Origin of the sequence: Paraliomyxa miuraensis (assembly GCF_026337845.1) — a bacterium.
In the GTDB taxonomy this organism is placed as follows: domain Bacteria; phylum Myxococcota_A; class Polyangia; order Nannocystales; family Nannocystaceae; genus Paraliomyxa; species Paraliomyxa miuraensis.
On the sequence record NZ_JAOVZF010000147.1, the window covers coordinates 115343 to 173013 of the forward strand.

Below are 57671 nucleotides of genomic sequence, written 5' to 3' on the forward strand. Positions count from 1 at the left end.
CTCCGTTGGCGCCGAGGCGATGGCAACGTACTCCTCGATGTCCTCCGGGCCCAGCTCCATCGGCGCCGAGCCAGCGCCAACGTACTCCGCGAAGACATCCGGACTCAGCATCGTCGTCGCCTCGACCTCCAGTACCTGCGAACGCGTCGCCGCTGCCTCCACTCCGGCGGGTGGCCTGCCCTGCCAGTGCAGATCGAGCATGTCGTTCCTCGACAGGAACGTGGTCGATCCAGCCGACGCGCTCGGCATCACCACCGGAGCCGGCTCCGGCACCACATCAGCCGGCATCACCACCGGAGCCGGCTCCGGCACCACATCAGCCGGCACCACCACCGGAGCCGGCTCCGGTTCCACGGCAGCCGGCACCACCACCGGAGCCGGCTCCGGTACCACTGCTGCCGGCATCACCACCGGAGCCGGCTCCGGCACCGTCGAAGTCGGCGCCACCATCGAAGCCGCCGCTGCCATCGAAGCCGCAGCCTCCCTCCGCGGCGCTGCCACCCGAGCATCCACGATCTCCTGCCCCGGCAGCCTTCGCGCTCGTCCGACCGACGCCACGCCACCATCGAGCCGCCGCACGGCCTCTTCTCGCGACTGCGCGCCTCCGTCGCCCAACAGGGCCGACGCACGAGCTTGCCTCGCCCGCGCCCGCCCCTTGCGCCCTCGCGCCGCCACCGGCTCCACTGCTCGCGGTGCGCCCACCACCTGCCCGCCTTCGTCGAGCCCGAGCAACGCCTGCTCGACCTCCGCCATCGAGGCTGGCCGAGCACCCGCCCCTTTCGCGAGCAGCGATCGCACCCACGCCTCCACCGCCTCGGGCACGTCGGCTCCGCACGAGACCATCGCCGGCGCCGGCGTGCTCAGGTGTTGCGTCATCAGCTGAAACGGATTGCCTCCGCTGAACGGTGGCCGTCCCACCAGCACGAACCACGCCACGAGCCCCACCAAGTACACGTCGGCACGCTCGTCCCCGAGCATCCCGCCCGCGACCTCGGGCGCCATGTAGACCGCATCGTGACTCACCGCGGTGGTTCGCGAGCTCACCTGCTCCCCCTCGGCCTCCGACGGACTCGTGTTGGCTCCGAAATCGATCACCCGGAGCGTGGGCGCCCCGAGCTCGACCCAGCAGCACCGAGGGCTCAGCGCCCCGTGTACCACCTTGCGAGCGTGCGCCGCCCCGATCCCCTGCACCAGCTCGAGCAGCAGCGGCCGCGCCTCCGCCCACGCAATCCGCCCCTGCTCGCTCCCGGTCACGAGCCGATCGAGCGGCTCCCCGGGCGGACGATCGGTCACCAAGTAGAGCTTCCCGTCGAGCAGCTCGCCATGATCGGTCGGAGTGATCACCACCGGATGCCGCACCCGCCCGCATGCCGCCACGCGCCGCTCGAAGCGCTCCAGCGTGGGCGAGTCGTGCGGCTCCGTCGGCCGCACCACCGTCACCAGCACCGCACGACGACCATCCCCCTGCCGATCGCTCCCGCCAAACACCGCGCGCTGCGGCGACGAACCCACGAGCTCGTCGATCGCGTAGCGCTCCCGGAGCACCTGCCCGCACAGGTCCTCGAACCCCCGAGGTACCTCGACGACGCTCGACTCTGGCCCTGCCTCCAACACCCGTCTCGACCTCCCAGCCGTGCTAGTTGTTGTCGACGGTCGACCCCTTGACGGTCACCGCCCCCGAGCCCTTGATGTCGATCTTCGCCCCGGAGATCGCGATGTCGCCGTTCTTCTTGAGCACGATCTTCGCATCGCCGCACTTGATCGTCAGCTCGTCCGCCGCCACCAGCTGCCCCTTCTTGTCGGTCTTGATCGCGAGGTCGTCGCCTGCCGCCAGGCTCATCTTCTTGCCCGACTTGCCGTTGACGTCCTCGGTCGCGTCATACGACAGCGACTTGTCGGTGTGGATGCTGGCCTCCTTGCCCGCGGTGACCGCATACGACAGACTCGCCGCGATCGACACGGCTCCGTCACAGCTGGTGGAGAAATCCCCGCCCACCTGGATCGTCTTGGCCTTCTCCACCGACTCGTCGAACGTGGCGCTGACGGCCAGCGTCTTGGCCTTCTCCACCGTCAAGTCGTAGTTGCCCGAGACCGTCTCGCTGTGGTTCTTGGTGATGCCCACGCTGCGGTTGCCCTCGACCGTCAGCTGCATGTCCTTGACGATCGTCTCGGTGTGGTTGCCCTCCACCTTGATGGTCTTGTCGTTCTTCACCGTCTCGCTCTGATCGTGCTCGACCAGCTTGGTGCGGTCGTTGCCGATCGTCAGCGTCTCGTCGTGCCCGGTGGTCTGGTTCTTGTCGTTCTCGGTCGCGATCGTGAAGTCCTTTTGGCAGTGGATGTAGACCTCCTCGCTGCCGCTCTGGTCCTCGAAGCGGAGCTCGTTGCTGCCGTCGCCCGAGACCGAGTCGGTCTTGATCCCGCTGCGGGTCTTCTCGTCGGGCAACGGGTACGGGTAGCCGTTGTCGCCGTTGTAGACGGTGCCCACCACCAGCGGCCGATCGGGATCTCCCCCGAGGAACTCCACCACCACCTCTTGACCGATGCGCGGGATGAACTGGAATCCCCACCCGGGTCCCGACCACTGCTGCCGCACGCGAACCCAGCACGACGAGGTGTCGTCGTAGGTCGTCTCCTCTTCCCAGTGGAACTGCACCTTGATGCGCCCGTGCTCGTCGACGTTGATCTCCTCGCCCGACGGCCCGCTGACGATCGCGGTCTCGGGCCCGTACACCCGCGGCTTGGGCACCGTCTGCGCCGGCCGCAGCGGCACCTCGACCGGGATGCAGCGAAACGAATTGCCGTAGCGCCCGGCCTTCGACGCCCCGTCGGTGGTGGCCAGCAGCACCTCGGGGCACTCGCCCACGTGCACCACCCGCGTGATCAAGAACCGCGCCTCGAGGTCGTCACGCACGTGGCGCTCGAGCTCGAACACCTTGCCCGAAGCGAAGCCGATCACGTTGCCCGTGCCTCGCCCCACCTTGCCGTGGGCCTGGGCCGCCTCGAGGTGATCGGCGTTGCGGTCGGCCACGTCGTCGACGATGAAGCGGCGATCGGTGTGCCGGTAGATCCTGCGGTTGCGCCCCTTGGGCCCGGCACCCACCTTCTCGTCCTCGAGCAGCGACAGCGGCGTGGTGAAGTCGTAGTCGCGGCGCCAAAGCGAGGTGGACGTGAGCACCTGCAGGAAGTCGAAGCTCTGGATCGACTCGCTGTCGGCCGTGTCCGGCCGCTGCACGATGATCGGCACCACCGCCGTCCCGTCCACGTTCTGCGCGTCGGTGAAGTCGTCGTTGGCGTACGTGAGCGTGAGGACCTCGTGACCGAGATCCTCGTCGTGCACGAAGCAGTAGGAGATCCCCTCCTCTTCCATCAAGCGCACGCAGAAGTCCCGGTCGGTCTCCCGGTACTGCACGCAGTAGTCGCGCGGTGCGGTGCCCCGCGCGGCCGAGCCCTTGTCGAAGGTACGGTCGTAAGCGCCGAGCTCGGTGCCGAGCACCTCCTCGAGGATCTCCAGCACGCTCATCTCCTGGAAGATGCGCGAGTGCGTCTGCTGGCCCAGCACATGGAACGCGGGCACGACTCGCACGTTGATGAGCAGCTCGCTGTCCGAGTGCGGACCGCCGTAGTCGACCGCCATGATGATCCCGAACACGGTGCGCGTGTGCTCGCCGCGGGAGATCTCGAGCGAACAGCTCGCTCCCAGCAACACGTCGGTGTCGGCCGAGAGGTCCTTGGTCACGAGATCGAGGTCGAGCTCGTAGCAATCGTTGACGTCCTCCATGAAGCGCATGCGGTAGAGGAGCCAGGTGGTGTCGCCTGCGTCTTCGCACTGGAAGTCGTAGTCGACCTCGATCAGCGTACCTTGGTGGATGCCAGCGCCATCGTCTGCCATTGAGACATCCTCGGACTGCCGTAGTCCATCGGCGATCCGGCATCATCATAGCGCTCGATTCCCGCGGGTGGTGCGCGACGATCACTTTTCGTGTTCATTTCACCGATCGAACAATTGCCCAAATGGGCAACTTGACGTGACTCCATCGACTGGGCAAGGTGATCATCGACTCGGACGAAGTCGCAGTGTCACTCGACGACACCTTGCGTCGCCTGCCCCCGGCGGCCGTAGAATTCACGAGGGAGATCTTCGATCACCACTGGTCGGAGGCATCGTGGCTGTACGCCCGCCGCGAGGTGCTCCACGTGCAGGGCCACCTCTTGTCCTTCGACCAATGGGCCGAGCTCGAGGAACGCACGCAAGCCCACGTGATGGCGCTCGAGCGTGGGGGCCGGCTGGTGCTCGGCGAGTGCCATGAACGAGCAACCGAAGGAGACGCAGGCGAACTCCATACCGCGATGCGGGTGCTGTGCCGGCGGGACGAGGCCGGTGCCCTCAACGAGCTCGTCGAGGCGCTCCCCTGGCAAGAGCCCAAGCGCGCCGCCGCGGTGGCCGATGCACTCACCTGGGATGCGCCACCGCGGTGGCAAGAGCTGGTGGCCGCGATCCTCGAGGACGAGCAGGCCCCCGAGGACGCGCTCGGACCGCTGGCCACGGTGGTGGGTTTGCGAAGGTGGGCACTGGGAGAGCTGCTTCTGGGTGTGCTCGAGGATCGCGTGGGCGATCTGGCGGCCACGGCCGAAGCGGTGGGGCGGCTGCTGGTCCCCGAGGCGCTGCCGACCCTCTCCGCGCTGGTGACCAGTGACCAGGAGTCACGGGTACGCGGCGCTGCGATTACCGCGATCGCATGCGCCGACCCCCGCAATGCGGTGGCCTACCTGGGCCAGGTGGTCGGCACCGAGCCCTGGGCCGCCGTGCCTCTGGCGCTCACCGCGGGAGCCGAGGCGTTGCCCTACCTCGCCGCGGCGGCACGACATCTGCGACGACCCGAAGTGCTGCACGGCCTGGGACTGCTCGGGTGCACGGAGGCAATCCCGATGCTGCTCGAGGCTCTGGCCGAGGACGCGCTGGGGGAGGCCGCCGCCGAGGCGCTCTACCTTATTACAGGGGCACCGCTCCATGAAGAGACTCGACTCGTCGACGATGCGGACGAGGGCGACGGGGACGACGAGAACGACGAGTCGGCGGGATTGCTGGCGATGCGACTGCCCACTTCGCCAGAGCGCTGGAAAGCGTGGATCGACACGCAAGGGCCAGCCTGCCTGCGCCAGGCCGGAGCACGGGCACGTCTGGGTGTCCCGTACGATCCATTCCAGGTGCTCGAGGAATTGGGGCGAACCACGCTGCGACCGGAGCTTCGCGAGGCCATGGCAGTGGAGCTCTCGATCCGCTACCGGGTGCCACAGCGATACTCGACACGGCTCCTGGTGACCGAGCAGCGCCGTGCGATCGGACAGCTGCGTGAGCTTCTACGAGGGCTACGAATCGAGCCAGGCTCGTGGGTGTTCGAGGGGCGGCCGCTACGAAGCATGGGCACACGAACGCGGCCGCGGTGACCCTCGAATGGCGCCAACGTACCTTCCACTATGATGTGGGCATCACTCGAAGAAGGGCGTAGACTCGCGAGCGTACGTGCTACAGCTTCGCAATACATCGCCATTCGTGGCGGAGATGTTCGGCTTTCCCGACTGCGACGGCGTGGACACGCTGTTCGTGGTGGTCAAGGGCACGTTTCGCTGCACGGCCTCGGGCGTGTCGATTGCGGAGGAGCAGCAGCCGGTGATACTGGCCGACGAATACTGGGGGGAGCCAGGAGAATCGAGCCTGCGTCGTGCTTCGGAGGCGCATCCTTGCAAGCTCGGCACCGACGTGGTGGTGGTTGGTGAGGCCTGCGCACTCGGAGAGCGGCCCGTCACGGCGGTCGATGTGAGCGTGGGCATCGCCAACCAGCACAAGCAGGCGCGCGTCGTCGGCGAGCGCTACTGGACCGAGGGGATTGGCGGCGTACGACCAACCCGCCCCAAGTCGTTCGTGCGATTGCCGGTCACATGGGAGCGCGCGTTCGGGGGCAAGCACGTGCTCGACCCGAACGGCGGCACCTTCCTGGCCGAGCCCCGCAATCCGGTGGGCTGCGGGTTCCTGGGCAAGCGAGCCGCGCACGAGCTGCTGGGGCAACCCGCGCCCAACGTCGAGGATCCCCGGTCTCCCATCGAGGGTCCGAGCTCGCGAGGCAAGCCGGTGGGATTCGGTCCCATCGCCCCCTCGTGGGCTCCGCGGGTGCAGTACGCTGGCACCTACGACGAAGCGTGGGAGAGCACCCGAGCGCCGTACCTTCCGCGGGACTTCGATCGTCGCTTCCTCTCCACCGCGACCGAAGAGCTGTGGTTTCCGCGGGGTCTGGCGGGTGGCGAGCCGGTGGCCGTGAGTGGTTTCCATCCGCGCGGGCGACAGCGCTTCGACCTGCCTCGCTGTGCGCTCGGGCTCGACGTGACGGTGGCCGGCAAGCGACAGCGGCCTCAGCCTCGGCTGGAGACGGTGGTGCTCGAGCCCACCGAGGAGCGGTTCTCGCTGAGCTGGCGGGCATCGCTGCCGGTCGACAAGAAGATGCTGAAGGTCGAGCAGGTGGACATCGCCCTCGAGCGCATCGAGGGTGTGGTCCCGGAGCGGAGGTCCGCATGAGCGAGGCGCTCGCGATCCTGCGCATGGGCTTGTTCTGCCCCGTGGGGCTCGACGCCGAGCAAGCCTCGGCCTCGCTGTGGGCCGGCGTGCCGCGCAAGGTGGAGACGTCGATCATGGACAAGCGGCTCGAGCCGATCGTGATGGGACACTTTCCGATCGACGTGCTGCCACCGCTGGTCGAGCCGCTCGAGGACCCGAAGCTCGGGCTCACCGCCTTGCAGCGGCGACTGCTGCGGCTGGCTGGGCCTGCCTTGCAAGAGGTGCTCGACGTCGACGTGGTCGAGGACGCGGTCCCGGGCGAGCGCGAGCCTCGGTTCTCCTCCAAGGTGCTGCCGCACGGGCTCGCTCCGCTGCCGCCGCTGTTGGTCGCCGGGCCGCAGCCCTCGCCGGGGCGTGCGGAGATCCTCACCGGGCGCATGCTGGGCCAGCTCGCACTGCAAGCCGGGGTGCCGGTGGATCTCGGCACGAGCCGGGTGTTTCCGACGGGTCACGCGGGGTTCTTCGAGGCGCTACGACATGCGCAGACACAGGTGATCGGCGCGCGACGGGCCGAGCTGGCGGTCGTCGGCGGGGTGGACAGCTACCTCGACCTCTATCGGCTGGCCCGCCTCGATCAAGAGGATCGGCTGCTCACCTTCGGGGTGCAGGATGCATTCACGCCTGGCGAGGCGGCCGCGTTCGTGCTGGTGGCGTCGTACAACGCATGCCAGCGCTACGGGCTGAAGGCGCTGGCGTGGATCGATGCCGTGGGGGTGGGGCGTGAGCCCGGGCATCGCTACAGCGAGCAGCCCTACCTGGGAGAGGGACTCGCCGAGGCGTTCGGCCACGCGTTCAGGGAGCTCGCCGGGCCAGCACAGCCCGTGCGCCTGGTGATGGCCGGTCTCACCGGGGAGAGCCTGCACGCCAAGGAGTGGGGCGTGGCGCAGTTGCGCAATCGCAAGCGCTTCGCGGATCCACTGCGGATCGAGCACTCGGCCGAGTACACCGGAGACGCCGGCGCCGGTCTGGCGCCGATGATGCTCGTGGCCGCGGTGCTGGGCATGCGACAAGGAACCGTCGAGGGGCCCGCGCTGGTGTGGGCCTCCTCGGAGCAAGAGCAGCGCGGAGCGCTGATCGCAAGGGCGGCGTAGGCCGAGAAGGAGCGAGGGATCGTGGCACAGAAGACGTTCGCAAACTGTCGTGGCATCGCGCACAAGGGCAGCGGGGGCATGAGCATCGTGTTCCCGGACGTGTGCCAGACGCCCTCTCCGGCCGGGCCGATCCCGATCCCCTACCCGAACATCGCACAGGCCTCGGATACCTCGAGCGGCCCGACCACCGTCAAGTGCGACGGCGAGATGCCGATGGTCAAGGGGGCGAAGTACAGCAAGTCATCCGGGGACGAGGCGGGGACGGCCGGAGGGGTGGCGAGTGGTGTGAATCGAGATGCGGCGGAGTTCATGCTGTACTCGTTCGATGTGAAGATCGACGGGAAGAACGCGTGCCGGCTTGGGGATCCGCTGTTTCATAATAGCAAGAACATGCTGGGGTAGATGACGAGCATTTCAACGGGAAGCAAGGCAATGACTCAAGTGGGCGAAACAATCGCAATCGTAGTGCCTCCCTCCGAGCAAGATGAGTGCTTGTTCTCCCATGAGAAAATGGAACTAAAGGATAGGGCAAACGTATTCCCTCCGGCGGGCGGGGCAAATGATGCAAACCTCCTCGGCAAGAACATGGAAAGCGATCACATCTCGGACACACAGACAATCATCGTGAACGACAATGAGGAATCTCTCCGAAACTCTCCTCACCATCTGATTCCAGGGGACGAGAGTTGGCCCAAGACAGAACTCAAGAAATGGGTCGACAAGAGCCTCGATCATATCAAGGAAAACATCGGCTATGACGTCAATCACCCGACGAACGGGGTTAGCCTTCCAGGCTCAACTGGCTACAAAGAAGGTGGGAGTCCATGGGCGGGCTACGGATCCAAGCAAGATTACGCACGCGCAGCCATGGAAGCGACCTCAGCCCAATTCCATGACCGTCACGTAGCCTACTCGAGATTCGTCGTCAAGTGCTTGGATAAGATCTCAGAACGACTCGATAGACGAACAAATGCAAAGCTCTCTCCTGGCTGTGACCATGAGCACTGCATGGGACAGGACGAGAGCAAGCCCTATAATCCTCCGTACGAATTGGTACCGCGTCTCAACAGCGTTGCAAGCAGGCTTCGCCGCCTGCTCGAAGGCTCCCCAAAGAACTGGCGGATGCCCGTCTTCACTTCCCGATGGGCCCTGGTCTACAAAGAGGGGTTGACCGAGAAAGAAGCCCGAACGAAACTGAGCGCCGTAGCCAAGGGGCTCAATAAAAAGTAGCAATCCAGACCAGGAGCCTCGAATGCCATTCTTCATGCTTGAGTGTTGGGAGAGCGCATCGGTCGAGTACGTCACCTTGCGGGAGGTTCCACGCTTCGTCAATTTCTCGTGGCTTTCGGGATCACTCATGCCCAGTGACGTCCTTCCGTCACCATTAAGACTTGAAGTTATGGGGGAACCAGAACACGTGATCCCGCCGATGATCGACGAAGGGATTCCTGTATTCCGTTCCGACATGATCGAGACCATTCGAGGCATGGGAGTCGATAACTTCCAGTCATTCGAAGTCGAACTACTTGACACTCGAAACAGCACTCTGCTCAGCGGCTATCACGCAGTCAATATCATCGGTCTCGTGGCAGCAACGGACTTTCCAAATTCGGACTACCAAGCCCATGGGCGACCTCTAGTCGATGTCGATTTCGACAAGCTTGCCATCGACGAAGCCAAGGCCCACGGACTCCTAATGTTCCGTCTCGCAGAATGCGTTTCAGGGATCGTAGTAGATGAGAGGCTCAGAGGGCCCCTCGCAAGGATCGGCGGCCTGAGCCTCGTTGATCCGGCAGACTGGATTGGCTGATCTGACAGCATAGGCAAACGCAGCCCTGGACGAGTCGTTGTCCGGGATCCGGGGCTACGCCATCGACATTCTTGCATCGAGATCAAAAAGCCGGCTTCTCCCTACACAACCTCAGGAGGAGAGAATGCTTTCACCTCGCTCCTCCGCGACCCACCTGAACCGAATATGGCACCTTGGCCCGGTCCACCACGACACTTCTGGGTCATGCGATGAAGCCGCAGTTGATTGGCCTCATTATGCCATTTCGAGCACTTCTTCATGCGTCACGCAACGCTACCCTGCACATTCAGCTTCCCCACGCCACAACCACGCCCTATGATCCCTTCGTGCGCCTGTCGTCTAGACGATCCCCTCATCCTTCATCACGCAATGCTGCTCGCGTTGCCCGTCCCCCATTGCGCTCGCTCTGCGCGATGGTCCTCGTGCTCTCGCTGTGGCCGAGCCCTTCTCACGCCCACTGGATCCTCGCCGCTTCACCCAGCGCCCAGCGTGCGGAGAAGCTCCTCAAGGAGGGCGACACGGCGCGCGAGCAAGGCAACTATCGCGAGGCCGCCGACAGGTACAGCGCCGCCTACTACAGCTTGCCGCTCGCGGACCGAGTCTCCTACGTCGGCGCGCTCGCAGTACGCAACGCGATGACGGCGTTCGAGCTCCTGCACGACGAGAACCCCGACCCCCTGGTGCTCGAGCGTCAGACCGTCTTCGTCGACGAGTTCCTCGCGAGCGTCGCAGCCCAGGAAGGCGGCGCGGACCAAGTGGGAGCGTCCGTCATCGAGGAGCTCCAGCAAGCGCGCTCGCGGGCCGAGGACAAGCAGCCTCCCACGCCAAAACCAAAGAAGACCACTCCAAAGGAGTGCCCTGCCACCCCCACGCCCGTGCCCGACGAGGTGTCGTCGAGCGGGAGCTCCACGGATGGCAACCACGCCAACGGCACCCCCGAGCCCACGCAACCTCCCCCACCCAACGCCAAGCACCGCCCCAGCTGGCTTGGCGTCGGACTCGCGGTCGGCGGAGGCATCACCGCGGCGGCCGGAGCCGGAGTGCTGACCGGTTGGTGGACCGTGCGACGCGAAGCATCGGCCTTCGCCGACCTCACGCCAGGCATGGAGGAGGGCACGGAGGCCCGCGCGGCCTACCTGGCCCAGCAAGAAGACAAGGCCCAGCGCTTTCGCATCACGGGCGCCGTGCTGGTCAGCGTGGGCGCAGCTGCAGCCACGGCTGGAGCCGTGCTCCTCGCCTTGAACCGCAAGGGCCACGCCCCGAGCAAGGGCGTGGAAGCGAGGACCACCGTGGTCCCGCACTTCGATCGACACGGCGCAGGCGTGGCGCTCAGCCGCAGATTCTGAGCAAGGAAGGTGGTGGAGGCGTGAACGCAGCGAACCCAGGTCTCGAGCCCGATCTCAGCGGTCAAGTCCTCGATCGCTATCGCCTGATCCGCCTGCTTGGAGTCGGGGGCATGGGCGCGGTCTACGAGGCCGAGCACACGGCGCTCGAGAAGCGCGTTGCGGTGAAGCTGCTCCGGCAGCAGTTCACGATGCAGCAGATCGCCCGCAAGCGGTTCTTGCGGGAGGCCAAGGCGGCCACCCGAGTCAAGCACCCCAACGTCGTCGACATCTCCGACTTCGGAGAGACCGTCGAGGGGCGGGTCTACTTCGTCATGGAGCTGCTCACGGGACGCGATCTTCGCGAGGTGCTCGAGGCCGAGCCGCAGCTGTCATGGCCGCGGGTGCAGCACATCCTGGTCCAGACCACGTCGGCGCTCGAGGCCGCCCACTCCACCGGCATCGTGCACCGCGACATGAAGCCGTCCAACTGCTTCCTGGTCGAAGCACCGGGGCTCGAGGATCAAGACTTCATCAAGGTGCTCGACTTCGGGATCGCCAAGTTCGCAGGCAACGTGGGCGAGGAGACGCAGGGGCTCACCTCCACGGACGAGATCTTCGGCACGGTCGGCTACATGGCGCCAGAGATGGCGATCGGGACCACCAACGATCCACGCTCCGACGTCTACGCCATCGGCGTGATGATGTACCGCATGCTGGTGGGCGAGCTGCCGTTCGCGGGCAACACGGCGTTCCAGATCCTCGCCAAGCACGTCAACGAGAGCCCTCCTCGTCCGCGCGACAAGGTGCCTTCGCTCCCCGAAGGCGTCGAGGCAATCATCCTCAAGGCGCTGGCCAAGAAGGCGGATGATCGGTTCGCGTCGATGAAGGACTTCCGCGATGCCCTTCGGGACGGAGGGCTCGACGGACCGGCCGATGGTGGACCGAGGCGGCCTCCACCTCTACGCATGTCCCCCAAGGCACCGCCACGAGCGGAAGCCGACGATCTGCTCACGAGGCCCCGCGGAGCTCCGGCGGTCGAAGCCACCCAGCACCTGAGCGCCTCCATCGCCAGACCCAGGCCGCCGGCCATCAAGCCCCCCGGTCACCACAAGGTCTCGCCCGCGCCGAGATCGCCGTCCGCTGCCGCATCGCGACCAGCGAGCCGCCAAGAGGTGCAGGCCGCGCTCAGATCGTCGTCCGCGGCCCCTTCCCCGTCGCGACCACCGAACCGCACGCCACCACCCGCGCCCAGCCGCGCGGCACCCGGTCGAAGCACGTTCGAAACCTCGCAACCGATGACGCAGCCCACCGCACATGCGGCGGTCGAAGGAGCCACCGTCGTCGCTCGCCCCCTCGACTATGGATCTGCCTCGTTCGCCAAGGCCCAAGCACCCGCCGCCCCACCGCGGAGTGGACCCGGTCCAGCGCCGGGGGTGCCCCTCGTGGAAGACGCGACCGTCGTGTCCACGCCCATCGATGTCTCGACTCCTTGGGCGGCCCCACGATCCACGACCGTCGAGCCCAACCCCTTGCAGCCCTCACCCGCGGCGCCGTCGTTTGCCGCGGTGAGCCACGAGCCGCAGTCGTCGTCACAGCAGCTGTCGCCGATGCCTTCGATCGGTGGCGAGCCGGTGTCCGAGTCGTTCTCGTTGGTCGACGAGGATGAATCCACCCATCGACGCACTGGAGCCCTGGTTGCGACCTCGATGGTGGCGGTCACGCTCGTGGCGGCGTTGATCTGGCTGGGCGCATCGTCCGACGATCCGCCGGATGATGACACGGCCGTCGCGCTCGAGACCAAGAGCTCGAAGGCGGAAGTGCCCCCCGACGCGACCAAGCTACCCGAGAACGAGCCCCCCGAGCCCGAGCTGCGCATCGACGACGAGCCGTCCGATCCTGCTCCATCCGAGCCCGAGCAAGTCGCTTCGCCCGAACCCGAGCCGACCGCCGAGCCCGAGCCCGAGCCCGAGATCGATCCTGTTCCGCCCGAGCCCAAGGTGCTCGAGCAGAAGGTTGCCCCGCGGAAGAAGCCGCCGAAGAAGCCCCAGCCCAAGGAAAAGCCCACGCGAGCCGATGCGAAGCCGCTGACCGATGCGCAAGTCGCCAACAACCTGCGCAGCAAGGTCATCGCCAAGTGCAAGGCCGACGGTACGACGGCCATCCAGGTGGAGGGCGCCATCTCGACCGCAGGCAAGGTGCTCAGCCCCGTGGTGCGGCCGAACAGCGATCGCAACGAGTGCGTGCGCAAGGTCGTCAAGGGCGCAAAGTTCCCCGCGACCGGCTCGATGCGAGGCATGCCAATCATCAACGTGAAGCTCTGATCTCACGGGCAGGCAGGCCCCGAAGGTGAGCGTCTCGCTTGCCGTGACCGGCTGGGGAGCTGGGCTCCTCACCTGACCCGCCCGGCCGAGCGAGGCGAGTACCTCGCCCGACCGAGCGACGCGGGCCCTTCACCCGAACGGCCCGCGGGATCAGATCAACGGACAGCTGCCTCCGACTCCTACACACTCGGGAATCGTCTGGGCAGCTTCGGCGCACCACTGGTTCCACGTGCCGGTGCAGCACAGCGCACCGGCAGCACCCAGTGCACAAACGGCGGCCGCACACTCGGCATCCTGACACCCTGGACCTCCGTGCGGGCTGCAGCAGTCACCCATGAAGCAGGCAGACTCATCCCACTCCTCACAGGAGCCATCGCATGCGAGCGCGCCGCCACCGAAGCCCTGTGAGATGCAGGTCTCACCCTGGAGATCGGCTCCGTCGCAGACCTCGCTGCCCTCGGCGAAGCCGTCGCCGCACACCGGGCTGGGGCAGGAACTCACGTCGTCGCCATCATCGTGACAATCTGGCTCCACGATCGCTTCGTCACCGCAGATCGCATCCCATGTCTCGTTGCAGCAGTAGGGATCGAGAGCGCACACGGCTTCGGTGCACTCCTCGTCGTCGCACCCGGCCGTGCCGTTGGCCATGCAGCAGTCGCCGCTCCAGCACGTGTCGGTGTCGACGCCCGAGCAGTCGTCCTGACACTCGAGATTGCCGCCCACGAAGCCGAGCGAGAGGCAGTCTTCACCCCCGACCTGCGCCCCGTCGCAGGTCTCACCCTCCTGAATGACGCCATTGCCGCACTCGACGGCCGGGCAGGTTCCAACGCCCTGGCACAGCGGCTCGTTCGTGGCAGCCACGACACAGCTGTTGTCCCAGAGCGTGCAGCAGGATGGATGGTCGAAGCAAACGGCCGACTCGCACTCGAAATTGCCACATCCAGGGCCGCCGTGAGAGGCACAGCAATCTCCCGTGTGGCAACCGGTGGTCACGAAGCCGTTGCACATCGCGTTGCAGCTGAGCGTACCTCCTCCGAATCCCTGAGTGCCGCAGGTTTCTCCGTTGAGATCGGAAGCTTCGCACAGCTCTCCGCTCTGCACCTGACCGTTTCCGCAAGACACCCCAGGACAGGACGGGCCCACCCCATGACATGCCAATGGTTGATTCATCGCCTCGGCAACACACGCAGCATCCCACGTAACGTCGCAGCAGTATGGCAAGATGCCACAAACGGCGGCCGTACACGCTCCGCCGGTACAACCGGGGGCTACGTGGGCCACGCAGCAGTCACCACCGAAGTCAGGGCACGAGGACGTGTCGAACTCACAGTTTGCATCGCACTGAAGGGGTCCGAATCCCATTCCGAGCGTCGCACAGCTCTGCCCGTCCAGGTCGCCTCCGTCGCACTCCTCACCTTGCTGAACGACTCCGTTGCCGCACACGGTAGGAGGACAGTCATCCATGCCTACGCCTTGGCACAGTAGCGCGGTACTTGCGAACGCCTGGCATGCCTCATCCCATGCGACGTCACAGCAGTGCGGCAGGGCAGCACAGACGGTTGCGGTGCAGGTCGGATCTTGACACCCCGGAGTCCCGTTGGCAGAGCAACAATCGCCTCCGAATATGCCGCACGCCGTCTCATCGAAGTCCGAGCAATTGTCCAGGCAGCCGATCTGACCGCCATCGAAGCCCTGCGTAATGCAATCCTCCCCGCGAAGATCGCCGTTGTCACAGGCTTCTCCCGCCTGGGCGACACCGTCGCCGCACACCGCCCCCGGGCAGGGTACGCCCGTCCCGAAGCACTCGGGCGTCGCCATGGCGGCGACCACACACAGGTTGTCCCAGAAACCGTTGCAGCAGAACGGGTTGGTAGCGCACACCGCAGCCGTACACTCATCATCGTCGCAGCCCGGGCTCACGTGCGCCTGGCAGCACGCACCGCTGAAGCCCGCGCAGCCGGAGGTATCGAATCCCGAGCAGTCGCCGAGGCATGCCAATGTTCCGCCATCGAAGCCCTGCGCGGTGCAGCCCTGCCCTTGCAGGTCGGCACCGTCGCAGACCTCGGTGGGATCGGCGAATCCGTCCCCGCACACGGACGCGGGGCAGGAGCCCACGCCGCGACAGGGCGCCAGCATGGGAGCCTCGAAGGCACAGGGGCCGGTCCATCCTTCGGTGCAGCACTCCGCCCGAAGGTCACAGACCGCCTCGGTGCACTGCGGATCCTCGCAGCCAGGAGTGCCGTTGCTCTGGCAGCAATCACCGAGCTCGGGGCAGGAGACGCTCGTGCTCTGGCACGCGACCTCACCCAGGGCGACCTCCACGCACGATGCACCCCACGCGAAGTCACAGCAGCTCGCATCGGCCGCACAGACCGCCGCCGAGCACTGTGGATCCTCGCACCCCGGCGTCGGATTGGGCGCGCAGCATTGCCCCGCGTACTCGCTACAATTCGAGACGTCGTAGCCGCTACAGTCGGCGAGGCATTCCAACGTGCCGCCCTGGAAGCCCTGGCTCAGGCAGTCCTCACGGCCAAGATCCATTCCATCGCAGGCTTCACCGACCTCCACGAGGTCATTGCCACACGTGGAGCCGGTGTCGGTGGTATCACCGGTGTTTCCAGTATCGCCGGTGTCCCCGGTTTCCCCGGTGTCCCCGGTCTCACCCGTATCGACGCCAGACCCACCCGAGCTCGAGCCCAAGGTGGTGGCTCCAGTAGAATCGGTTTCCGTTGCGGGCACGATGGGTACGTCGGCGCATCCGCCCCAACCGAACAGCCCCATGCACAGCAACGCCCAACGAGGGTTGCGAACATACGACGACATCGTGCCGATGGTGCGTGGAGCCGCAACGCCGGTCAAGGTTCCAACGGGTCATGCTCTCAGGAATTCATCCACTCGAGTACACCACAGTGGCGATGGCATCCGTCACCATCGTGCCACTCGAATCATCGTCGTCCACCAATCAAGACCAAACGGGCCACTTACTCACCGATCTTCACCTACCCAACCCAATCCACCCAACCCAATCCACCCAACCCAATCCACCCAACCCAATCCACCCAACCCAATCCACTCGGTCGGCGACGGGACCCACGATGGTCCGATCCCGTCGCCAACCAACCGCTCCCGTCCCGCTACTCCGCCGCCCACCCGCAGGTCCGCCCGGCGTTCTGCTCGTCCAGGTACCCCTTCAGCGGCCCGAAGTACTCGATCAACGCCGCCCCGTCCATCTCCTTGGTCCCGGTCAGCGCCTCCATCGCCTCCGGCCACGGCCGGCTCGCCCCCATCGCCAGCATCGCCTTCAGCTTCTTCCCGGCCTCCGTGTTCCCGTAGATCGAGCACTCGTGCAGCGGCCCAGTGTGCCCGGCGGCCTCGCACATGGCCTTGTGGAACTGGAACTGGATGATGTGCGCCAAGAAATACCGCATGTACGGCGTATTCGCGGGCACGTGGTACTTCGCGCCGGGATCGAAGAACTCCTCCCCGCGCGGCGACGGAGCCCCCACCCCTTGCAGCTTCGCCCGCAGCGTCCACCAGTCGGCGTTGTAGCTCTCGGGCTTGGTCTTGCCCGCGAACACCCCCCAGCGCCACTGGTCCACCAACAGCCCGAACGGCAGGAACGCCACCTTCTGCAGCGCGTCCTGCATCTGCTTGTTGATCACGCTCTTGTCGCTGCTGCTCACCTCGTCGAGCAGCCCGATCTCCTTCAAGTACGCCGGCGTGATCGACAGCGCGATCGCATCCCCGATCGCCTCGTGGAACCCATCGTGCGCCCCGCTCTGGAACAGCACGGGCATCGTGTAATAGTTGTTGTAGTAGTAGTTGTGCCCGAGCTCGTGGTGGATCGTCACGAAGTCCTCGTGATCGATCTTGATGCACATCTTGATGCGCAGGTCGTTGTCGAAGTTCACGTCCCAGGCGCTGGCGTGACACACCACCTTGCGATCCTCGGGCTGCCGGAACAGCGAGCGCTCCCAGAAGGTCTGCGGCAGCGAGTTCATGCCCAGCGAGGTGAAGAACGCCTCGCCGGCCTTGACCATCTTGATCTCGTCGTACTTGGCCTTCTGCAGCGCCTTGGTGACGTCGAGGCTGGGCTCGCCAGGGTAGGGCTCGAGCCAGGAGTAGAGCGCCGCCCAGTCCTGCGCCCACATGTTGCCGGTCAGGTGCGCGGGAATGAGTCCATCCTCGGGGACGGCGTCGCCGTACTTCTCGTGCAGCTTGGCACGCACGTGGCAGTGCAAGGCCTCGTAGAGCGGCTGGACCTGACCCCACAGACGACCAACCTCCTGCTCGAACGCCTCGGGGCTCATGTCGTAGCGCGAGCGCCACAGCGTGCCCACGTCGGAGAAGCCGATCGCCTTGGCGCCCTCGTTGCCGAGCTCCACGAAGCGCACGTACTTCTCGCGCATGGGCACCGAGACGGTGCGCCAGCGCTCCCACGCCTCGAGCTGCTTGCGCGCATCACCGGGCTTGGCCGCCTCGTCGGACATGATCGCGGAGAGCTCGCCCAGATCGAGACAGCCCTCGGAGGAAGCCTTGGGATCGGCAGCGGGCTTGGCCGTCTCCGTACCGGGCTCGGGAGCGGGCTCAGTACCGGGCTTGGCCGTGCCGGCGGACTCGGGGCACCACTCGCCCGCGCCGTAGGCCGCATCGAGGCCGGTGGCGATCGTGGCCAGCTCCTTGCGCTTGGCGTCGTCGTCGGGCGCGGGCAGGGTCGAGGTGAGCTTGAGCAGGTCGAGCTGTCGCCGCACGTCGGGCTCGGCCTTCACCCCATCGAAGCGGGTGGCCTCGCCGATGGTCTTGGTCTCGTAGGCCATCACCTCGGCCTGCGCGGCCGCGGCCGCGGCCTCGTGCTCGGGAGTGATGTTGGTGGCCTTGGCCCACTCGGCCTCGGCGGACTTGGTCCACAGTGCGCGCAGCTTGGCGTCGACGTCGGTGATGAACGCCGTGGCCTCCTCGGGCGTGCCGGCCTTGCCCTGCAGCGACGGACCTGCCTTGCCATCCTTGGTGTCGAGCGTGATCTTCTTGGTCTCGGTGACCTTGGCCTCCTTGGCGCCGGCCTTGGCGTCGCCGGGCTTGCTCTCCGCTCCACCACCACAGGCGAGCGCGAGCAGGGTCGAAGCGAGAGCAGACGCAGAGAACGTGGAGATCGAGCGGAACGAGCGGTGGGGCGACATGCGCGGACGCTATCGCCCGCAAACCGCGCTTGGCAACGCGCCCCACGGCCGATCGCGAGATCGAGCCACGAACCGCGTAGAGCGGGTTTGCGCCGGTCCCGCGACGGTCGGGGGCCAAGTCTCGTGGGTGTCAACCGGCCGCGTTACGGGACCGTGGCACAGGGGCGTCGAGCGGGGCTCGGGTCGTCGTCCCCGGGCTCAGGCGAAGCCGCTCGGGGCCTTGGTGCGCAGGATGGCGAAGGCGACCTGCACCGCGGCGCGCACCTGGATGCTGCCGGGCGCCGAGGGCTGCATCGCGTCGCCCTCGCTCTCGAGATCGACGTCGGCTCCGTGGCTCTCGCGGCCGCGCAGGTTGTCGGGGTTGGCGTCCTCGACGTGCAGCACGTCACCCACGCGCACCCCGGCCTCCTCGGCGTAGAGCTCGGCCTTGCGGCGGGCGGCCGCGAACGCACCGCGGCGAGCCTGGGCCCGCAGCTCGGCCAGGCGCGTGGTCTGGAACTCGGTGCTCACGATCTGGTTGGCACCGGCCTGCACGACGCCCGCGAGGATCTCCTCGAAGCGGCCGAGGTCGGTGAGACGTACGGACAGGCTCACCCGCGCCTGGTAGCCCCGGAACACGCGCTCCTTGCCGTAGCCATCGTGCTCGGCCGACAGGGTGACGTGCGAGGTCTGGACGTCGGCCGGGGCCACGCCGGCCTGCTGCAGGTAGGCGCGCACCTCGGCCACGGCGGCACGCGTCCCCGCGAACGCGGCCGCCGGCTCGGGCTCGAGACGAGAGACGGCGAAGGTCGTGAGGGCCACGTTGGGCTCGACCCGCAGCACGTAGGAGCCAAACACGCTGATGCCGTTGGGACGCTGGATCGACTGGGTGACGAACATCGGGGGCTCCACGGTATCAGCTCAGGCCCCGGTCGACACGACGGGCTGAGCATCGCTCTCGGAGCACAGCACGACCAGCAGATTGCTGGCCAGGGTGGCAGTCTGCGACCCGTCGAGGTGCACCACGTCCTTGTCGCGCAGGTCGTCGAGCGCCATCTTCACCATGCTGACCGCGCCCTCCACGATGCGCTGGCGGGCGTCGATGATGGCCTCGGCCTGCTGGCGGCGCAGCATCACGCCGGCGATCTCCGGGGCGTAGGCCAGGTGCGAGAGCCGCACCTCGAGGATCTCCACCCCGGCATGCGACAGGCGCTCGGTGAGCTGGGCCATGAGCTCGGCGTTGACCTCGGCCGAGTCGCCGCGCAGGGAGACCTCGCCGTCGGACGCCGCATCGTAGGGGTGCTTGGCCGCAGTGGTGCGAATGGCCGACTCGGTCTGCACGGCGACGTAGCTCTCGTAGTGGTCCACGTCGAACAGCGCCTGGGCCGTGTCCTTGACCCGCCACACCACGACGGCACCGATCTCGATGGGGTTGCCGCGCTGGTCGTTGACCTTGAGCTTGGTGCTGTCGAAGTTGCGAGCCCGCAGCGACACGTGGCGGCGGGTGGTGAAGGGGTTGATCCAGTGGAAGCCCGCCGTGCGAATGGTGCCCTTGTACTTGCCGAACAGGAGCACCGCCTTGCTCTCGTTGGGCTCCACGAGCACCAGGCCCCTCATGAAGAGGATGCCGATGCCGAAGAAGAACAGCAGCGGCAGCGAGAACAGGAGCATGAGCACCCCCGGCAGCCGAAAGCCCCCGTAGGCCTCCTCGTGGGTGGGCACCAGCTCCCACTTGGGGGCGACCTGCAGATCCTTGACCTCGTCGTTGCGGTACGGCACGGGGCAATGGAGTACGCCCGACGCCAGGCGGCGACAAGGGACGAGGTGGAACGTCGTGCGAGGCGAGGGGACGGCAAACCTGGCCAGGCTCACGCGGTGCGCCGCCGCGATGCCCACCACGACTCCACGGTGAACAGCAGCACCCCCGCCCAGATGCAGCCGAATCCGCGCAGATGCACCGAGGTGAGCGGCTCGCCGAACACCAAGACCGCCAGGGCGAATTGGCCGGTGGGGGCCATGTACTGCATGAAGCCGAGCGTTCGCAGCGGCAGACGGCGCGCCGCATTGGCAAACCACACCAGGGGTGCGGCGGTGATGACCCCGGCGGTCAGCAGCAAGAGATCGGTGCCCGTGCCCATGCGACCCATGGCCCCGGTGCCGTCCAGGGCGAGGATCACGAGGTAGAGGACTGCGGCCGGGACGAGCAGCACCGACTCGATGGTGGCGCCCAGGAGGCCGTCGACCGGGGCGATCTTGCGCATGAGCCCATAGGCGCCAAAGGTGAGCCCGAGCACGAGGCCGATCCAGGGCAGGCCTTCGGCGAGGCTCGCCATGAACGCCACGCCCACGCCGGCCAGCGCCACCGCCACCCACTGGGCTCGACGCATGCGCTCGCCCAGGAACACCATGCCGAGCACGATGCTGACCAGAGGGTTCAAGAAGTAGCCGAGGCTGGCGTGCAGCACTCGGTCGGTGGCCACCGCATAGATGAAGGTGAGCCAGTTGATGCCGACGAGCAGGCCGGCGGGAACGATGGTGCGCAGGGTGGCGCGATCGCGAAGACCCGCCACGAGCTCGCGCCCGCGGCGACGCACGAGCACCAGCACGAGATAGGCGACGCACGCCCAGGTGACGCGGTGGGCGACCAGCTCGAGCGCGGGGATCTCCGCGACCTGCTTCCAGAACAGCGGGAACAGGCCCCACGCGCCGTAGGCGAGCAGGGCGTAGCCGAGGCCGGCCGCGGTGGCATCGGGGGTCGAGCGATCGGGCGTGCGCACGGACATGCGGCCTGGGACCCGAGGTCGAGAATGGGACCGCTCAGCCGGCAAGGGCCGCGGGAAACTCTCGCACGGCCTTGGTCACCGACAACGAGTCGATGAAGCGCAGCAGGAGCTCGTGATCGAGACCCGGCAGGACCTCGCTGCGCGCGATGGGCTCGTACGTGTTGCCGCGCAGCGCGTAGAGGTGGAGGCGCTCGTCCATCCAAGACCATGCCTCGCGGACCCGGAGCTTGCGGTAGAGGATGCGCCACACGTGGGACGGCAGGCGGGACGACGCCGGCGCCGACGTGGGGCCGGGAGCGGGAGCGGGAGCGGGAGCGATGGCGGCCTGCGGCATGCCGAGGCCCACGATACCTCGTTTTTCGATGCGGGTCGCATGGACCCCCATGGCTCGCTGCTAGGCACCTCCGCGGCGGTCGTGCGACCGTTGCCCCGAACATGAGCAAGACTTCTGCGCAGATCTACGTGCTCTACACCGGCGGCACGATCGGCATGGATGGTCGACCGTTGGCGCCGATGCCGGCGTCCCGCCTGCAGAGACTGCTCGAGACGATGCCTGGGTTCGATTCGTCCACCCTGACCCTGCATCCGCTCGACGATCGCGAGCTTCGCATCAACTACGTGCTCGATGCCTTCGACGAGCCGATCGACAGCTCGGCCATGACGCCGAACGACTGGGTGATGATCGCCCGGCGGATCCTCGATCGCTACGCGGACTACGACGGCTTCGTGGTGCTGCACGGCACCGACACCATGGCGTGGACCACGTCGGCGCTGGCGTTCCTGCTCGAGGGGCTGGCCAAGCCGGTCATCGTGACCGGATCGCAGGTTCCCCTGGCGCAGACCCGCACGGATGCCTTGCGCAATCTGGTGACCGCGATGCAGCTCGCGGCCACCTCGGGCGTGCCGGAGGTGGGACTGTTCTTCGACGTGGCGCTCTATCGCGGCTGCCGGGCGGCCAAGGTGAGCACCAGCGCCTTCGAGGGCTTCGCCTCGCCCAACTATCCCCCGCTGGCCACGGCGGGCATCACCATCGACGTGTCGGAGAGCCTGGTGCGGCTGCCACCGCCGATCGAGAGCTCGATGCAGCGACCCGAGCACCGAGCACGCGTGGCGGCGCGCCTCGAGGCGATCGAGCAGGCGCTGCCGCGGTTCTCGGTGCTGTCGCTGGTGCTCTACCCCGGGATCCAGACCTCGAATGCGATCGAGGTGCTGCTCGACGCCACCGAGCCCCCCGTGCGCGGGCTGGTGCTGCAGGCGTTCGGCGAGGGCAACGCCCCGTCCACCCCCTCGTTCCTCGAGGCGCTGCGCCGCGCCCACGACCGCGGGGTGGTCATCGTGGACGGCACGCAGGTGGTGCAGGGGTCGGTCAACGTCGACGCCTACCAGAGCGCGTCGGGACTCGAGCAAGCCGGAGCGATCAGCGGCTACGACATGACCCCCGAGGCCGCGCAGGCCAAGCTCGTCTACCTGCTGGGGCTGGGCCTGTCGCAGCAGGAGGTCGAGGTGCTCATGCAGCGCAACCTGCGGGGTGAGCTGCGGGCCGAGTCGGGGCCCACGCGGGGGCTGGTGTTCGCGGAGCACTGACCGTGCCGGGACGCCGAGGGACTACCGCCGGCTGCGGCTGCACTGGGCCTGGGCCCGTCGTACCTCGGTGGTCACCAGGCGTCGCACCTCGCGGAGCATGGCCGCATCGGGCTCGTGGCCGCCGTGGCGATAGCCGTGCAGCTCGACGGTGTAGCCGAGCGCCTCGAGCCGCTGCACCACGTTGCGCGTGTGCTGGTAGGAGACGCGGGCGTCCTGCTGGCCGTGCAGCGCGATGATCGGGGCGTGCGGCTCGAGCGTGTGGGGCATCAGGCTCTCGGGTACCGTGCCCGCGACCGCGATCGCGCGCGAGAGCAGCTCGGGGTGCTCGAGCGCCAGCGAGAACGCGAGCACCCCTCCCTGCGACCAGCCGACCACGATCGCCTTGCCGCAGGTGGGACGTCGGTCCTGGATGCGCTGGAGCAGCGCGCCGAGGTCGTCGGTGGCCTCCCCGACCGCGCCGGCCACCGCGTCCTGGGCCGGGCCGTCCGCCCGGGGTCCGAACCACGCCGGCCGACCGTCACCCAGGCGCACCGAGCCCCACGGCATCACCACGCGCGCGGGAACGTCGAGACTGCGCAGCACGGTGCGCAGTCGTCCCGCTCCACCACCGCGGCCGTGCAGCACCACGACCATCGGGAGCGTCGCCTCGAAGTCGACACCACCGGTCACGAGCTCGTCATGGGCCAGCGAAGACTCGAGCGTCGCGGCGATGGCGGCCCGGCCGTGCCCCGGGTCGAGCCCGAGGACCGCGAGTGCCGCCACGAGGCCTGCGATCCGGAGTCGTCGCATCGGGGACGTGAGAGCCGAGCCCCTGCCAAAGGGTGCAGCGACACGAGTCGATGCTCGAGTCATCCGCCCAGCGCGGGGCGAGGACCCTCGAGCTGCCAGCCCAGCCCCGAGCGTGCGGCTCGGTGCACCGCCTCGAGCGCCGCCGCGATCGCTCGGGGATGGGAGCGCAGCACCTCGTGGTAGCGCGCGGGGGTCAGGCGCGCGTCGGGCAGCAGCCGCTCGAGCAACTCCACCGCGTCGGCCATTCGCCCCAGTCGCTGGCTGCCCACGGTCTCGACCACCTCGGCAATGGTGGCCAGCACCACGAGCGCGGAGTCGAGGTCGTCGCGCTCGAGGGTGCCCTCGGGAGGCACGGGGCGCTCGAGCGCGACCGAGCCGGAAGGGGCGGATGGGACCTCGATGGTCGCGACCAGCGGGCGCGGAAACCATCGCTCGTAGCGCCGCTGCAGCGCCAGGTCGTCGCGGTAGAGCGCCTCGAGTCGGGCGCGCTCGCCCTCGCCCGCGGCCTCGACCTCGGCGCGCTCGATCCGACGCTCGCGATCCATGCGATCGAGCTCGCGCAGCGCCTCGGCCTCCCGACTGCGGCGCAGGTCGACGAGCTCCTCGAGCACGACGCCGAGCTGCTGGTCGAGGCGCTCGCCGCCCCCATGAGGCACCGTGGGCAGGTGCACGAGCTCGTCGTCGATGCGCCCCTCCGAGATCCGCTCGAGCTGGGCGTCGGGCACGAAGTGGTAGAAGGCACGCTCGTCGGCCGCGCGCTGGTGGGCCACCAGCTCGCGCAGAGCCTCGTTCTCCTGGCCGAGTGCGATCACGCTGATCCCGACCGGCATCGACCCGAGCCGGCGTCGCGCCTCGAGGATCCTGCGCTCGCCGACCCGGGCCTCCCCGTCGGTGATGAGCACGATCTGTCCGCGCGCCAGATCGTGGTCGCTCTGGGTGGCCTCTCCGATGAGCTGCATGCTCGACAGGAGCGCCCCCTCGATGTTGGTGCCGCCGCGGCGGGGGGTGGCGGTCACGTCGTGGATCGCCTCGAGGGCACCGCCGGGCGTGTCGACGCGATGGACGGGCCCCAGCTCGGTGTCGAAGTAGCGGTAGTAGAGCACCACCCGGGTGCTCTGCCGGGGGTTCTCGAGCCGCTCGATCAGGGTGGCGAGCTCGGCCACGAGGATTGCATCGCGCATGCGGGCGCGGGAGCCCATCATCGAGGTCGAGCCATCGAGCAGGTAGACGCGCACCTCGCCCTGCATCACCGTCCGGGTGCGGGTGTCGACCTCCTCGCGTACGAAGCGGCGGGCCAGGAGCCGTCCCGCGGCGAGATCCATGATGATCGTGCGAGGATCGTGGATCACGGCGATGCCCACGTCGGAGGGACCCTGTGCCGGCACCAGCTCGAGCCGCTGGGTGGGGAACGGGACGACGGCGTGCCGGATGAACTCCTCGACGACCCGCGTGGGCGACAGGGTCCCGCCGACCTCGAAGCAACCGTCGACCGACAGCGCGTGGGCCAGGGCGGCACGCTCGTGGCCAGGGGCGTAGTAGCGCTCGACCAGCGAGACCACGAACGGATCGGTCTCGCCGTCGAGCAGCTTCTCGTTGGTGCGCGCGTGCTCGTAGGCCGCCTCGATGGCCCGCACCACGCGTGACCCGAGGATCTCGTGGCCCGAGCGGAGCAACGAGGCGTGCTCGCCCTCGGAGCTCACCGGGCGTCCGACGAGCCGATCGATCATGGTGCTGCCGAGGCGCACCGCCTCGGCGTCGCCCACGTCCACCGCGTGACGGCGGAGCACGCTGAGCGCCGCAAACAGCGTGTCGCGCTCTCCACGGGACAGCGCGGTGCGGGCCTGGTGCAGCAGCGTCGCGTCGGGTCGCAGGCCGGCCGCCTCGTAGCGGTTGAGGCGGGTGATCTGCCGCGAGATCGCCTGGAGGCGCTCCTGCACGCCATGCTCGTCGAGCGCGAGTGCGGCCGAGGTCTCGAGCAGCAGCTGCCGCGCAGCCTCGAGCAGGCGTCGGCGGCGGCCGAGCATCGCGTCCTCCTCGCGAGCGGCCGTCATCAGGTGATCGATGGTGTCGAGCCGAAGCTCGAGCACCCGGGTGGGATCGGCGAGCGGCTCGGGCTCGTCGTCCTCGTCGGCCTTCGAACCCCCTTCCACCCCGGGACGGGCCTTGCCCATGGCCAGCGGCGGCACCAGCATCGAGTCGTCGCGCAGGGTGGCCAGGATCAGCGCGTCGGAATCGGGCTCCTCTCGCCCTTGGCCCGGCACGGCGCGCTCGGCCACCACCAGCAGCTCGTAGCAGCGCCGCAGCCATGCCGCGTAGGACAGCAGCGCGCGCTGGCGGATCACGGTGGCGCGCTCGACCTGGCGCAGGTTGTCCTCGAGCTCGCCGCGGGCCCGCCGCAGGAGCTTGCCGCAGCCATCGAGGGCGGCGGGCTCCTGGCGAGCCCGTGCAAGCGTGCTGACCAGGGCGCGCAGGGCCTCCACCTCGGTCCTGGGCTTCCAGCGGATGCGATGGAGCAGCGGGCGAAACAGCCGCGTCAGCGGAGCGGAGATCGAGGCGGGCGAGAGCGTCAGCCGCTCGATCCGACGCCCGAGCTCGGCGAGCTCGCCATCGAGCTGGCTCATGTCGAGCCCGCCAGGGCCTCGGACCACGCCCGGTTGGAGCGATCTTCGAGGCGGGCGACCATCACCCGCGTGCTGGTGGCGTCGAGCTCCTCGATGCGTGCGCGCAGCCGGGACCCCTGCGGCACGCACGACGGGAACGCCTCGACGAGGTGGCCGACCTCGGCGGCCAGGCGCAGCGGCTCGCCATCGCCTCGGATCGCTCGCAGATAGCCCGAGCGCACCGCCGCCTCGAGCAGGGCCACCGTGCCGGCCTCGTCCTCGGCGGCCTTGGCTGCCTCGCCGAGCCCGACCCACCAGGCCTCGAGCGCCTCGATGCCCCGCCGAATGCGAGCCAGGTCGAGCTGCACGACCTGCTCGCGCCACGGCTCGTCGAGGCTGCGCAGCACCTGCCACACGGCTTCGGCCGCGCGCGGCGGATCGTCGACGGGCAGGCCCGTCACGGACAGGGTGCCGGTGGCCACGCGCACGAGCGTGTCCGTGATGCACACGGGCGCCTCGCGAGCCCGGACCTGATCGTAGTCACGCCGGTTCAGCACCGCCGGGCGCTCCTCGGAGACCCTGGGCTCGTCACGCACGAGCGCGGGCACGGTCCATGCCACGAATCGATCGGCCGAGATCACGTCATCGAGCCCGGCCGTGCGCAGCTCGGCCACGACGGCCTCGACCTGCTCGATCACCCCCGCACGATCGCGGCCATCGAGGCGCTCGAACGCTCGCGCCACCAGGGGCTCGATGCGATGACCGGTCACGCGACGCACCAGCTCGCAGGGGCGACCCAGGTCGCCGAGGCGGCGAGCGTCCGCGTGCAGGTCCTCGAGCAGGGGCGAGAGCTCGTGCAGAACCTGAGACAGGGGGACCTGGGCCGAGCGCCCCAGCAGCGCGACCGCAGCGAGGCGAAACCTCGCGTCCCACAGCAGCACCAGCTCGTCCTCGAGCTTGGCGAGCGCTTCATTCCAGGGATCGCCCTCCTCGGTGGGGGGCATGGTGGCGCCGCTGGTCTGCAGCCGGCGTCGCAGGGCTCCCAGCCGCCCGAGGTCGTCGAGCCGACCGGTGACCTGCGCAGCGATCGCCTCGATGGAAGGACTGCTGGCCAAGAGCTCCACGGTGGCGGCCGTGGGCACCACCGACAGCCGCAGCGCATCGTCGAGCAAGCCCAGCAGGCGGCCGCGCAACCACTGCGCGAGAGGTCGGCCGAGGCCGGCGCCCCGCTCGAGCTCGTCGGCGATCTCGCCGAGCTGGCGCGTCACGACCGTCAGCGGCTCCTCTCCCTCGAGCGAGGGCGCGAGCCCGGCACGCAGGGCCTGGCTCGACAGGGTGCCCACCGTGTCGACCAGCATGCGCACCGCCTGGCCGGCATCGGTGGCGCCGCTCTCGGTGGCGGTGATGAGCGCGTCGACGGCCTTGGCGAGCGCATCGGGATCGCCCGAGGTACGGGCCTTCATGGTCATGGCCTGGAGATCGCGAAGCTCGAGCCGCCGCGGCTCGGGCCGAGCGGCCACGCGAGGTAGCTTGCGCAAGCACAGCTCGAACAGCTCGGCCTCGGTGGCCATGATGTCGAGCTGCCGCCGCTCGCGGGGATCGGTCTCCCGCTCGATGCAGGCCGCGATGGCCTCTCGCGGCACCCCGTTCAGCAGCAAGAAGTACCGCAGCCACCCGAGATCATCGTGCGCGACCTGCAAGGAGCGATCGGGCCGGTTGAAGATCTTGTCGTAGACCACCACCGCTCGCAGCACGTCGGTGGCCAGCACGGCGCTGCGGGTGGAGAGATAGCGCGTGGGCTGGAACTTGGGGTCGGCCCGTCGCGCCTCGGCGAGCTCGGCATCGAGCGATGCCACCAGCTCGGTGACCGCGTCGCAGATCTCCTCGGGGACGTAGGTGAGGTCGACGGCGGCCTGGAGCACGTCGAGGTCCTGCACCGAGAGGTAGGCCGAGGGCCGGTGCCGACCAAAGCGCCCCCCGTGGCGGCGCACCACGGTGCGCATGCTGTCGACGCTGGAGAAGCCTCGCGGGATGAAGCTGATGAAGCTGATGCGATCGATGAACGCCAGCAGGGTCTCGCGCGCCGAGTCGAGCACCTCGGCGATGTAGCGGTTGCTGGTCATGAAGGCGCACTCGATGCGCCCCTTGGCGATCGTGCCGCCCTGCTTGAGCTCGCGCTCGTGCAAGATGTTGAGGGTCGAGCGCAGCAGCATGTCGCGGCCGTCGAGCACCTCGTCGAGGAACGCGTGGACGGACCCGAGCATGCCCTCGTCGGTGAAGTGCTCGGTGCGGCCCGACTCCATCAGCGTCTTGAAGTCGATCGATCCGATCAGATCGGTCTGCACCGTGTTCTCGGTGAATTGTCGCGAGAACAGGCTGGGTGCTCCGGTCGACTCGTCGATGATGCGCCCGAGCACCAGCGCCGCGAGCTGGCTCTTGGCCGTGCCGGGAGGCCCCGTGAGCAGCACGTGCTGCCGGCTGAGCAGGGCCAGCCCGCACTGCGTCAGCACGCTGCCTCGCTCCACGAACGTCTCGTGCAGCTCGGAGAAGAACGCCCGGAACCGACGGATCGAGGTCTCGAGGTGATCGGGATCGTACGGAGCGATCATGCAGTGACCCGGAGATCAGCATAGGGCTCCGGGCTCGGCGTGGACAAGCGCTCGCGCTCACCCCGAACCGGATGGTACGTTGCCCCGGCCGAGCACACGGCGGGGGGACGAGATGACGACGATCGACTGGCTTGCAGCGACGGTGGTGATGGCGGCGAGCTGCGGGGTGATGGCGTGCGGCGATCCGAGCAGCAGCGACTCTGGCGCGGACGGCAGCAGCGGCGGCGACGAGACGGCCGGGCCCGGTACGACGGGGGGTGACCCCAGCACCAGCGAGCCCGACTCCAGCGGCGAGCAGGGCAGCGTGGGCGTGACCACCGAGGACCCCGGGCAGACCACGGACGCCACCACGGGTGACGACACCACCGGGGACCCCCCGGGGAACTGCCAGCCGATCCCCACCCGCATGGTCGTGCTGGGCGACAGCATCGTCGCGTGCGCGGGCGTGGGCGGCAAGGACTCCGACGACTGCTCGCCCAAGCAGCTCAACGACCACGTCGCCGCCAGCCACGGGCCCATCACCTACGAGAACCTCTCGGTGGGCGGGGCCGTCACCACCGACGTGTCGAACTACCAGATCTTCGACATCGAGGTGGGGATCCCCGGCCACGTGCTGGTGATGATCTACGTGGGCGGCAACGACCTGGCGCAGTACATCGTGCAGTCCGATCAGGCGGCCATCGACGGCTGGAACGACACCACCGGACCCGAGGTGGCGGCCGCATGGGAGGACATCCTCGACTTCCTGGGCGATCCGGCCAACTTCCCCGACGGGGTCACCCTGCTGATGAACACGCAGTACAACCCGTTCGACGACTGCACCGCGGCGCCCTACTTCGTCAGCCAGACCAAGACCGATCTGCTCCATGCCCACAACGATGCGCTCACCGAGCGCGCGGCTTCGCGGGAGTGGGCGTTCATCGCCGATCAGCACCCGTCGTATCTGGGTCACGGCAACCACTACGCCGTGAACACCTGCCCGTACTACGACGAGAGCGCCGCCCCCTGGATGGGCGACCTCATCCACCCCAACGCGGTCGGGCACGCCCACCTGACCGAGATCCTGGCCGAGGTGGCCGACACGCAGATCTACGGCGGCTGCGAGTAGCCAGGACCATCGAAACAGGACCCTCGACATGCAAGAACCCGAGACCGCGAGCGCGGTCTCGGGTTCTTTCATGGACGCACGGGCGATGGAACGCGGGACGGCTCACTCGCCGTCGCACCACGCCTTGCCCAGCCCGAAGGCGGGCGTGGCGTCACACATGAGCGAGCCGAAGCGAACGATGCACTCACCCCAGCACTGCGAGGAGTCGAGGCAGGCCTCGCCGGAGCCCTTGAGATCGGCGCACACGCCGTCGACCGAGCCCGGGGCATTCTCGGCGCAGTACGAGCCGACGATGCAGGGCTCGGTGCTGCCGTCGGTGCGGCACTGGGCGCCGACCACGGCCCCCGCGGTGCACTCGCCGTTGAAACAAGCCTTCGACTGGCACACCGAGCCGTCGAAGCAGGTGGTGCCGTTGGGGAACGGCTGCCGCAGGCACGTCGCATCCACGCAGTACAGGTCGTCGTCGGGATCGCACTCGTTGCCGTTGGGGCAAGGGCCGTTCTCGTTGGCATAGGCTTCGCACAGCGGCATCGCCCCCGCGGTGTTGCAGAAGCCATCCTGGCACTGCGCGTCCTGGAAGCTGTCGCACGGCTGGCCGGCGCCCACCGAGAGCTGACACAGACCACCATCGCAGAAGCCCGAGCCGCACTCGGCGTTGTCGAAGCAGTTCTCGCCGTTGCCCAGCAGGGTGCCGCACACCTCGTTGAACGGGTCGCAGTAGCCGGAGGAACAGTCGTCGGGCTTGCTGCACGGCGCGCCCTCGATGCCGGGCTGCTGGCACGAGGGCTGGGTGACGAAGTTGCCCACGCAGTAGTACGACATGGGGCAATCGCTGTCGTCGAAGATGTCGAAGCACGGCGAGCCGGGCGAGCAATAGCCGCCCACGCACGCGCCGAGCATCGAGTCGCAGCTCAGACCCTCGGCGCAGCGGATGGACTCGGTGCCGGGGATCGGATTGGCCGGATCGGTGAACGCACAGGCCTCGCCCGACTTGGCCCCCGCGCGACACGTCCCCTCCTCGTAGTTGCAGATGAGGCCGTCGGCACACTCCGCGTCGGAGAAGCAGCTCTCGCCGTTCTTGGCCCGAAGTGCACACACCCCGGAGATGCCGAAGTCGACGCAGCGCAGGCCCTCGCTGCACTCCCAGGGACCATCGCACTTCTCGCCCACATCCTGCTTGCCGCGGAACATCTCGTCGGGCTCGCAGGGATCGGCCTCGGGCCCGGTGGCGCTGGGGGTGCAGCGCCCGGTGTCGCTGGGGGGCGCCAGCGCGGAGTTGCAGGCCCGCTCGGAGGTCCCGTCGGCACACTCGCGCACGGCCCCGCTGTCGACGTCGACGCGCCCCTCGTTGATCGACAGCGCCAGCACCAACAGCCCCCCGGCCGGGTCGTCGCTCAGACCCGCCTGCTCGAGCTCGAGCGGGACGCCGGCCGTGATCGCATCGAGGATGCGCCCGCTGCAGTCGTCGGCGTCGACGGTGAAGTCGCCCAGCTGGTAGGTCAGCTCGCCCGGCGAGCAGCAACCGAACATCCAATCACACGCGGCATCGACCAGCGGCTTCATCTGGCTGCGCGCCGTTCCAATGCCGGTCTGCTCGTCGTCGGCACACGCCGAGACGAGCAGCAGCGCCAGGGATCCGAGTAAGCTGGCTTTGCGCATCATCGTGGCCGAAGTAAACACCGTCGCCGCGGATTCCACCAGCGGGTGGCGCACGAATCCCGCGCTTGTGCCCAGATCTCGGGCACGGTGGTCAGCGAGTCGGCTCACTGTCTCTCGGGCTGGGGCTCGGGCTCGCTCCCGTGACCCGGTCGGCAGACCCGAGCCCTTCGCGCGGGCCTCCGGGGCTGCTACCGTGGCAGAGGATGCGACGAACGATGCTCTCCATGGTGTTGGTCGCGGCGGTGGGTGGGCTCGGCGGTGCGTGCCCGGCCGCGGACGACGAGCCTCCGGCCCACGAGACCATGGCGAGCACCACGAACACGGTCACCGACGGCGAGCCGACCTCGGGCGAGCCGACCTCGGTCGGGCCGACGTCCTCGACTCCGACCGACTCGGACTCGGACTCGGGGGCCGAGGAGCCCTGGCTCGAGCTCGGCTGGGGGGTCACCGAGTTCAACCCGTACGACGGCGTGCTCCCGATCGTGGTGGGGCCCCAGGGTCTGGCGATGTTCTCGGTGCCCCTGCGAGGCGCGGGGTTCTACAACCCTCCCGATCCCGGCTTCGACAACCCCGACATGCCCATCCTGCAGGCGTGGGTCGACGTGGAGGGCCACGAGAACGGCCCCGGCGGCCACTTCAACGAGGTCATCGACTACCCCGCCCTATTCTATCCATCGCTCGAGCTGCCGGGTGCGCTCGAGGGTCCCGCGGTGTGGCTGGTGATCCCCGATGACGTGGAGCCCGAGCAGCTGCCGGGGCTCGCGGCCCACCTTCATGCGCACATGGTCGACGCCAACGGCCTGATGCTCTCCGACGATCACGATCTGGTGATCGGCGAGGCCCCTGCGCCGCCCAAGGGGCCCTAGATCGCGAGAGAGTCGCGAGAGATCGCGAGCGCTCGAGCGCGTGGCGGCCAAGCGGTGAGCGACCTCCCGCTCGGCGGTCGGCGACGTGATCCTCACGAAGACCTCGGCTGGGACCCTCCGGATCCCAGCGCTGCGTATGGATCCAGGAAACACTTACGATCGAGGCCCAGTCGGGCCGATGGGCCTGTTCTGGGGATTGCTTCACGTGCTTGCGTGATAGTCGCGAAATGCCCATGGAGGCGCGAATTCGGGCACTAGTGCCGCTTGCCGGCCCAATCTCGACGTTGAACCAGACCTCGGAGTGCGGTACGCAGGGATCCCACCCCAGGGTGAACAAATGTTCTCGCCGACGAACTACCTCAGCGAGCTGCTGATCGACGGACCCCCGGCGGCGCGCTGCGAGCTGCTGCGACCGCTGAGCTCCGACGACTTCGGCCCTCGGGTCCTGGCCAGGCTTCGTGACGACGAGACGTACGTGACCGTGCATGGCATGGCGATCGCCGACGCGGCGTGGTCACGCGCTGCGACCCGGCTGCGAGCGCTCGCGGGAGTCCAAGAGGATCACATCTCGCCGCTCTTGGCCTATGGCCGCCACGAGGGGCTGGCCTACTTCATCCACGCGCACGAGGACGGGCCGCGGCTCGACACGCTGCTGCGCGAGCACGACGGCCGGCTGCCCCTGTCGCAGGTGCTGCCGCTGTTCGCCCAGGTGTTGCTCGCAGTGGGTCGAGCGCATCATCGCGGCGTGGTGGTGGGTGGCGTGCGCCCGCAAGACGTGCGCCTCTTGCCGAGCGCCGGTGAGGGCCTACGCATTCGCATCCGCAACCTCGGCCTGGCCGCGGTGCTGGGCGTGCCCGCGGGGCGGCGCAACGCCACCGATCATCCCTCGATCTATCGCGCCCCCGAGAGCGACGTGGCGCTCGACCCCGCGTCCGACGTGTTCTCCCTGGGCGTGCTGTTCATCCGCATGCTCACCGGTCCGCTGCCGCGCACGAGCACCGAGGCCGAGCGAGGCGAGCTGCTGCGCGCGCGCGTCGAGCATGCGCTGCACGAGGATCCCTCGTTCACCGACGGCCTGGCCACGGTGGTGCTCGAGGCCACCGATGGTGATCTCGCCACGCGGCCTCGCGACGCCCAGCAGCTGCTCGGCGCCATGCTCGAGGTGGTGCCCGCGTCGGCGCTGCGCCTGCCCGTGGACTCTCCGCGCATGGAGGCGTTCGTCGACGAAGACGGCTCGACGTGCTGGCCCGCCCGGCCGTGGACCGAGCGCGTGCGGCCGCTGATTGCGGGGCGCGGGCGAGCCACCGCTCGGCCGCCCCACCACCCTCGCCCGGCTCACACGCCCGCAACGACGGCTCCGGCGACCGCCCAAGCGAGCCCGACGCCGGACGCGACGGTGCTGCCGATGCGCCGCCCGACGCGGCGTCGAGGCATGCTCGGCCGCATCGCGATCGGGGCGGGCCTGCTCTCCACCGGGGCCGCGCTGGCGCTGGCCGTCGTGGTGGGCGAGCCCGGGATCACACCGACCGCGGTGACCGGCGCTTCGATGGCCGTGATGCCGGCCGCTTCGCTCGCTGCGATCACCGATGCTCCGGCTCCTGCCATCGAAGGCACGCTCGAGGTGGAGGCCATGCGCACGGGCGAGGTCACCATCGATGGACGCCCCGTGGGGTCCACACCCTACCGCGGCACGGTCACCCCCGGTCGCCACGTGGTGCGCGTGGAGGCGGCCGGCCATCGCACGTGGCGTGCGGCCATCGACGTGACGGCCGGCGAGGTCCATCGGCTCGACGCGGCGCTCGAGCCCGCGGCGGCGGAGTCGGAGCTCGCGATGTCGTCGCTGTCCCGCGGCCGCGCCCGCTGAGTGGCCCTGCGCGGGGCATCGCCCCCTCGTCACAGCTCGAGCAAGACCCCGTCGGCGCTCTCGATCGAGATCGCGAAGAGCGTGCGCTTGGTCTTCTCTCCAACGACGGTCACGAACCTCCCATCGCCGATCGCGTCGCGCATCGTCTCGATGGTAGTGGTTCGTGGCATCGCGTAGCGATCGCCGGAGCGGACGAACCGCGGCGGCACGATCTCCAGCGCTCCGTCCAGGCTCGGCCACGTGGACCAGTTGCTCGGGGACTCGCCATACGTGGCGGCGGGCGGCGAGGGGGCCGGGGCCTCCGGGCATCGCAGGATCCCACGAAGCACGACCAGCTTGCCCAACGGGATCGCATCGGTGGCCATCGCGAACTCGGGCTCGAGCGGTGTGGTGTCGTGGATCTCCCAGGAGAAGACCCCGTAGCTGCCGAAACCGTCGACCATCCACGTGATCGTCGCGCGCGTCTGCATGGGAAACGGCGGCTCGGGAAGGCGGGCGTCGGGCCCGAGGCGAGTGAGCCATCGATCTCCCTTCAACGTCCAGCCCTGCAGACGCTGCTCCAGCGTCACCTCGGAGCGCAGCGGCGTGTAGCGACGAGCCCCGGCCATGCGGTCCTCGGCAACCACGCGGGGGTGGTCGATGGATACCGCGGTGGCCGACCCGACCAGCTCGGCGTCGTACATCCCCATGTGACCCCGGCGGCTCCCGTCGCAGATCCACCGGCCCTCCGCGTCGACGAGCCAGGTCCCCATCGGCAGCCGAGGGTCGCAGGAGAACCACGCGTCGGCGAATCGCATCCCTTCGAAGCGAGAGTGGAAGATGCCACGGCAGCGAATGTGTCGACCGTGGAATCGCCTGGAGTCGTGGACCAGCTCGTTGACGGTCACCTCGAGCGGCGCCGGCGGAGGGGTCGGCAAGTCGCTCGGCGCGAGCGTCGTCGCGACTGCGTCCGCATCGACGACCAGCGCGGCATCGTACCCGTCGGTGCGAAGCAAGACGCTACGGATCCAGCGTGCAACCTGCCGAGCCGAGCCACGACCGAGCAGCTCCGCGAGCGCCCCGCCACCGCTGGCCTCGAGCTCGCGCTGGGCCGAAGACGACAGCAGCACGAATCGATCGCCCGGCTCCACGTCGGTCTCGCCCTGCTCGAGCGCACCGTCTGGCAGCTGCTTCGCCACCACGTTCGGCAGCGCGAGCAGAGCGGTGGTATCGAGAGCCTCGGGGAGCTCCACCAGCCCATGTGCGGCCATCCAGCGCAGATCGTGGTCGACGGTGAGCTGCTCGAGCCGACCCGCCCGCACGCGGAGCACCCTCCGCACCCCGATCCACTCGAAGCGAGCCCGGTTGCCGACCAGCTCGAGCGACACCATCGTTCCGTGCTGCCCCGGCCGGGTCATCTCCGACGCGACGGGGCGACCTCGGCGCCAGGCGTCGTGGAGCGCGGACACGTTGCACTCCCACGACGACAGCAACAGCCAGCGCTGCCCGTCGGCATCGATCGACACCTCGCTCCGCTTGCCCGCGTGGGCGGTCGTGGCCGCCCATCCTCGGCCCCCGCGCAGCGCCTCGTCGGGGCTCGCCCAGGGCGGCGGAGCGGGGTCCGGGTGAACGTCGCGTGGCCCATGGCAGCCGTCGTGCACGCCCCTTTCGAACGCATGGATGCGAGGACGATGGTAATCACGATCCCAGCAGAGCCACACGTCGTCGTCGAGCAGGGCGACCGGAATCAGGTGGTCGAGGTTGGAGCTCCATCGAAACCAGTGGGGTCGGGGCTCGGGGCGCCCCCACTGCCACACCACCTCGAAAGGAGCCTCGATCTCGAACGGCTCGGTGAAGCACACATCGACCCGACGCACCGCGCCCCCCACCTCGGCGAGCGCCTCGACGCTCTGCCGACCGATCACCTTGAACCACGGGACGAAGGGCGCATACAGCCGGCACACCTCGGGGGACGTGGTCTGCACGTACTCGAGGCCCGGGACGAGCGCGGGGCTCTCGACTTCCGCCGCGGTGATCGACCCTCGCGCGAACCCGAGCGGCACCACCTTGGCATCGAGCGCGCCTTCGAGGAGCCTGGGCAGCGCCTCGGCGTAGGCCCACACGACATCACGGGTCGCGCCATGCGTCTGCTCCTCGAGCAGCAGTGCGGGTGAGAGTGCGACTCCGAGCGCCCGCTCGAGCGAGCTCTGGTACCGCCAGGCGGTGATGGGGAACTCGAACCAGGTAGGCATCACGTAGCGACTCGCAGGGGCTCATCGGCCGCGCACCTCGAAACCATCGACCATCGCTTGGGTGAGCGCGGGCTCCGCACGCCGCTCCACGATCACACGCACGCGCTCGGCCAGCCGCTCGTCGTGGGCAAACGCGGCGAGGGCCTCGATGGCCTCGACCGCGACACCGCGCGAGCCCTGCTCGACGAGCTGCAGCAGGTAGTCCCAGGCCTCCTCGGAGCGCAACAGCGCCAGCGCCAGCAGCAGCACGCGGCGACGTCGTCCCACCGAACGCTCGGCTCGACGATGCAGCGCCTCGAATGCCCCAGGGAGCCGCGACTCTCCCAGCACCAGCGCGGCGGCCTCGGCCGCGGGCTCGTCGTCGGCGTCGAGCAAGCGCGCCACGACCTCGAGGTTCTCGCGCGGAGCCACCTGCAGGAGCGCCCGCAGGCACTCGCCGAGCACCTCGGCATCGGACTCGCCCGCCTCGACCCTCAGCCGCAGCAGCGGCTCGGCCACCTCGGTCCGACCCGAGGCCCCCAGGGCGCGTGCAGCCGCGGTCCGGGCCGCCGCCAGGGGATCGGCCAACAGCCGCGCCGCCTCGACCATCGCCCGCGGGTGGTGCTCCTCCACCAGCGCCATCAGGCACACGCCGCGCAGCTCGGCCGCCGTGTCGACGCTGCCGCCCCACACCGGCTCGCGCTGCACGTGACGCACCCCGGCCACGAACACCTCGTCGCCGTGCGCCTCGGCCCGGCGCAGCGCCTTGGCGATGGCCGCCTTGCCGCGGCACTGCGGGTCGCGCTGCACCGGATCCTCCATCAAGCGGAAGAACGCGGGCGGCAGCAGCTCCAGCAGGCCGCGGTCGACCACCGGATCGTCCTCGTCACCGCCGACCACCGCTCCGGTCGCGGTGGCAATCAGCAGCCCGCTCTTGCCCTCGAGCGCCTTGACGATCAGAGCCCGACCCTTGCGATCGCTCGGGTCGTTCACCGCCCGCTGCAGCGCAGCGAGCTGCTGGTCGAATCGCTTGGCCATGACCAACCCCAACGATACCGCGACCGTCGGGGGTCCGGGATTGGCTCCAAACGTCGTTCCGGCCGGAATTCCCGGCGTATCGTCTCTGGCGGCAACGGATCTCGGCAGCATCGTCACTACCATCGTAGGTGGTGCCTACGAACCGAGGTGGCCGCCATGACGAATGCTTCGCGACCAACATCGAGGATTGGACAGCGGGCCGTGGTCTCGTGGATCGCGACCGCGATGGTGCTGGTCGCCTGCACGAAGATGGGCCAGAGAGTGGACATCGTCTCGATGTCGGCATCCGAGGTCGTCGATGCGCACTGGATCGTGCGGATCATGGCCTGCGAGCACACGCGCACCTTGCATCAACGCTGCGAGGAAGGGAGCGGCTACTTCCTCGATGCCTGGCCCGACACGGTGGTCACGGCCCGGCACGTCGTCACGGGGAAGGACAGGTTCCGGTTGAGCGACGTCGTGTACTTCGTATACGTCTGGCGAGAGGGTCGATCACCGGCGCGGCTCGAGGCCAGGGTCGCGAACCATCCAGGGCGCCAGGGCTCCGATGTGGCCGTCGTGTTGCTCGACGGCGCCGTCCAGCCGCTGCGAGAAGGCCACGGCCCCGGCTCGATCCCCAGCAACAGACCCTTGCCTGCCGAATTGTGGGGATCGAAGTCCATGCGCGAGTTCCTCGACAGCGGACCATCGAAGTTCCCGGTCAAGGATGCCCTGCGGCGAGACTCGCAGGAGATCGAGCACATCCATGGTGAAGGCAGCAAGGGTCTGAGCGGAGGACCGCTGGTCTACGACGACAAGGTCGTGGGGACGTACCGTGGCTACCGCGGGCGCATCGTCTCCACGGTGCTCGACATCGCCGAGCTGACACGGCTGAGGAACGAGGCCCTATCAATGAGGAAGAAGGCCAGTCCATGAAGATTCGAACGCTACTCACGCTCGTCGTGCTGCTGTACGCCTCGCTGATCCCCGATGCGCACGCCGCCGGTGAGGACGACGCGGCCAGGGACTGGGCCGAGAAAGTCAACATCGTCGCCCAGAAGCTGCGAAGGGCCTGCATCGCGCCCGAGCTGCTCGAGAAGGATGCTGTGGAGGTGCGCCGACACGTGATCCTCAACCAACTGAAGGCTTTGTTGGGAACGGAGGGGCTCGAAGCCGCGAAGCGAGATGCGATCGCCAAGGCCATCAAGAGCAACGCGAAGGTGCATTCGGCAACCAGTGACGAGCTCGACGGATTGCTCGAGGATCTCGCCCTACATGCGCCCAGTGTGGTTGCGTATGATGCAACGCTCCAGGCCCAGCTCGGTACGACGTCGCCACTCATCGACACGAACGCCCGCAAGTCACTGTGCGATGCCCTGTGCACGCGAGGTGGCACGGCAGCCGGCAAGCTCGACTTCTGCGCACTGGAAGACCCGACACTGGCAACCGCCGCCGCCTTGGCCGATCCCGACTCGCTGAGGGCCGTGCTGTCCCACATCGAGCACCAGCTCGACGAGGAGATCGCGAAGGTCCGTCTCGACGTCGACCCCCTCGAGACGCTCGGCGACGTCTCGCCGCTGGTCGACCTGAGCACCGCGCTCGGGGGAGCGCGCAATGAGGACCACGGACTCTCCGGGATGGCCGGCATCAGTGCCACCCAGATCGTCGCGTTCCTCGACACCGCCGCGCAGGCCCTCGCCAAGGTGATCATCGACCGAGCCAAGCGCGAGGCGATCGGCTGGATGCTCGACACCATGGCCACCGAGGTCTGCAGTCACGACAGCGCCGACACCTGGCTGCGGAGCGAGCTGGCGCGCCACTGGCTCCCGAGCCTGTGCACGCTGGCCACCGAGGAGCGGGCGAGCCACTACGGGGCAGGCGCGGCCCAGCTCCAGGCGCTGCGATCGGCGATCGAGACGGACCTCGAAGGCATGCCGGGGGCGGCACTCGGCTTGCTGCTCGGGCACTTCTTCTTCGAGACCGCGCTGCGTCCCACGCTGGTGACGCAGAGCGCTCGGCCGAGTGCTGCACCGACGAGTGTGCTGCAGTGCAACGACCACGCGACAGAGGTACGCTACAACGACTACGATCTCTGCGAGGATGCGGTGGAGGTCCGCCGTGCCACGGAGGCGGCGACCCGCAGCATCATGCGCGGCGGTGACCCCCGCATCGCGCTCGACGAGCTGGCGACGGCCCTGGACCGGATCAACGTCGCGCGTGGAGTCGGTCACGAGGGCCTGCTCGAGAGCCCGTCACTCCAGGTCGTCGCCTGCGCGATCTCGTTGGGTCGCTACGCCGGAGTCGAGCCCGACCGCGCCACCGTGCTCGCCGGGCTGGTCGAGTCACCCGCCTGCTGGACGCTGACCGGCCAGGGCTACCCGAGCATGACCGAAGCGCTCGCTGCAACGACGGCCCCGAGCAAGGTCTTGGCCATCGATGCGCGATTCACCGGCAAGGATCCCGAGCAGCTCACGACGCTCATCGGGCTCCACACCGGAGTCGACCAGCCCACGCAGCAGATCGTGCGCAGCGCGAGCGATCTGGCCAAGGCCGCCTCTCAACTGCTCGGGGCCACGCCGATTCCGGGCGACGACCCACCCGACGGCAAGGCGCCGACGCAGCCGCCGCTCCCGAGCTTCGACGGTGCCAAGTCCCCCACCGACGTCGCCCAGGCGGCACGCAGCTACCTCGATGCCACGCTCTCGGCCCAGCTCCGCATCGATCGCACCAAGGCCTTCGACGCCATCGCCGACATGCTCGAAGCCTCGACCAGCATGGGTACGGCCACGGTCGACCTGCTCGAGCGGGCCCGCGCAAAGGAGCTGCTGCCCGGCCTTCGCCACGCAGCGCTCACCGCCGGCACTGCCCTGGGCTCGCCAACAGATGTCACCACCCTGGCGCTCGCCAAGCTCCTCTCCCGAGCCCGAGCGCAGCTCGCCCACCTCGGCGAGCTCTCCGAGGTCGTCCGCGCCAGCGGCTCGGCCGAATGGGGCCGGCTCGCCAATCAGGGGCTACGCATGCTGAGCGAGGTGCTCGCGGAGCTGCGCGCCAAGCATGGCGGGGCGGCCAGCACCGCCACGGTAGAGGTCGAGGCGCTCATGTGCGCGCTCGACCGAGTGGGCCGTCACCTCGGCACGCTGGTCGCCATTGCGTCTGCGCAGAGCTCCGACGACATGGCCAAGGCGCTCGATGATGCGGCCAATCCCCCGGGCGGCTGGAAGCGCAAGCTCGGCCATGGGAACCGGACGATCTCGCTCACGGCCCACGCCGGTCTGATGGCAGCCGCCGAGCTGCGCCATGGATCCTATGGCGTGACGTTCGAGCGCTGGGGCTGGCACGCGCAGGCGCCCACGCTGTTCCTCCCGTTCGGAGTCGAGGCCGCGTTCGGCCTGCGTCACACCGCGCTGGCCGTCTTCATCCCCCTCATCGATCCAGCGGCCTTCCTCGGCTACGACGTGCAACGCGACGGGCGCCTGCCGGGCCCGAACCCGCTGACCGTGCTCAGCCCCGGGCTGGGCCTGCGAGCCGCGCTCGGACGCACCCCCTTCGGCGTGATGCTCTTTGGCGTGTTCCGACCCAAGTACCGAGCGTGGGAGCCGACCGTCAACGGCCCCGGCGCCCACGCCATCCAGCTCGGTCTGGCCCTCACCGTCGACGTCACCCTGTTTCGCCTCTTCAGCAAGGGTCGGTGATCACCATGCAGCGCACCATGCTTGCCTCCCTCTTGTTCGCCTCGCTCGGCTGCACATCGGATGACGAGAGCTGCTGGCACGAGCAGCGCATCGTCGAGCCGCGCCTCGGTCTCGCACGGTCGTTCGCTCCAGACGATGACCCCGACGACCCCGACGCGTGCGCCTTCGAGCCCACCTGCGAGGATCTGGCGCTGCGCCCCGGCGATGCCTTCGTGGTGATCCACCGGCTACCCCCGCAGCTCGACGAGATCCCATACTCGCTCGAGCTCACCGTGACCACCCCGTGCCACACCGTAGAGATCGAGGCCACGCACCACGACGGGCTCGTGGTGCTGCCGCGCACGGCACCACAGTGTGCCGAGCAAGGCCTGGTGGTCACGGCCGAGATCGCCAACAGCCGGCTCCAGTGCGTGCAGCCGGCCCTGACCTCGGAGACCTCGAGCCAGGGTGGCGATGGAGGCTCCGGTGGCTAGCCACCGCCGACTCCACCCGAGCCTGGCCTGCATGCTGGCGTTGGTGGTCGCCGCCGCCATGCCTGCGTGCGTGGACTTCCCCGGCTACGAGGACGAGCCCTCGCAAACGCCGAGTCCTCTCGACGGTTGCTTCGGCATGCACCTCTACCAACCCAACGAGAAGCACAAGAAAGAGCTCATCGCAGGACGCCAGAAGGTCTGCGATGCACTGTCGAACGAGAAGCTCGACCAAGTCTTCGCCAAAGCCTTCGACGGAACCCTCGCCGCCCGCACCACCTGCACCGGAGCGCTGGAGATGGTCGAGGGCCCCCGCATCCTCGAGGCCCTACGCACCCAGCTCACCACCTGGACCGTACACGTCTTCGTGGTTCCACGCGCGCACGAGCTGGCCAGCACCAACTACGGCATGCGCGCGATCTCCCTCACGCCCCGCCGGCTCGAGGGCGTGAAGATCATCGACACGATGGCCCACGAGCTGACTCATCTGGTCGAGGCACCGGTGCCCATCGGCACCGATTCACAGTGGCTCAAGGACGGCGGACACCGCTCGTCGCCGGTACCGACCAACCAGTACGCCAGCTACTTCGTGGGCCACGCGGTCGCCTGCCTCACCCAGAGCCCCAATGCCACGGTCGAGCAGCTCGTTGAGTGTGCCGAGACCAAGTCGTTCTGACGACCTCGACCCGGCCTACGGCCTGCCAGCATGCACTGGCACGGGATGCGCGGGCGCACGTGAGGCGCGTCGCGAGGGCGGGCCTACGCGGGCGGGATGCAGTTGTAGGTCACCGACAGCGTGCCCACCGAGTGGAGCCCGCTGCACGAGCCGGCGCACAGCTCGATCTCGTCGTACGGGCCCATGGGGTTGGTGTAGTGCCACCCCTCGTCGCTGCCCTCGCACGACTCGACGAATGGGATCTCCACTCCGTCGATGAAGATCGACAGCAGGTCGGGCAGCTCGGGCGCCATCTCGAGCGGGATCGTGCAGCCGATCTGGCTGGTGATCTGGCTGATGGCTGCACGCAGCTCGTCCTCGTCCTGCGCGTTGTGGAACTTCTCGGCGCCGGGCTGCGGGAAGCCGCCGGCAATCGCCACCTCGTTGAGCCGCACGTATGGGTTGTCCTGCGGATAGGTGGCGATCCCGTCGATGATGTCGATGCCGACCACGAAGGTGGGGATGTCGTCGTCGTCGTGGGCCGAGGCCACCAGGAGCGGCAGGTTCTCGTCGTAGATGTCGAACACGTCGTTGTTGGTGGTGCCCTCCAGGCAGTTGGCCGCGCCGTCGGTGATGAGGATCATCGCGCGCGGCAGCTCGGGATCGAGGCTCCGCAGGTGCTCGAGCGCCGTGGTGATCCCGGCGCTCGCCGGCGTGCCCCCGTAGATCTCGAGCGAGTCGGGGCCGGGCATCGCGTCCAGCACCGCAGCCCCGCCCATGGGCTCCACCGACGCGTCGGGCTCGGTCTCCACCAGGCACGCGGTCTGCCAGTCGTTGTCGGGCACGTCGATCGAGGGGAACAGCACCGCTCCGAAATTGAGGCCCTCGTCGAATTCGCCGACGATGAACTCCACCGAGTGATAGAGGCTGTTCCACCGCGTGACCGTCGCGGTCATGGGATCGCTGTCGTGATCCCAGGCGTTGTCGATCATGCTGTACGACTTGTCGAGCACGAGCACCACGTTGGTGGGCTGGTGATCGAGCATGAAGCTGCTCGCGCCGCAGTTGTCCGGGACGGTGCTCCCGGTCTCGTCGACCGTGCCGTCCATGCCCTCGGTGCCGTTGCCGTCGGTGGGGAGATCGATGCCCGTGTCGCCCGAGCCCTGCCCGGAGGCATCTCCACCGCACGCGGCCGTCATCGCACCCATCGCGACCGTCATCGCGACCACCATCGTCGCGCTCCAATCCAATCCCACGAACGTCGTTGCCATTGGTCTCCCGCGCCCGTGAGCATAGCGCGTTATTTTCGTTGTTTCAGCCACATTCATTTCACATGAGCCGCACCCGATGCTCGAATTCGAGCGCCGGCCTCCGTGCCCGACCACACCGCCAGGTGCACGGATGCGGTCGCTGGCCGCTGGTCCCAGCTGGCGAGCGCGCGCTCGAGCTCGCGGACCAGCTCGACGGGTGCCGAGGGTCGCGAGCCGCTCGGGGTCTCGAGCCCGAGCGCGAGCCAAGCCTTCGCCCCGTCGTCGTCGACTCGACGGGCCAGCGGCCTGCCATAGGGCCGTAGCGCGATCCCGCTCGCCCCCAGCGTCCGCTCGAGCGCCCGCACGAGTCCCACCGCCCGGCCTCGCACGAACCCCTCGAGCCGCTCGAGGTCGACGTCGTCACCTGCGTGCAGCTCCAGTACGAGCAGCCACGGGTGAGCCGCACAGGGATCGACCGGCGTGACCGCGCCGGCCGATCCCTCGAGCCATGTCACCGCCTGCCGCAGCTCCGTCATCAGCACGCGCAGCGTCGTCGCCGTCGCTCGCCGCATGCAGTTGCGCGTGGCGTCCGCTGGCTCGAGCACGATCATCGGACTCGGGCTCGCGGAGGGATCGAGCCCTTCGCTCGACGTCGAGCCCTCGATCCCGATCGGGTCGCACCGCCAGTCTTCCATCGCTCGGCGGGCGAGTCGCCGCACGCCGGCGTCCATCAACGTCCCGGCCGGATCCTCGTCGGTCGGATCGCACGGCACGACCGCGACCGCTTCGGCCAGCATCACCGCCCACGCGAGCCCTCCGGGATATCCCAGCGCATTGTCGTCGACCTGCCGCGCCGCCGCCCACCTCCGCAGCCTCCGCAGCGCCTCCGCGTAGCGCTCGACACCACCGTGGCGTGCCGCGTGCGCGAGCAGGGCATCGGCGCTGCGCAGTGCAAGCACGGCTCCGTGGCTGTCGGCGTCGAGTTCATCGGGTTCTGCGAGCTCCGCCGCCGTGCGCGGCCATGGCCGCTTGGGCGGCCACGCCACGGGCTGCAGGTCCACGTCGCGGCCGTCCACTCGCAGCGCCAGCCGCGGCGCCGTCGCGTCCTCCACCACACGCGACTGCACGGCGTTCCCCTGGTCGCGCAGCCGCGCCACGAAGCGCTCGTACAGGGCGGCCCGTGCCAGCCCTCGTGGTGCCAGGCCCACGAGATCGAGGTCGGCGTTCGCCTCGGCCACGCCCAGGCGGTGCGAGCCGGCCACGAACAACCCCGGCCGCTCGCCCGCGCGTCCGTCGTCCTCGAAGCACTCCTGCCAGACCTTCGAGAGGCGCTCGACCAGCTCGGCCACGGACCGCGTGAGCCGTGGTGCGGCCACGGGGCGTCGCCGCCCGCCCAACCCGACCACTCGCTGCACGCGAAACGGACCCTCCTGCCCGCGGTGGATCACGGCCAGCGCGTCCACCTCGAACTCGATCGGCTCCCACTGCGCCTGCCAGCGCGCCAGCGTCTGCGCCACCTCGTCTTCGCTCCTGCGCAGCTGTGCGACCGTGAGGTGCGGGACGTAGCCCTGGGGCGACTTTCGCGACTGCTCGTCGCACCAGGGAAAGAGCTCGAATGCCGCGGCTTGCAGGCGATGCAGCGCCCCGGGGGGATCGCAGCGCGGCTCGAGCCACACCGTGGCTCCACCGCGCCGTGGAAACCATCGCAGGCGCTCGAGCGTCACCCGAAACGGCGGCACCTCCGTCAGCATCGCCTCGAGGGTCCGCGCCGCCGCGCCCAGCTCGCGCGCGGGCGCGAACCCGTAGAGCAGGTTGACGTGCGGCATCCACCGCGCCACGGCGCGGTCGTGCTCGCGCCGAATCGCCTCGATCGCCACCCACGTCGCCCGCGGCGGGATCATCACCAGCGCGCCGTGGTGCGTGGGCCGAAACCTCGGAGCCACGAGCGCCTCGCGCGGCTCGGCCAGGGGAGCGACCGACCGCTCCACCCGCAGCCGCGCCCGCAGCCCGAAGTGATCCGAGATCGGCACGAGCCGCCCCTCGGGGTCGCGCGCGCTGGGCTCGATGCCGATCCGCTCGATCCCCACGCCCCGCAGCACCCCGGCCTCGTCGCGCATCATCACGCGGTCGAGCCGGCGTGCCCGCCCCGACTGGCTCGCGACTCGGGCCAACGCGTTCAGCCGCGGATCGAACGTCGCTCCCTCTTGCCCGGGCCGCAGCGCGCTCCACAGATCCTCGAAGCCCGCCTCGCGCAGCGCGTGATCGAGGGGCCCTTCGTCCGCGTTGAGATCCCCGAGCAGCATCGCCGCCCGCGCCCCCATCGCGTGGAGATCGTGCAGCGTCTGCCGAAGCTCGAGCTCCCGCCGCACCGGCGCGTCCGCCTTGCGATCGCTGGTCAGGTGCACCACCGCCGCGTGCAGCACCCGATCCCCCAGCTCGAGCTCCGCGAGCAGCGTGCGCTTGTGCCCTCCGCCGGGCGCACGCCGCAGCCATGCGCGCATCGGCAGCCGCGACAGCAGCACGACCCCGTAGGGCTCCACCGTCGACGCCTCGGGGCCATCGCTCACCACGTAGTCCCGCTGGACCCACGGCGCCGCCAGGATCGCCCGGAGCGTGCGCGGCGTGACTTCCTGGAGCGCGACGAGATCGGCCCCTTGCTCGCGCAGCAGCTCGAGCATCGCCGGGATCCGTTGCTCGGTGTGCAGCTGCCCGTCGTCGTAGCGATCGAACAGCACGTTGAGCGTGACCACCACCAGCGACCTGGGCCGCAGCGCCACGCCGGCCGCCCGCACGTCCGAGCCCAGCCACTCTCCTGGTTCCGGTCCCGGGGCAGACCAGTAGCGGTACGTCGTCAGCGCCTCGGGGGGCTCCACCACCACGCTCGCCCCGCTCGTTCCCGCGTCGATCGCCGCCGCGCCCTCGGATGCCGCCACCATCGCCGGCCGCGCGTCGGCTTGCCAGCGCTCGATCGCCGCGCGCACCGTCGCGACCGCCGGCTCCGTCGTGTCGCCCGAGCCGAACAGCAGGTCGATGCGCTGCTCTCGGCTCCACACCACCAGCTCGCCCACGCGGTACTCCCACACGCGGTGCCAGGGGATCTCGCCGTCGGTGGGAAACTCGGTGAAGGAGCGCTCCCGTCGGCCGGTGAAGCGCTCCTCGTAGACCACCACGAACGCGCGCTCGTCGAGCGTGGGATCCCAGCGGATGCGATCGTGGAGCACCCGGCTGGTCTCGAGCGACTTGCGCTTGCCACCCACGCCGATGGGTTCCCGGTCGGTCGAGCTAGCTGACCTCGTCGCGGCCCATGCTCTGGTACACGTCCTCGAGATCGCTGCGGACCTTCGAAAGTGCGATCACCTCCACGTCGGACAGCACCAGCTCGCGCAGCAGGTGGGCGGCTCGTTCCTCGACGCCGTGGATCCGCACCTTCACGATCCCGCGATCGCCCGTGGTGGGGTCGGGCTCGGGCTCGCCCTTGTGCAGCGGTGCGAGCCCCTCGACGAGCCCCTCGTGCTTGCGCAGCACCTCGATCGCCTTTTGCAGGCCGCGGGTCACGTGCACCTCGTGCAGGCGCCGGCCCACGTCGTAGTCCTCGATCACGTCTTCCACGCTGCCGTGGACCTCGAGCTTGCCCTTCTGGATCAGCGCCACCGTGTCGCAGAAGCCGTCGAGCTCGCGCAGGATGTGCGAAGACACCACGATGCCCACGCCCTTGCCGGCGACCTCGCGCAGGATGTCTCGCAGCTGTCGCCGAGCCAGCGGGTCGAGGCCGTCGGCCGGCTCGTCGAGCAGCAGCAGCTCGGGCTCGTGCACCATGGTGCGAGCGATCGCCAGGCGCTGCCGCATGCCCTTGGACAGCTCGCTGATCGCCACCTCGGCCTTGCTGGTCAGGTCGAACATGGCGAGCGTGTCGCCCACGCGGCGGCGCGCGGTGGCGTCGTCCTGGCCGTAGCACTCGGCAAAGAAGCGCAGGTAGCCGGCCGCGGTCATCGTGGGATAGAGGGCGGTGCCATCGCCGAGGAAGCCGATCCGGCGGCGGATCTGGAAGCGGTCCTCCCAGGCGTCGGCACCATCCCAGAGCACCGAGCCGGAATCGGGGCGCTGCAGGGTGGCGAACACGCGCAGGGTGGTGCTCTTGCCGGCGCCGTTGGGACCGATGAGCGCCAGCACCTCGCCCCGTCGCACGGCGAGATCGAGATCCGTGACGGCGTCGCGAACGCCATCATAGGAGTGACGGATGTTGCGGCACTGGACCTGTTCCATTGGAGCAGCCTTCCGAGGGGGCGTGCCGCCCCCGGCCCCGCCTGGGACGCGCGGGCGACGAAAAAGGTTCCCGCCGGCTTGGCGCTGGCGTACGTCGCAGCGTACAACCTCTGGGCTCATGCGTGGTCGCTCGTTGCTGCTCGTCCTGCCCTTGCTCCTCGCCTGCCCGCGGGGAGGCGATCCGGTGGCCCCGGGCGAGGGCACGCCGGACGGCCACTCCCGCGGGCAGGACGCACGGGGTCTGCCGGCCTTCGGGGCCGGCCCGGGCGCGAGCGATGAGAAGGGCACCGAGGCGATCGAGCGCTACCACGTCACGCTGGGGGATGCGCCCGCCCGAGGGCCCGCGGACGCTGCGGTCACCGTGGTGATGTTCAGCGACTTCGAGTGCCCCTACTGCCAGGTCGGCCACGAGCTCATGGACGAGCTGCGGCGACGCCACGGCAGCGCCGTGCGGGTGGCCTACAAGGCGTTCCCGCTCGACATGCACCCGCATGCGCTGCTCGCCGCCATGGCCGCCCGCAGCGCGCAGGCGCAGGGCAAGTTCTGGGAGTTCCACGACCTCTTGTTCAGCCAGCGCGGGCTCGACTTCGACACTCTCCTCTCCCACGCCAGGGCGGCCAAGCTCGACCTGCAAGCGCTGCGCAAGGACCTCGAGCAGCTCGAGTATGGGCCGGAGGTCTCGCGTGATCTTCGGCAAGGGCGGCGGCTGGGGGTCCACAGCACGCCCACGTTCTTCATCAATGGTCGGCTCCTCGCCGGGGCCCAGCCGATCGAGAACTTCGAGGCGGTGATCGCAGAGGAGCTCGCGCTGGTCGAGGGGTGGCGCGAGCAGGGCGTGCCGCCCGAGCAGACCTACGAGCATGCGATCGCCGACGGCTACCGCAAGGTGGTCTACACCGAGGGCCGGGACCTCGATCCCGACCTGGTCGCACCGGTTCCGCTGGGCACTTCGCCGCGGCTGGGGCCCGACGATGCGCCCGTGACGATCGTGGTGTTCGGCGACTTCGAGTGCCCGTTCTGCGCCCGTGGCAACGACACCATCACCGGGCTGCTCGAGCACTACGGCGGCAAGCTGCGGGTGGTCTACAAGCACAGCCCGCTGCCGTTCCACAGCCACGCCTACGTGGCCGCCCGGGCCTCGGTGGCGGCGCAGGCCCAGGGCAAGTTCTGGGAGTTCCACGACGCGCTCTACCGCAAGCGGGCTCGCTTCGACCAGGACGACCTCCAGGCCATCGCCAAGGAGATCGGCCTCGACATGAAGAAGTTTCGCAAGGCGATGGAGACGCTGGAGCTCGATCGCGCGATCGAGCAGGACCAGGCGCTGGCCATGTCGCTGGGGGTCTCGGGCACGCCTGCGTACTTCATCAACGGGCGACCCGTGCAAGGGGCACAGCCGGAGCTGGTGTTTCGGTTGATGATCGAGGAGGAGCTCGATCGGGCTGCGGCGGCCGTGCGGCGGGGGGTGGCGGGTGGGGAGCTCTACGAGACGCTCACGCACACGCCGCTCGACGACGCGCCCGGGGGCTGACGTCGATTCGCTACGGCACCACGCCTTCGATCGGATCCGGATCGACGTCCGCAGCCAGATGCGCCTGCACGGTGATCACCCCCGCCACCCCATCCAGCCCCGCGTCAGCCAGGTCGAACACGTGCCCCCCGGCCGTCGCGTCGTAGCTCGCCGGATACTCACCGGGCTGCGGCACGCCGTCCACTGCGAACGTCAGCGTCAGCGGTACTCGCACGGTGATCGGATCCGCCGGCCCGACCTCGGGATCATGCACCCGCCACCCCGCGATCGGCCAGCTCTCCTCGCTGGCGGCAACCACCGGCGGCAGCTCCATGCGGATCGTCAGCACGCTGCCCGCCCGGCTCACCGGCAGCGCCGCGCCGACCGCCTGATGCACCGCGAACGGGGTCGACGTCGCCTCGAACGATCCCTCGGCCCCCCCTTCCCACACCGGCCCGCTCGCCACCAAGCGATAGATCCCCGCCGGCAGATCCGCGGCAATCTCCCAGTCCACGTACCACTCGTGATTCCGCGACGCAGCCACGTTGCCGTTGGGCGCCGGATTGGGATCATAGTGCGTGATCATGTGATACCGCGAGTTGTCGAGCGCCCCCCCCGGCCAACCCGCGGGGCTGGCCACGTCCACGAACGTGCCGTCCCCCGGATCCACCTGCACGCGCACCCGCGGGGCCCCCAGCGAGGGATCGCCGGCCCCGAAGCGCAGCCGCACGGTCTCGGTCCGCATCATGTCGGTGGTGACGTCCTCGATGATCTCCCCCGCGTTGAGGCTGACCTCGTAGGCTCGCGGGGTGAAGCCGCCGGGCGAGGCCAGCGAGGGCGACTGCTCGACGAACGGATCCATGTCCTGACCGCCGAGCATCTGGTCGATCACCGCGAGCTGGGTGTCGATGATCGTACGGCCGGCAAACGGCCCCCACAGGCTCATCTCCGACTCGTAGCCGCCCTGGAACCAGTCGTCGGGGTGTGTGAAGTAGAGCAGGTGGTCCTGGCTGTAGCCGATGCCCATCACCTCGACCGCCTCGCCCTCCGCGGCGCGCAGGGCCACCTGATCGCGCAGGTACTTCATCACCGAGAACGTGGGCTCGCCGGGCACGGTGGCCAGCAGCAGCTCGTCGAGGCGGGCCACGGTGAGATACGTCTGGTGGACCTCGGCGTTGGGCACGTCGCCGAACAGCAGCACGTCGATGGGGATGCACTCCTTGAGCTCGCCCTCCATGCTGGTGCCAGGGTCGTCGTCCTCGGGCGCCGAGGGGCTGGTGCACTGCCAGCCGCCCCAGGTGTAGGGGAGCGGCAGCGGGAGGCCGAACGGGGCGCCCTGGAACTCGTCGCTCTCGTCGTAGCCGAAGAACTCGTAGGTCAGGTCGACGCGCTGCGAGTGCACGTCGAGCGCGAGCTCGTCGCGCCACTGCAGCGCATCCCACTGCTCGAGCACGGTGGGCGCGGCCTGGTGACCGATCACCTCGGCCCGCGCGATGTCGTCGTGCCCCAGGAACCCGCCGGCCGGCGAGGCATCGCCACCCCCGGCCTGCATGAACATGCCCACGATCGGCTGGCCGTGGGCCGCGAAGAACTGCTCCTCGAACACCATCTCGAGCCCGCCCGCGGCATCCTCGGTGAGCAGCTCGTTGTCGGAGCCGAGCAGGATCCCGTGCATGGCGAAGTCGAGGATCGCGGCCAGCGGCTCGCCGTCGGGGCGACGCACGGCCAAGAGGGTCAGGCGTGGATCCTTGCCGTAGGCGAAGTCGTTGACGTGCCGGCGATCGCGGTAGACTCGATCCTGGGGATCCCAGTCCTCGACGTAGCTCCAGGCCCACTGCGCGGGCCCGAGGTTGTCCACGGCCTCGGCCACCGCGTCGGACAGCTCGGTGGCGAGCAGATCGATGACCTCCTCGTCGGCGGTGTCGGCCCCCACCGCGCCAAAGATGTCGGGCAGCCGCCAGTAGCGGCCGTGGATGTGATGGCTGTGGGTCGCGGTGAGGATCACCCGTCCCTGCAGATCGAGACCGTGGCGGTCGAGCAGCTTGGCCGCCAGCGCGTCGGTGACCCCCGACTCGCCGCTCATCAGCGGGGTCTTGAGCATCACCAGCATCTCGCCGTTGCTCGACTCGAGCACCATCGCCTTGATGGTGGGGAGCGCATAGAAGCCGCGGGTGCCCAGGAAGATCCCGTTCCATGGGGTCGAGGTGCCGCCGATCCGACCGCCGTAGCCGGCCATGGAGATCCCCACCGGACGATCGAGGTAGCGCACCGCGACGCCGGCCTGCATGCCCTCCCACGGCGGCTCCCCGGTGGTGCTCTCCTCGCCCGCGGTGGTGTCGACCCCGGTGGTGGTCGGCTGGTCGGGTCCGCTCGACGACGTCGCGCCCGTGACGTCGGCCGAGGGATCGGTGGTGGTGGTGATGCCAGTCGAGCTGCTGCTGCCGTCCCCGGTCGTCGCCACGTTCGAGTCGTTGCACCCGGCCAGCGCCAGCGCCAGCGCCGACGACCAGGACCCCCACTGCACCATGCGTCGCATCGGCCTACGGTACCGGAAGGTCACGGGTCGATGCGACACCTCCGCGCAACCCGTTGGCGATGGACCCGTTTGTATGTTGGGTCACGCGAATGAGCGCCGCCCGTTCCGGCTTGACCCGGCCGCGGGAGAGCCGGGAGGATGTCCCCGGTGGAGGGGGCAATGGACGCGACACGACGGGTCATCGGGCCGAGGTGGGGCCTGGCGCTGGCGCTCCTCGGCAGCGCATGCGGGGACGACGGCACGCCGGCGGCCGAGAGCACGGGCACGACCGGCGAGGGCTCGACGGGGCCGGCCGACACGTCGAGCTCGGGCCAGGCGGCGACGAGCACGAGCACGGGCAGCAGCGACGAGGGCATCGACTCGAGCGCGGGCGAGACCGAGGGCGGGCCGGCCTACCCCGAGCCCGACGCCCATCCTCCCAACGTGGGACCGGGCGGTCCCGCGGTCGACTTCCCGCCCGAGGACCTCTACGTCAACTGTGCCTACCTCGACGGCGGCGGGGCCGACATCGATCACCACAACCTGGTGGTGATGTTCGATGGCTACCTCATGATGCCGTGGGCCCCCGAGTGGGGGAACGGAGGGCTGACGTTCTTCGACATCAGCGATCCGTGCCAGCCGCAGACGCTCAGCAGCACCGGCGCCCCCGACATGCGAGAGACCCACGCCACGGGCCTGACCCAGGTGGGCGACCGCTGGTACGCGGTGGCGGCGTCCAAGAAGGCCGGGCTGAACATCGACGGCGGCATCCTGATCTGGGACGTCACCAACGTGGCCGCCCCCGAGGTGGTGTCCACCCTCTACCTGCCGGGCCACCTCTACCCCGACGCCTATGCGCGCGTGGTGCTGAGCGCGGCGTGGCAGGCTCCCTACATCTACGTGGGAGGCTCGGACAACGGGGTGTACATCGTCGATGCGTCCGATCCCACCGATCCGCAGCTGGTCGATCAGTATGCGTTCGAGCCCACGCTGCGGGTGGGCCAGGTCAACGCGGTCGGCAACCTGCTGGTGGCCACCGCGGCCGAGGGCCCGCGCACCGTGCTGCTCGACATCAGCGTGCCCGAGTTCCCGCAGCCGATCGCGGGCGGCGACTTCGAGATCGTCGACGGCATGGGCATGATCCGCGAGTCGTACTTCAGCAACGTGGGCGGCGGCTACGTGTACTACGCGATCAAGAACGGCGGCGGCGGCATGCTCATGGTCGACATCCGCGATCCGGGCAATCCCGCGCTGGCCGGCTGGTACGACAGCGGGGGCAACGGCGGGTACGTGTTCGCCAAGGACGAGCTGGCATTCGTGGGCGAGTCGTCGTTCGCGGGGATCTACGACGTGTCGGATCCGGGGGCGATCACCCAGGTGACCACGCTGTCGCTGACGGGCGACCTCGACACCGTCACCCCCATCGGCAACATCGCGGTGCTGTCGGTCGACGCGGACGCCGATGCGGGGCACGGCTCGGCGCTCGCGCCCTACGACACGATGGCCGACACCCGGGCGCCGCGCGTGACCTGGTCGGTGCCCGACGACGGCACCACCGGCTTGCCCGTCTCCGCCCGCGTGGGCGTGACCTTCAGCGAGATGGTCGACGTCAAGAGCGCCTGGTTCGGCTCGGTGCGCCTCTACCGAACCGGCGGCGCCGGGCAGCCGATCCCGGTGGAGGGACACATCAGCGTGCAGGAGAACGTGGTCAACTTCGCTCCCGTCACACCGCTCGATCCCGCGACCGAGTACACGTTCGAGATCCCCGCGGGCGGGGTCGCCGACTACAACGGCAATCGGACGGAAGAGCCGTTCTCCCTCACCTTCACCACCATCGGCGGGTGAGCCATGCGACGGCTGCTGCTGCCGGGCTTGCTGATCCTGGGTGCCTGCCCCGATCCCGTGGCTCCGCCCGGGGGGGAGACGGACGCGAGCACGGGCTCGACGAGCGCGGGGCCGACCACCACCACGGACGCCGAGTCGACCACCACGGTCGCGGTGGATTCCACCGCGACCGACGGCGAGAGCACCACGGCGGGCGAGCCGCTGCTGCCGGATCCGGGGCCGTCGTTCTATGCGTTCGTGAGCGAGCGGGTGAGCCTCGACGGCTCGGGCTCGACGGGTGCCGTGCTCTACCGGTGGACGCTCGACGACGGCTCGCCGCCGACCGAGCCGAGCCCCGATCCGACGGTGAGCGTGGCCTACGATGCGCCCGGGCGCTACCGGCCGGTGCTCACGGTGTTCGACGAGGTGGGCAACCAGCTCTCGGCGTCGCTCACGGTCACGGTGACCGAGGTGCCCAGCCACGTGCCCCGGCATGCGAGCACGGTGGTACGGCTGGCCGACGACGAGCGCGTGGCGGTGGTGAGCCCCGACTCGAACGAGCTGACCATCGTGGGCTCGGCGGGCGAGAACGGCTATGCGGTGCTCGATCGCGTGCCCACGTGCGCCACGCCTCGCACGGCCGCGGCCTTGACGGACGGGCACGTGGCGGTGGCCTGCCAGGGCGACGACTCCGTGATGGTGCTCGACCCCGACGGGGGGCCGGCGCGCTCGCTGGTGCTGCCCTACGGGGCGCGGCCCTACGGGGTGATGGCCGACGGCGCCACGCTGTGGGTGACGCTGCAGGCCCGCGGTGAGCTGGCGCGGGTGGACGCAAGCGGCGATCCGCTGGTGTTGCAAGAGATGCATCCGGTGATCGACGACGCGCGCGGAGTGGCGCTCATGCCCGATGGTCGCGTGGCGGTGACGCGCTGGCGCTCGCCCGACGACGGGGGGCAGATCGCGGTGCTCGACCCCGCCGACGGCGCGGTGGAGCTGGTGACGCTGGCCTACGATCCCAAGGCGCCCTCCGACACCGAGTCGGGCGGGGTGCCCAGCTATCTCGATCAGGTGCTGGTCTCGCCGATCGGCGATCAGGCGGCCGTGCCCTCGCTGCAGGCCAACATCGGCTACGGCGAGTACCTGACCGGCGATCCGCTCACGTTCCAGACCACCGTGCGCGGCGTGGCCTCGTGGCTCGAGCTGGCCGGGGCGGGCGGGCCGGCCATGGTCGAGGACTTCGGGCGCCGCAAGCAGCTCGACAACCGCGGGTTCCTCTCGGCCGGGGTGTTCTCGAGCCGGGGTGACTACCTGTTCGTGGCCGCGCGGGGCAGCCGGGCGGTGGAGCGCATCGACGTGTTCAACAACGGGCAGGCCGGAGCGCTGCTCGACGTGGGCTACGCGCCCTCGGGGCTGGTGCTCTCGGCCGATGATCGGTTCCTGTTCGTGGACTCGTTCCTGTCGCGCACGCTGGTGGTCTACGACGTCTCCAACTTCGACGTGCTGCCGCAGCCGATCGAGTCGCTGCCGATTCCTTCGGCCGAGCCGCTGTCGGCCGAGCTGCTGCGCGGCAAGCAGCTGTTCAACGACTCGTTCGACCCGCGGCTGGCCAAGGACTCGTACGTCGCGTGTTCGCACTGCCACCTGGACGGCGAGACGGATCTGCGCACGTGGGACTTCACCGATCGCGGTGAGGGCATGCGCAATACGATCGATCTGCTCGGGCGTGGGGGGACCGATCACGGGCCGATCCACTGGAGTGCGAACTTCGACGAGGTGCAGGACTTCGAGAACGACATCCGGCACGCGGCGCAGGGGCTGGGGTTGCTCGACGACGAGGACTGGAGCGCGGGGACGACCTCGCAGACGCTGGGGGATCCAAAGGCGGGGCTGTCGGAGGAGCTCGATGCGCTGGCGGCGTATGTGACGTCGCTCGATCAATTCCCGCGCAGTCCGTTTCGGGAGGCGGACGGGAGCATGAGCCCGGCCGCGGTGGCCGGGGAGGCGCTGTTCGTGTCACCGATGCTCGGGTGCGTGGATTGCCATGCGGGGGCGCGGATGACCGACTCGGAGTTCGTGGCAGGGGAGCCGGTGCTGCATGACGTGGGGACGCTGACGATGGCCTCGGGGCAGCGGCTCGGGGGGGCGCTCGATGGGATCGATACGCCGACGCTGCGCGGGGTGTGGAGCGGGGCGCCGTATCTGCACGATGGGTCGGCGGCAACGCTCTACGAGGTGCTGACGGTCGCGAATCCTGGGGATCAGCACGGGTTCACCAGCACACTCGATGCGCAGCAGCTGGACGAGCTGGTGGCGTACCTGCAGAGCCTCGAGTAGACGCGTTGGGCCGTGCGTCGGCCGAGCGCGGAGTGTGGGCGTTTGGACGGCGGAGGAGGCGATTCGGACGGCACAGACCGCGAGCAACGAGCCCCGGTTCTCCACAACCCACCCATTCGATGGGTGGTCCTAATCCCCCAGTTGCACCCATTCATCATCCACCCCATGCTCCGCGAGTCGGTCTCACCGGTCGCATCGCCATCGTTCGCAACCGCATTCATCGGTACGCGCAGGTCCACATTCCCACCGACCGCCTCGCGTCGATCTGCTCGCTCCTCCTCCCTCCCGACCCCAGGCCCCCATGACCATCGCCTACCGCGCCCCCTCCCATCCCGGCATGGGCTATCCTGCCTTCGTGGACCCCCAGCCACCCGGTCGGCCCCCCCCCCGCGTCCGCGCCCCCGCCGACGGCGAGCCTTCGGAGCCCCGGAGCCCCGACCCGACCGTCTTCCCCCGTCTCGACGAGGATCTCGTGCGCCCCGAGACCCGCGAGGAGATGCTCCGCGGCCACCTCGTGCTGGCGATGCCGGCCAAGGAACCGCACGCCGAGCGCCACCACGCCCTCGACTACGTCACCCACGGCGTGGTCGCGCCGGGCTACGTGGGCGCGACCGATCTCCTCACCCGCGCGAGCACGACTTCGCACTTCGCCACCGACACCTGCATCCGCCGCGAGGGCATCGACCCTGCCACCGGCACGCGCCACCTCGAAGAGCTCGCGTTCGAAATCGTCAACGAGCAATCCCTGTCCGACATCACCGAGCGTGCCCAGGATCTCTCCGCCCGCGGCGTTCGTCGCATCATCGCCATCTTCGTCAAGACCAACGAGATCCGCGAGTGGTCGCCCGAGCGCAACGACTGGATCACCCTCGACCCCGACGGCACCTTCGAAGACCGTACGCTCGTCCAGCCGATCCCCGTCCGCGCCCTCCTCGACAATGCCGCAGCCAACCGCGCGGTCGTCCGTGCCCTCCATGCCAAGCAGGATCCCGCGATCCTCGAGATCGAGGAGGCGGGCGTCGAGAAGGGCCGCGCCCAGATGGCGCGAACGGCCATCGAAGCCCTCTGTAACGCGTTGCGCATCCCGCTGGATGCCGAGCGCCGCGCCACGATGCAATCGCTCGACGTCGCCGGTCTCCAGGCAATGCTCGTCGCGCTCGGCACCGAGCGCCGCTGGCCCTGAGCCGTTCGCGGCCCACGAGCTCGTGCAGTGCACGTGGCCGCCGTCACCCCGACCATTCGGCCGAGCGGCGCTCGTCGATCCACCGCAGCAGGTTGTCGATGCCCGCCTCCGGCCCCAGGCGGATCTCTCGCCCCCGTCGCGCCTTGGCCGGATCGAGCACGTGGACCTCCCCCTCGGCATCCACCGCCGCAATGACCCAGTGCCACCCCCAGCGCCGCGCGTCGGCATCCATGCGATTCCACTCGCGCTTGCCAAAGCGCAGGGGAAACGGCGCGCGCTCGACCTGAAGCCCGAGCTGGTCGGGACCCCGGAGCGCGAGCAGGTCGAAGGCCCCCCGAGACGCACGCGACTGGTACACCAGATCGAACCCGAGCTCGGCGAGGATCCGCGCGACCCGCTGCTCGGCCTCGTCTCCCACGATGCTCATGGGCACCACGGTGCCCCCCGGTGAACGCCAGCGAACCCACGTGCCGAACAGCGCGTCCGCCACTCGATACCGCCCGTCGTCGTCGCGCTGCACCGCGTCGCCCAGCCGCTCGATGTACCGCACCGTGGATGCCGTCGATGCACCGATGGTCC

The 57671-nt window shown here is 69.1% G+C and carries 39 protein-coding genes (2 of these 39 running past the window's edge); 20 read left to right on the forward strand and 19 right to left on the reverse strand.

The features are described 5' to 3' along the window. Together OEB96_RS14060 and OEB96_RS14065 are read right to left on the reverse strand one after the other, a co-directional pair. Window positions 1-1611, reverse strand: the 5' portion of a protein-coding gene (locus tag OEB96_RS14060) for a serine/threonine protein kinase (protein WP_266216183.1). The gene continues 582 nt to the left of window position 1, outside the view; 1611 of the gene's 2193 nt are visible here — the first part of the coding sequence; it begins with the start codon at window positions 1609-1611; its stop codon lies off the left edge, out of view. Between the two features lie 25 nt (window positions 1612-1636). Beyond that, the gene (locus OEB96_RS14065; RefSeq protein ID WP_266216184.1) at window positions 1637-3889 is read right to left on the reverse strand and encodes a type VI secretion system Vgr family protein; all 2253 of its coding nucleotides are present in this window, start codon (window positions 3887-3889) and stop codon (window positions 1637-1639) included. 158 nt (window positions 3890-4047) lie between these two features. On the opposite strand from OEB96_RS14065, the gene OEB96_RS14070 reads away from it, so the two are divergent. The 8 genes from OEB96_RS14070 to OEB96_RS14105 all read left to right on the forward strand — a co-directional run bounded on the left by OEB96_RS14070 (window position 4048) and on the right by OEB96_RS14105 (window position 13154). After that, window positions 4048-5445, forward strand: coding sequence for a hypothetical protein (locus OEB96_RS14070; RefSeq protein WP_266216185.1), 1398 nt, complete (start codon window positions 4048-4050; stop codon window positions 5443-5445). 76 nt (window positions 5446-5521) lie between these two features. Beyond that, on the forward strand, window positions 5522-6568 hold the full coding sequence (locus OEB96_RS14075) for a DUF2169 family type VI secretion system accessory protein (protein ID WP_266216186.1): 1047 nt from the start codon (window positions 5522-5524) through the stop codon (window positions 6566-6568). After that, window positions 6565-7698 (forward strand): hypothetical protein, encoded by a 1134-nt coding sequence (locus tag OEB96_RS14080; RefSeq protein ID WP_266216187.1) that lies wholly within the window; start codon window positions 6565-6567, stop codon window positions 7696-7698. Before OEB96_RS14075 ends, OEB96_RS14080 begins: the two co-directional genes overlap by 4 nt. A 21-nt stretch (window positions 7699-7719) precedes the next feature. Continuing rightward, window positions 7720-8100, forward strand: coding sequence for a DUF4150 domain-containing protein (locus tag OEB96_RS14085; RefSeq protein WP_266216188.1), 381 nt, complete (start codon window positions 7720-7722; stop codon window positions 8098-8100). Further along, on the forward strand, window positions 8101-8928 hold the full coding sequence (locus OEB96_RS14090) for an AHH domain-containing protein (RefSeq protein ID WP_266216189.1): 828 nt from the start codon (window positions 8101-8103) through the stop codon (window positions 8926-8928). It begins immediately after the preceding gene. Between the two features lie 22 nt (window positions 8929-8950). Beyond that, window positions 8951-9508 (forward strand): hypothetical protein, encoded by a 558-nt coding sequence (locus OEB96_RS14095; protein ID WP_266216190.1) that lies wholly within the window; start codon window positions 8951-8953, stop codon window positions 9506-9508. Window positions 9509-9921: 413 nt separating this feature from the next. Continuing rightward, window positions 9922-10854 carry a hypothetical protein gene (locus tag OEB96_RS14100; RefSeq protein ID WP_266216191.1) on the forward strand — a complete coding sequence of 311 codons (933 nt, stop codon included), beginning with the start codon at window positions 9922-9924 and terminating at the stop codon, window positions 10852-10854. Window positions 10855-10874: 20 nt separating this feature from the next. After that, window positions 10875-13154 (forward strand): serine/threonine-protein kinase, encoded by a 2280-nt coding sequence (locus OEB96_RS14105; protein WP_266216192.1) that lies wholly within the window; start codon window positions 10875-10877, stop codon window positions 13152-13154. A 150-nt stretch (window positions 13155-13304) separates the two neighbouring features. Here the strand turns inward: OEB96_RS14105 and OEB96_RS14110 are convergent, their stop codons facing one another. From OEB96_RS14110 to OEB96_RS14135, 6 genes are all read right to left on the reverse strand, one after another. Beyond that, window positions 13305-15476, reverse strand: coding sequence for a hypothetical protein (locus tag OEB96_RS14110; RefSeq protein ID WP_266216193.1), 2172 nt, complete (start codon window positions 15474-15476; stop codon window positions 13305-13307). Between the two features lie 812 nt (window positions 15477-16288). Further along, entirely contained in the window at window positions 16289-18331 is a 2043-nt protein-coding gene (locus OEB96_RS14115; protein ID WP_266216194.1) for a M2 family metallopeptidase, read from the reverse strand. 198 nt (window positions 18332-18529) lie between these two features. Further along, the gene (locus OEB96_RS14120; protein WP_266216195.1) at window positions 18530-19210 is read right to left on the reverse strand and encodes an SIMPL domain-containing protein; all 681 of its coding nucleotides are present in this window, start codon (window positions 19208-19210) and stop codon (window positions 18530-18532) included. A 21-nt stretch (window positions 19211-19231) separates the two neighbouring features. Beyond that, window positions 19232-20089, reverse strand: a complete 858-nt coding sequence (locus tag OEB96_RS14125; RefSeq protein ID WP_266216196.1) for an SPFH domain-containing protein — start codon at window positions 20087-20089, stop codon at window positions 19232-19234. 89 nt (window positions 20090-20178) lie between these two features. Beyond that, on the reverse strand, window positions 20179-21093 hold the full coding sequence (gene rarD / locus OEB96_RS14130) for an EamA family transporter RarD (RefSeq protein WP_266216197.1): 915 nt from the start codon (window positions 21091-21093) through the stop codon (window positions 20179-20181). 34 nt (window positions 21094-21127) lie between these two features. Then, window positions 21128-21427: a hypothetical protein gene (locus OEB96_RS14135; protein ID WP_266216198.1), complete on the reverse strand. Its 300-nt coding sequence runs from the start codon at window positions 21425-21427 to the stop codon at window positions 21128-21130. A 101-nt stretch (window positions 21428-21528) separates the two neighbouring features. Here OEB96_RS14135 and OEB96_RS14140 point away from each other — a divergent pair, with 101 nt between their 5' ends. Then, complete coding sequence (locus tag OEB96_RS14140) at window positions 21529-22677, forward strand: asparaginase domain-containing protein (RefSeq protein ID WP_266216199.1); 1149 nt, start codon at window positions 21529-21531, stop codon at window positions 22675-22677. Between the two features lie 21 nt (window positions 22678-22698). Here the strand turns inward: OEB96_RS14140 and OEB96_RS14145 are convergent, their stop codons facing one another. From OEB96_RS14145 to OEB96_RS14155, 3 genes are read right to left on the reverse strand one after another with little or no spacing between them, the layout of a single operon-like run. Beyond that, on the reverse strand, window positions 22699-23466 hold the full coding sequence (locus OEB96_RS14145) for an alpha/beta hydrolase (protein ID WP_266216200.1): 768 nt from the start codon (window positions 23464-23466) through the stop codon (window positions 22699-22701). A 59-nt stretch (window positions 23467-23525) separates the two neighbouring features. Next, window positions 23526-26087, reverse strand: coding sequence for a vWA domain-containing protein (locus OEB96_RS14150; RefSeq protein WP_266216201.1), 2562 nt, complete (start codon window positions 26085-26087; stop codon window positions 23526-23528). After that, window positions 26084-28675 (reverse strand): AAA family ATPase, encoded by a 2592-nt coding sequence (locus tag OEB96_RS14155; protein WP_266216202.1) that lies wholly within the window; start codon window positions 28673-28675, stop codon window positions 26084-26086. The genes OEB96_RS14150 and OEB96_RS14155 overlap by 4 nt, the downstream gene beginning before the upstream one ends. Window positions 28676-28787: 112 nt before the next feature. Between OEB96_RS14155 and OEB96_RS14160 the strand changes: the two genes are divergently transcribed. Beyond that, complete coding sequence (locus OEB96_RS14160; RefSeq protein WP_266216203.1) at window positions 28788-29783, forward strand: SGNH/GDSL hydrolase family protein; 996 nt, start codon at window positions 28788-28790, stop codon at window positions 29781-29783. Between the two features lie 102 nt (window positions 29784-29885). Here the strand turns inward: OEB96_RS14160 and OEB96_RS14165 are convergent, their stop codons facing one another. Then, complete coding sequence (locus OEB96_RS14165; protein ID WP_266216204.1) at window positions 29886-31445, reverse strand: hypothetical protein; 1560 nt, start codon at window positions 31443-31445, stop codon at window positions 29886-29888. Window positions 31446-31645: 200 nt separating this feature from the next. Here OEB96_RS14165 and OEB96_RS14170 point away from each other — a divergent pair, with 200 nt between their 5' ends. Continuing rightward, window positions 31646-32308, forward strand: a complete 663-nt coding sequence (locus OEB96_RS14170) for a hypothetical protein (RefSeq protein WP_266216205.1) — start codon at window positions 31646-31648, stop codon at window positions 32306-32308. 337 nt (window positions 32309-32645) lie between these two features. Further along, on the forward strand, window positions 32646-34172 hold the full coding sequence (locus OEB96_RS14175) for a PEGA domain-containing protein (RefSeq protein WP_266216206.1): 1527 nt from the start codon (window positions 32646-32648) through the stop codon (window positions 34170-34172). Between the two features lie 29 nt (window positions 34173-34201). Here OEB96_RS14175 and OEB96_RS14180 read toward each other — a convergent pair whose 3' ends face one another. Continuing rightward, entirely contained in the window at window positions 34202-36403 is a 2202-nt protein-coding gene (locus OEB96_RS14180; RefSeq protein ID WP_266216207.1) for a hypothetical protein, read from the reverse strand. 21 nt (window positions 36404-36424) lie between these two features. Continuing rightward, on the reverse strand, window positions 36425-37420 hold the full coding sequence (locus OEB96_RS14185) for a hypothetical protein (RefSeq protein WP_266216208.1): 996 nt from the start codon (window positions 37418-37420) through the stop codon (window positions 36425-36427). A 201-nt stretch (window positions 37421-37621) separates the two neighbouring features. On the opposite strand from OEB96_RS14185, the gene OEB96_RS14190 reads away from it, so the two are divergent. From OEB96_RS14190 to OEB96_RS14205, 4 genes are read left to right on the forward strand one after another with little or no spacing between them, the layout of a single operon-like run. Then, window positions 37622-38335, forward strand: a complete 714-nt coding sequence (locus OEB96_RS14190) for a trypsin-like serine peptidase (RefSeq protein ID WP_266216209.1) — start codon at window positions 37622-37624, stop codon at window positions 38333-38335. After that, the gene (locus OEB96_RS14195) at window positions 38332-41091 is read left to right on the forward strand and encodes a hypothetical protein (RefSeq protein ID WP_266216210.1); all 2760 of its coding nucleotides are present in this window, start codon (window positions 38332-38334) and stop codon (window positions 41089-41091) included. The genes OEB96_RS14190 and OEB96_RS14195 overlap by 4 nt, the downstream gene beginning before the upstream one ends. A 17-nt stretch (window positions 41092-41108) precedes the next feature. Next, window positions 41109-41564, forward strand: a complete 456-nt coding sequence (locus OEB96_RS14200; protein ID WP_266216211.1) for a hypothetical protein — start codon at window positions 41109-41111, stop codon at window positions 41562-41564. Further along, a complete protein-coding gene (locus OEB96_RS14205) occupies window positions 41557-42237 on the forward strand; it encodes a hypothetical protein (protein ID WP_266216212.1) in 681 nt (226 codons plus the stop codon). Before OEB96_RS14200 ends, OEB96_RS14205 begins: the two co-directional genes overlap by 8 nt. Before the next feature lie 83 nt (window positions 42238-42320). On the opposite strand, the gene OEB96_RS14210 is transcribed toward OEB96_RS14205, so the two are convergent. From OEB96_RS14210 to OEB96_RS14220, 3 genes are all read right to left on the reverse strand, one after another. Next, complete coding sequence (locus OEB96_RS14210; protein ID WP_266216213.1) at window positions 42321-43436, reverse strand: vWA domain-containing protein; 1116 nt, start codon at window positions 43434-43436, stop codon at window positions 42321-42323. 104 nt (window positions 43437-43540) lie between these two features. Further along, window positions 43541-46723: a poly(A) polymerase gene (locus tag OEB96_RS14215; RefSeq protein ID WP_266216214.1), complete on the reverse strand. Its 3183-nt coding sequence runs from the start codon at window positions 46721-46723 to the stop codon at window positions 43541-43543. Window positions 46724-46748: 25 nt separating this feature from the next. Further along, a complete protein-coding gene (locus OEB96_RS14220; protein ID WP_266216215.1) occupies window positions 46749-47729 on the reverse strand; it encodes an ABC transporter ATP-binding protein in 981 nt (326 codons plus the stop codon). A gap of 118 nt (window positions 47730-47847) precedes the next feature. Between OEB96_RS14220 and OEB96_RS14225 the strand changes: the two genes are divergently transcribed. After that, window positions 47848-49257, forward strand: a complete 1410-nt coding sequence (locus OEB96_RS14225) for a DsbA family protein (protein ID WP_266216216.1) — start codon at window positions 47848-47850, stop codon at window positions 49255-49257. Between the two features lie 10 nt (window positions 49258-49267). Here OEB96_RS14225 and OEB96_RS14230 read toward each other — a convergent pair whose 3' ends face one another. Then, a complete protein-coding gene (locus OEB96_RS14230) occupies window positions 49268-51772 on the reverse strand; it encodes a neutral/alkaline non-lysosomal ceramidase N-terminal domain-containing protein (RefSeq protein WP_266216217.1) in 2505 nt (834 codons plus the stop codon). A gap of 159 nt (window positions 51773-51931) precedes the next feature. Here OEB96_RS14230 and OEB96_RS14235 point away from each other — a divergent pair, with 159 nt between their 5' ends. The 3 genes from OEB96_RS14235 (at window position 51932) to OEB96_RS14245 (ending at window position 57092) form a co-directional block, all read left to right on the forward strand. After that, on the forward strand, window positions 51932-53596 hold the full coding sequence (locus tag OEB96_RS14235) for an Ig-like domain-containing protein (protein WP_266216218.1): 1665 nt from the start codon (window positions 51932-51934) through the stop codon (window positions 53594-53596). Between the two features lie 3 nt (window positions 53597-53599). Continuing rightward, complete coding sequence (locus OEB96_RS14240; protein ID WP_266216219.1) at window positions 53600-55909, forward strand: c-type cytochrome; 2310 nt, start codon at window positions 53600-53602, stop codon at window positions 55907-55909. Window positions 55910-56210: 301 nt separating this feature from the next. Continuing rightward, complete coding sequence (locus OEB96_RS14245) at window positions 56211-57092, forward strand: hypothetical protein (RefSeq protein WP_266216220.1); 882 nt, start codon at window positions 56211-56213, stop codon at window positions 57090-57092. Window positions 57093-57135: 43 nt separating this feature from the next. Here OEB96_RS14245 and OEB96_RS14250 read toward each other — a convergent pair whose 3' ends face one another. Beyond that, window positions 57136-57671 carry the end of an AAA family ATPase gene (locus tag OEB96_RS14250; RefSeq protein WP_266216221.1) on the reverse strand. It continues 1021 nt past the right edge of the window, so the window shows 536 of its 1557 coding nt (coding positions 1022-1557); its start codon lies beyond the right edge, outside the window; its stop codon occupies window positions 57136-57138.

Coding starts and splice junctions, on each gene's coding strand:
- OEB96_RS14170 (WP_266216205.1), top strand. CDS start 31,646: ATGCGACGAACGATGCTCTCCATGGTGTTGGTCGCGGCGGTGGGTGGG.
- OEB96_RS14165 (WP_266216204.1), bottom strand. CDS start 31,445: ATGATGCGCAAAGCCAGCTTACTCGGATCCCTGGCGCTGCTGCTCGTC.
- OEB96_RS14120 (WP_266216195.1), bottom strand. CDS start 19,210: ATGTTCGTCACCCAGTCGATCCAGCGTCCCAACGGCATCAGCGTGTTT.
- OEB96_RS14115 (WP_266216194.1), bottom strand. CDS start 18,331: ATGTCGCCCCACCGCTCGTTCCGCTCGATCTCCACGTTCTCTGCGTCT.
- OEB96_RS14200 (WP_266216211.1), top strand. CDS start 41,109: ATGCTTGCCTCCCTCTTGTTCGCCTCGCTCGGCTGCACATCGGATGAC.
- OEB96_RS14185 (WP_266216208.1), bottom strand. CDS start 37,420: ATGGCCAAGCGATTCGACCAGCAGCTCGCTGCGCTGCAGCGGGCGGTG.
- OEB96_RS14210 (WP_266216213.1), bottom strand. CDS start 43,436: ATGACGGTCGCGATGGGTGCGATGACGGCCGCGTGCGGTGGAGATGCC.
- OEB96_RS14240 (WP_266216219.1), top strand. CDS start 53,600: ATGCGACGGCTGCTGCTGCCGGGCTTGCTGATCCTGGGTGCCTGCCCC.
- OEB96_RS14140 (WP_266216199.1), top strand. CDS start 21,529: ATGAGCAAGACTTCTGCGCAGATCTACGTGCTCTACACCGGCGGCACG.
- rarD (WP_266216197.1), bottom strand. CDS start 21,093: ATGTCCGTGCGCACGCCCGATCGCTCGACCCCCGATGCCACCGCGGCC.
- OEB96_RS14175 (WP_266216206.1), top strand. CDS start 32,646: ATGTTCTCGCCGACGAACTACCTCAGCGAGCTGCTGATCGACGGACCC.
- OEB96_RS14155 (WP_266216202.1), bottom strand. CDS start 28,675: ATGATCGCTCCGTACGATCCCGATCACCTCGAGACCTCGATCCGTCGG.
- OEB96_RS14225 (WP_266216216.1), top strand. CDS start 47,848: ATGCGTGGTCGCTCGTTGCTGCTCGTCCTGCCCTTGCTCCTCGCCTGC.
- OEB96_RS14195 (WP_266216210.1), top strand. CDS start 38,332: ATGAAGATTCGAACGCTACTCACGCTCGTCGTGCTGCTGTACGCCTCG.
- OEB96_RS14080 (WP_266216187.1), top strand. CDS start 6,565: ATGAGCGAGGCGCTCGCGATCCTGCGCATGGGCTTGTTCTGCCCCGTG.
- OEB96_RS14150 (WP_266216201.1), bottom strand. CDS start 26,087: ATGAGCCAGCTCGATGGCGAGCTCGCCGAGCTCGGGCGTCGGATCGAG.
- OEB96_RS14090 (WP_266216189.1), top strand. CDS start 8,101: ATGACGAGCATTTCAACGGGAAGCAAGGCAATGACTCAAGTGGGCGAA.
- OEB96_RS14245 (WP_266216220.1), top strand. CDS start 56,211: ATGACCATCGCCTACCGCGCCCCCTCCCATCCCGGCATGGGCTATCCT.
- OEB96_RS14145 (WP_266216200.1), bottom strand. CDS start 23,466: ATGCGACGACTCCGGATCGCAGGCCTCGTGGCGGCACTCGCGGTCCTC.
- OEB96_RS14230 (WP_266216217.1), bottom strand. CDS start 51,772: ATGCGACGCATGGTGCAGTGGGGGTCCTGGTCGTCGGCGCTGGCGCTG.
- OEB96_RS14180 (WP_266216207.1), bottom strand. CDS start 36,403: ATGCCTACCTGGTTCGAGTTCCCCATCACCGCCTGGCGGTACCAGAGC.
- OEB96_RS14100 (WP_266216191.1), top strand. CDS start 9,922: ATGGTCCTCGTGCTCTCGCTGTGGCCGAGCCCTTCTCACGCCCACTGG.
- OEB96_RS14135 (WP_266216198.1), bottom strand. CDS start 21,427: ATGCCGCAGGCCGCCATCGCTCCCGCTCCCGCTCCCGCTCCCGGCCCC.
- OEB96_RS14220 (WP_266216215.1), bottom strand. CDS start 47,729: ATGGAACAGGTCCAGTGCCGCAACATCCGTCACTCCTATGATGGCGTT.
- OEB96_RS14160 (WP_266216203.1), top strand. CDS start 28,788: ATGACGACGATCGACTGGCTTGCAGCGACGGTGGTGATGGCGGCGAGC.
- OEB96_RS14235 (WP_266216218.1), top strand. CDS start 51,932: ATGGACGCGACACGACGGGTCATCGGGCCGAGGTGGGGCCTGGCGCTG.
- OEB96_RS14095 (WP_266216190.1), top strand. CDS start 8,951: ATGCCATTCTTCATGCTTGAGTGTTGGGAGAGCGCATCGGTCGAGTAC.
- OEB96_RS14065 (WP_266216184.1), bottom strand. CDS start 3,889: ATGGCAGACGATGGCGCTGGCATCCACCAAGGTACGCTGATCGAGGTC.